48 protein-coding genes (2 of these 48 running past the window's edge) are annotated in these 57671 nt (G+C 64.2%); 36 read left to right on the top strand and 12 right to left on the bottom strand.

The window, feature by feature from the left end; all coding sequences use genetic code 11:
• Window positions 1–558, top strand: partial view of an acyltransferase family protein gene (locus tag CU_RS00945; protein ID WP_012359450.1) — the final stretch only. The gene continues 735 nt to the left of window position 1, outside the view; 558 of the gene's 1293 nt are visible here — the last part of the coding sequence; its start codon lies off the left edge, out of view; the stop codon is at window positions 556–558.
• On the opposite strand, the gene CU_RS00950 is transcribed toward CU_RS00945, so the two are convergent.
• The 3 genes from CU_RS00950 to CU_RS00960 form a co-directional block, all read right to left on the bottom strand.
• A complete protein-coding gene (locus CU_RS00950; RefSeq protein WP_231837705.1) occupies window positions 468–4340 on the bottom strand; it encodes a DUF3367 domain-containing protein in 3873 nt (1290 codons plus the stop codon). The genes CU_RS00945 and CU_RS00950 overlap by 91 nt on opposite strands.
• A 25-nt stretch (window positions 4341–4365) precedes the next feature.
• On the bottom strand, window positions 4366–4575 hold the full coding sequence (locus CU_RS00955; protein WP_012359452.1) for a DUF2613 domain-containing protein: 210 nt from the start codon (window positions 4573–4575) through the stop codon (window positions 4366–4368).
• A 99-nt stretch (window positions 4576–4674) separates the two neighbouring features.
• Window positions 4675–5277, bottom strand: coding sequence for a universal stress protein (locus CU_RS00960; protein WP_012359453.1), 603 nt, complete (start codon window positions 5275–5277; stop codon window positions 4675–4677).
• Window positions 5278–5318: 41 nt separating this feature from the next.
• Between CU_RS00960 and CU_RS00965 the strand changes: the two genes are divergently transcribed.
• Together CU_RS00965 and CU_RS00970 are read left to right on the top strand one after the other, a co-directional pair.
• A complete protein-coding gene (locus tag CU_RS00965; protein WP_012359454.1) occupies window positions 5319–6524 on the top strand; it encodes a glycoside hydrolase family 3 N-terminal domain-containing protein in 1206 nt (401 codons plus the stop codon).
• Window positions 6525–6699: 175 nt separating this feature from the next.
• A complete protein-coding gene (locus CU_RS00970) occupies window positions 6700–8430 on the top strand; it encodes a VanW family protein (RefSeq protein ID WP_012359455.1) in 1731 nt (576 codons plus the stop codon).
• A gap of 85 nt (window positions 8431–8515) precedes the next feature.
• Here CU_RS00970 and CU_RS00975 read toward each other — a convergent pair whose 3' ends face one another.
• Both CU_RS00975 and aceA read right to left on the bottom strand, forming a co-directional pair.
• The gene (locus tag CU_RS00975; protein ID WP_012359456.1) at window positions 8516–9004 is read right to left on the bottom strand and encodes a carboxymuconolactone decarboxylase family protein; all 489 of its coding nucleotides are present in this window, start codon (window positions 9002–9004) and stop codon (window positions 8516–8518) included.
• A gap of 177 nt (window positions 9005–9181) precedes the next feature.
• Window positions 9182–10474 carry an isocitrate lyase gene (gene aceA, locus CU_RS00980; protein ID WP_012359457.1) on the bottom strand — a complete coding sequence of 431 codons (1293 nt, stop codon included), beginning with the start codon at window positions 10472–10474 and terminating at the stop codon, window positions 9182–9184.
• Between the two features lie 467 nt (window positions 10475–10941).
• On the opposite strand from aceA, the gene CU_RS00985 reads away from it, so the two are divergent.
• Entirely contained in the window at window positions 10942–13146 is a 2205-nt protein-coding gene (locus CU_RS00985) for a malate synthase G (protein ID WP_041628440.1), read from the top strand.
• 134 nt (window positions 13147–13280) lie between these two features.
• Here CU_RS00985 and CU_RS00990 read toward each other — a convergent pair whose 3' ends face one another.
• The gene (locus CU_RS00990) at window positions 13281–13934 is read right to left on the bottom strand and encodes a CGNR zinc finger domain-containing protein (protein ID WP_012359459.1); all 654 of its coding nucleotides are present in this window, start codon (window positions 13932–13934) and stop codon (window positions 13281–13283) included.
• 52 nt (window positions 13935–13986) lie between these two features.
• Here CU_RS00990 and CU_RS00995 point away from each other — a divergent pair, with 52 nt between their 5' ends.
• From CU_RS00995 to deoC, 14 genes are all read left to right on the top strand, one after another.
• The gene (locus tag CU_RS00995; RefSeq protein ID WP_012359460.1) at window positions 13987–15165 is read left to right on the top strand and encodes an MFS transporter; all 1179 of its coding nucleotides are present in this window, start codon (window positions 13987–13989) and stop codon (window positions 15163–15165) included.
• 1 nt (window position 15166) lies between these two features.
• Window positions 15167–16162: an FAD-dependent oxidoreductase gene (locus tag CU_RS10255; RefSeq protein ID WP_012359461.1), complete on the top strand. Its 996-nt coding sequence runs from the start codon at window positions 15167–15169 to the stop codon at window positions 16160–16162.
• Window positions 16163–16326: 164 nt separating this feature from the next.
• Window positions 16327–16749 (top strand): PaaI family thioesterase, encoded by a 423-nt coding sequence (locus CU_RS10260; protein WP_012359462.1) that lies wholly within the window; start codon window positions 16327–16329, stop codon window positions 16747–16749.
• A gap of 5 nt (window positions 16750–16754) precedes the next feature.
• Window positions 16755–17897, top strand: a complete 1143-nt coding sequence (locus CU_RS10265) for an acyl-CoA dehydrogenase family protein (protein ID WP_012359463.1) — start codon at window positions 16755–16757, stop codon at window positions 17895–17897.
• 27 nt (window positions 17898–17924) lie between these two features.
• Entirely contained in the window at window positions 17925–20141 is a 2217-nt protein-coding gene (locus CU_RS01000) for a malate synthase G (protein ID WP_012359464.1), read from the top strand.
• Between the two features lie 201 nt (window positions 20142–20342).
• Window positions 20343–21176 carry an HAD family hydrolase gene (locus CU_RS01005; protein ID WP_081477608.1) on the top strand — a complete coding sequence of 278 codons (834 nt, stop codon included), beginning with the start codon at window positions 20343–20345 and terminating at the stop codon, window positions 21174–21176.
• A gap of 173 nt (window positions 21177–21349) precedes the next feature.
• The gene (locus CU_RS01010; RefSeq protein WP_012359466.1) at window positions 21350–23911 is read left to right on the top strand and encodes a glycoside hydrolase family 65 protein; all 2562 of its coding nucleotides are present in this window, start codon (window positions 21350–21352) and stop codon (window positions 23909–23911) included.
• A 236-nt stretch (window positions 23912–24147) separates the two neighbouring features.
• Window positions 24148–24933, top strand: coding sequence for a succinate dehydrogenase cytochrome b subunit (locus tag CU_RS01015; RefSeq protein ID WP_012359467.1), 786 nt, complete (start codon window positions 24148–24150; stop codon window positions 24931–24933).
• Between the two features lie 30 nt (window positions 24934–24963).
• Window positions 24964–26997, top strand: coding sequence for a fumarate reductase/succinate dehydrogenase flavoprotein subunit (locus tag CU_RS01020; RefSeq protein ID WP_012359468.1), 2034 nt, complete (start codon window positions 24964–24966; stop codon window positions 26995–26997).
• Window positions 26997–27746 (top strand): succinate dehydrogenase/fumarate reductase iron-sulfur subunit, encoded by a 750-nt coding sequence (locus CU_RS01025; RefSeq protein ID WP_012359469.1) that lies wholly within the window; start codon window positions 26997–26999, stop codon window positions 27744–27746. The genes CU_RS01020 and CU_RS01025 overlap by 1 nt, the downstream gene beginning before the upstream one ends.
• Before the next feature lie 45 nt (window positions 27747–27791).
• Window positions 27792–28106 carry a hypothetical protein gene (locus CU_RS01030; RefSeq protein ID WP_012359470.1) on the top strand — a complete coding sequence of 105 codons (315 nt, stop codon included), beginning with the start codon at window positions 27792–27794 and terminating at the stop codon, window positions 28104–28106.
• Between the two features lie 220 nt (window positions 28107–28326).
• Window positions 28327–29652 carry a DUF445 domain-containing protein gene (locus tag CU_RS01035; RefSeq protein WP_012359471.1) on the top strand — a complete coding sequence of 442 codons (1326 nt, stop codon included), beginning with the start codon at window positions 28327–28329 and terminating at the stop codon, window positions 29650–29652.
• A 61-nt stretch (window positions 29653–29713) separates the two neighbouring features.
• Window positions 29714–30034, top strand: a complete 321-nt coding sequence (locus CU_RS01040; protein ID WP_012359472.1) for a DUF2516 family protein — start codon at window positions 29714–29716, stop codon at window positions 30032–30034.
• Window positions 30035–30099: 65 nt separating this feature from the next.
• Window positions 30100–30747, top strand: coding sequence for a deoxyribose-phosphate aldolase (gene deoC, locus CU_RS01045; protein WP_222863831.1), 648 nt, complete (start codon window positions 30100–30102; stop codon window positions 30745–30747).
• Between the two features lie 16 nt (window positions 30748–30763).
• On the opposite strand, the gene CU_RS01050 is transcribed toward deoC, so the two are convergent.
• The 3 genes from CU_RS01050 to CU_RS01060 form a co-directional block, all read right to left on the bottom strand.
• The gene (locus CU_RS01050; RefSeq protein WP_012359474.1) at window positions 30764–31753 is read right to left on the bottom strand and encodes an LmeA family phospholipid-binding protein; all 990 of its coding nucleotides are present in this window, start codon (window positions 31751–31753) and stop codon (window positions 30764–30766) included.
• Window positions 31754–31880: 127 nt separating this feature from the next.
• The gene (locus tag CU_RS01055) at window positions 31881–32720 is read right to left on the bottom strand and encodes a hypothetical protein (RefSeq protein WP_012359475.1); all 840 of its coding nucleotides are present in this window, start codon (window positions 32718–32720) and stop codon (window positions 31881–31883) included.
• A 6-nt stretch (window positions 32721–32726) separates the two neighbouring features.
• A complete protein-coding gene (locus CU_RS01060; RefSeq protein WP_012359476.1) occupies window positions 32727–33227 on the bottom strand; it encodes a DUF2505 domain-containing protein in 501 nt (166 codons plus the stop codon).
• A gap of 23 nt (window positions 33228–33250) precedes the next feature.
• On the opposite strand from CU_RS01060, the gene CU_RS01065 reads away from it, so the two are divergent.
• Complete coding sequence (locus CU_RS01065) at window positions 33251–34498, top strand: UDP-N-acetylmuramate dehydrogenase (protein WP_012359477.1); 1248 nt, start codon at window positions 33251–33253, stop codon at window positions 34496–34498.
• Window positions 34499–34656: 158 nt separating this feature from the next.
• Here the strand turns inward: CU_RS01065 and CU_RS01070 are convergent, their stop codons facing one another.
• Window positions 34657–36438, bottom strand: a complete 1782-nt coding sequence (locus tag CU_RS01070) for a long-chain-fatty-acid--CoA ligase (RefSeq protein WP_012359478.1) — start codon at window positions 36436–36438, stop codon at window positions 34657–34659.
• Window positions 36439–36611: 173 nt separating this feature from the next.
• Between CU_RS01070 and mshA the strand changes: the two genes are divergently transcribed.
• The 3 genes from mshA to CU_RS01085 all read left to right on the top strand — a co-directional run bounded on the left by mshA (window position 36612) and on the right by CU_RS01085 (window position 39373).
• The gene (mshA, locus tag CU_RS01075; RefSeq protein ID WP_012359479.1) at window positions 36612–37886 is read left to right on the top strand and encodes a D-inositol-3-phosphate glycosyltransferase; all 1275 of its coding nucleotides are present in this window, start codon (window positions 36612–36614) and stop codon (window positions 37884–37886) included.
• 44 nt (window positions 37887–37930) lie between these two features.
• Window positions 37931–38530: a type III secretion system chaperone family protein gene (locus CU_RS01080; protein WP_012359480.1), complete on the top strand. Its 600-nt coding sequence runs from the start codon at window positions 37931–37933 to the stop codon at window positions 38528–38530.
• A 90-nt stretch (window positions 38531–38620) separates the two neighbouring features.
• Window positions 38621–39373 carry a phosphoglyceromutase gene (locus CU_RS01085; protein ID WP_041628441.1) on the top strand — a complete coding sequence of 251 codons (753 nt, stop codon included), beginning with the start codon at window positions 38621–38623 and terminating at the stop codon, window positions 39371–39373.
• 134 nt (window positions 39374–39507) lie between these two features.
• Here CU_RS01085 and CU_RS01090 read toward each other — a convergent pair whose 3' ends face one another.
• Window positions 39508–40503 carry a hypothetical protein gene (locus CU_RS01090; protein WP_012359482.1) on the bottom strand — a complete coding sequence of 332 codons (996 nt, stop codon included), beginning with the start codon at window positions 40501–40503 and terminating at the stop codon, window positions 39508–39510.
• Between the two features lie 23 nt (window positions 40504–40526).
• On the opposite strand from CU_RS01090, the gene CU_RS01095 reads away from it, so the two are divergent.
• From CU_RS01095 to CU_RS10270, 5 genes are all read left to right on the top strand, one after another.
• Window positions 40527–41465, top strand: a complete 939-nt coding sequence (locus CU_RS01095; RefSeq protein ID WP_012359483.1) for a Ppx/GppA family phosphatase — start codon at window positions 40527–40529, stop codon at window positions 41463–41465.
• A 109-nt stretch (window positions 41466–41574) separates the two neighbouring features.
• Window positions 41575–42834: a hypothetical protein gene (locus CU_RS01100; protein ID WP_012359484.1), complete on the top strand. Its 1260-nt coding sequence runs from the start codon at window positions 41575–41577 to the stop codon at window positions 42832–42834.
• Between the two features lie 172 nt (window positions 42835–43006).
• Complete coding sequence (gene proC, locus CU_RS01105) at window positions 43007–43843, top strand: pyrroline-5-carboxylate reductase (protein WP_012359485.1); 837 nt, start codon at window positions 43007–43009, stop codon at window positions 43841–43843.
• 390 nt (window positions 43844–44233) lie between these two features.
• Complete coding sequence (locus CU_RS01110) at window positions 44234–44440, top strand: helix-turn-helix domain-containing protein (protein WP_041628442.1); 207 nt, start codon at window positions 44234–44236, stop codon at window positions 44438–44440.
• 291 nt (window positions 44441–44731) lie between these two features.
• Complete coding sequence (locus tag CU_RS10270; RefSeq protein WP_012359487.1) at window positions 44732–44833, top strand: 30S ribosomal protein bS22; 102 nt, start codon at window positions 44732–44734, stop codon at window positions 44831–44833.
• A 187-nt stretch (window positions 44834–45020) separates the two neighbouring features.
• Here the strand turns inward: CU_RS10270 and CU_RS01115 are convergent, their stop codons facing one another.
• The gene (locus tag CU_RS01115; protein ID WP_231837708.1) at window positions 45021–45821 is read right to left on the bottom strand and encodes an HAD family hydrolase; all 801 of its coding nucleotides are present in this window, start codon (window positions 45819–45821) and stop codon (window positions 45021–45023) included.
• 192 nt (window positions 45822–46013) lie between these two features.
• Between CU_RS01115 and CU_RS01120 the strand changes: the two genes are divergently transcribed.
• From CU_RS01120 to CU_RS01160, 9 genes are all read left to right on the top strand, one after another.
• The gene (locus tag CU_RS01120) at window positions 46014–46265 is read left to right on the top strand and encodes a glutaredoxin family protein (RefSeq protein ID WP_012359489.1); all 252 of its coding nucleotides are present in this window, start codon (window positions 46014–46016) and stop codon (window positions 46263–46265) included.
• Window positions 46266–46568: 303 nt separating this feature from the next.
• Entirely contained in the window at window positions 46569–48053 is a 1485-nt protein-coding gene (locus CU_RS01125) for a glutamyl-tRNA reductase (RefSeq protein WP_012359490.1), read from the top strand.
• Window positions 48043–48993 (top strand): hydroxymethylbilane synthase, encoded by a 951-nt coding sequence (hemC, locus tag CU_RS01130; RefSeq protein WP_012359491.1) that lies wholly within the window; start codon window positions 48043–48045, stop codon window positions 48991–48993. The genes CU_RS01125 and hemC overlap by 11 nt, the downstream gene beginning before the upstream one ends.
• A 90-nt stretch (window positions 48994–49083) precedes the next feature.
• A complete protein-coding gene (locus CU_RS01135) occupies window positions 49084–50868 on the top strand; it encodes a bifunctional uroporphyrinogen-III C-methyltransferase/uroporphyrinogen-III synthase (protein ID WP_012359492.1) in 1785 nt (594 codons plus the stop codon).
• A gap of 70 nt (window positions 50869–50938) precedes the next feature.
• The gene (locus tag CU_RS01140; protein WP_231837710.1) at window positions 50939–53719 is read left to right on the top strand and encodes a multicopper oxidase domain-containing protein; all 2781 of its coding nucleotides are present in this window, start codon (window positions 50939–50941) and stop codon (window positions 53717–53719) included.
• Window positions 53720–53724: 5 nt separating this feature from the next.
• On the top strand, window positions 53725–54267 hold the full coding sequence (locus tag CU_RS01145) for a hypothetical protein (protein ID WP_012359494.1): 543 nt from the start codon (window positions 53725–53727) through the stop codon (window positions 54265–54267).
• Window positions 54268–54393: 126 nt separating this feature from the next.
• On the top strand, window positions 54394–55419 hold the full coding sequence (gene hemB, locus CU_RS01150) for a porphobilinogen synthase (RefSeq protein WP_173362304.1): 1026 nt from the start codon (window positions 54394–54396) through the stop codon (window positions 55417–55419).
• A 73-nt stretch (window positions 55420–55492) separates the two neighbouring features.
• Window positions 55493–56416: an MFS transporter gene (locus CU_RS01155; protein ID WP_012359496.1), complete on the top strand. Its 924-nt coding sequence runs from the start codon at window positions 55493–55495 to the stop codon at window positions 56414–56416.
• A gap of 9 nt (window positions 56417–56425) precedes the next feature.
• Window positions 56426–57671: the 5' portion of a heavy metal translocating P-type ATPase gene (locus CU_RS01160; protein WP_012359497.1), read on the top strand. 1562 nt of this gene lie beyond the right edge of the window; the window shows 1246 of its 2808 coding nt (coding positions 1–1246); its start codon is at window positions 56426–56428; the stop codon falls past the right edge of the window.

The following is a 57671-nucleotide window of genomic DNA, read 5'->3' on the forward strand; positions in this document are numbered from 1 at the left end:
CCCCCGGCGTTCGCGGCCTGGTTCGCGATCGGGTTTCTCTCCGCGGAGGCGGAGGCCTGGGTGCTGGGCAACCCCGAGCGCAGCCACCGGTTGGTGGCGGCGCTGTACCGGCTGCGACCGCTGTTCTGGCTGATCGCGCTGGCGGCTCTGGTGGTCGCGGCCTTGGACGGCCCGCAGGGGCTGGTGCAGGCCACCCCGGCCGAGTTTGCGCGCCGCACGATCTACGGCACGGTCTTCGCGGCGGCTCTGATTACCCCCTATGCCCTGGCGCCGCGCTCGGCATTGCTGGAGTCCGCGCCCATGCAGGCGCTGGGGCGCTGGTCCTATGCGATCTTCCTCTGGCACATCGCGATCCTCTCGGTGGTCTTCCCGCTGCTGGGGATCCCGATGTTTAGCGGCAATCACGTCCACACGGTCATCGTGTTGATCGCGACCTTCGTGCTGACCGTGCCGGTCGCCGCGCTGAGCTACGCCTTGGTTGAGGAACCCGCCCGGGTGGGGATCAACAAGATGTGGGCGAAGTATACGGCGAGCACAACCGCAAGCAGCGCCAGCTGAACCACCCAGGAGTCCCCGGCGTAGTGGCGGCCGGTCCACGGACCCTGCGCTGCGAGCACGGCTGCCAGGAACGCGCCCGAGCCTGCGACGATCCCCAGCACGCCCCCGGTCGGCAGGAATCGAAGGACTGGGCGCTGCTCGGCCCAGCGTTGGATGCCAGGCCGGGCGAAGGCCAGCTGCAGCAGGGCCAGCATCACCGCGAGCACCAGGCCCGGGACGCCGGCCAGCAGGAAAGCCAGGGCAGCGGTGGCGAGCAGCGCTGCCCCGCGCTGAACCCGGTTGAGCGGGGTGGCGCTGTGACCTGCGGCGCTGGCTTCGGCCTGAGCCACGTGGGCGGGCTCATCGGATACCTCGACCGCCGCGGTGGCCTCGCCCGAGTGCTCCGCAGAACCAAGCGTTGCTGGGGCGCCCGCCCGGGTTCCCAGCCGGCGGGCGCGCCGCTCCGCCAGCGCCCAGGCCAGCACGACACCGAGAGCCAGTACCAGGCCCGCAGCCAACCACGCCTGGTAAAAGCCGGTGGCCGCGAAGCTGAGCGCGATCGTGCCGCTCACACCTGCGGGGACTACCCAACCCTGCTGCCAGCCGTTGACAACCATCGGGTGCAGGCGAATCTCGCGGGAGCCCTCGGGATCCTCCACATGCAGGGTGGCCACACGGCCCGGGTTGGCGTTGGAGGGGAGGAACACCACCCGCTGTTCCGAGGAATGCCCCAGGTGGAAGCGGTCGTCACCGCCCGAGCCACCGTCCTGGGAGACCACCGGCAGAGTATCGGCCGCGGGTGCCTCGGAGACCGCCTCCGCGTACAGCGGTTCAGCCACGGAGAGAGCGGCCCAGCGCGCCGTCGTGGCCAGGCGGTGACGTCCTTCCGACAGGGAGAGGCGCTCCCCACAGCGGTAATCCTCCCCGTCGACGCGGACCACCGCAGACTCCGCGCGCGGCCCGGAATCCTCGCAGTCAGCGGTGTGGAGCACCAACTCCTGGCCTGCCAGGTGCTCCGGCACCGTGAACTCCCGCACCATGGAGTGCTCCGGGATCTCCTGACCGAAGACGAAGCGATTGAGGTAGCGCGCCGAAGAACCTTGCAGCGCCGGGACGGTCGGCACACGCCGAGGCGTGACATCCTGGGCCGCCCCGGCGCCGTCCGTGGCGAAGACCTTGACCTCCGAGAATCCCACGTCCGAGAAGCTCCCCAGCAGCTGGAGGCGTACCCGATCGCCACTGCCACCCGGGATCGCGATGCGTGTGGCCTCACCGGCCTTGACCGTCACCGTCGTGCTGCCCAGCGGGCTATCCCCGGCATCGCTACGGAAGCTCTCGGCGTGGATGCGCGCATCCGAGCCCTGGGTGAGCAGGGAGACGCTGAGGCCCCGGTGCGGCTTGTCCAGCTCCAGTTCCAGGTACTGGCCGATCGCGCGCCCCGGGCTGGGATACCACGCGGTATCCGGGTTGCCGTCCACCGCGGCGGTGAGCGAACGGCGAGTATCTGCCCCACCGAATCCCGTAGGGTCCGCCGCGGTGCTGCTCGCCCGAACTGCGCCGCCGGTGGTGCGCACCTCAGTCAGCGGGTGCACGTCCTGGTTTGCCGGATCCGCTCCTTCTGCCACACTGGTCAGCGGATAGTCCCGCACCGGGTTCAGCACCCGCGTGGAGTCCTTGGGAGCGCGGATCTCGGAATCCGCGTTGGTCACGTTGCCGTAGTTGTGATCGCGCCGGGCGGGGGTGTCGGTGAGGGTCTGCGGGCCGCGTTCGGCGAAGGCATCCGCGCCCATGCCGGTTCCTGCGAGCTGCTGGTGAAGTGCCCGCACGCGCGGAGCATCGGTGCGGCCCAGGGCGCGGTCGGCAGCATCCAGCCGGGGGAGGGCCTCGGGCCCCGCGTGGATGACCTCTACCTGTTCGGCAGCGATCTCCCGCAGCCCACCGGCCGGTTGTGGTGCGTCGCCCCCAGTCTGCTCGGGAGTGACGGCGAAGATGCGAACCTCGGGAGCCTTCTCATCTCCGAACGCCGCGACCTCACGGAAGCCACCCGAACGCCGCAGCGTGCGCAGCACCGAATGAGCCCCCGGGGTATCCGCGGCCACCGTCAGATCAGTGCGAACCAGCACGTGGCCCACGCCCTGGGAACGCAGGGTCGCAGCCAGGGTGGGCAGGGGTTGCCCGGAGTGAACCTCGCGCTGAATGCCGTCCAGCCCGCGGATGGCATCCGGCTGCACGAGCGGCACGGAGTCGCGCACCACCCACGGCACATCCAGCAGTGGCTGGGCGGGTTCGTCGCGAGTATTGCCCCAGGTCTGGCGCCCAAAACGCGCCTGCGGGAGCAGCATGACGCGCCCGTCTTCCGGCTGGGTACTGTTCTCATTCAGCCAGTCCGCGGCGGCCCGCCAGTACTGCGGCACGCCACGGAAACCGTCGGCTGGGGCGATCCGGCCGGACCAGCCGGGGGCGGTGGCCAGCACGGTCAGAAGCACGGCGGCGAACACCTTCACCACATGGGGGTTCTTCTCCGGGTGGCGCCACTGCTTCATGCCCGCCCGGTCCCGGCCAGGCACCTGCACGTGAGCCAGCGCGTGGGCTACGCCCACCATCAGCGGCAGCCGCACCAGGACGTCGAACTTGTGCAGGTTGCGCAGCGCGGCCCCTGCACCGTCGAGGAAGGACCGCGCCCCGCCGGAGAGCACGGAGAAGGGATCCACCGCGACCCCGAGCGCGACCAGCCCCACGCCGAGCATGCTCAGCCACACCCCGGCGGCTGGGAGAGTGCGCCGGGCAAGCCCCCACAGGCCGAGTAGTGCCACCGCGAGGGTGGCAAGGATGAATACCGGCTCGCTGACCAGGGCAGCGCCAGCTACGCGCTCGGAGGAGAGAAAGGGAACCCAGCTGGTTGTGCCCCGCAGGTTCTCCAGCAGATTCAGCCAGCGGGTGGTCAGCGAACTCGACTCGATGTAGTCCGTGAAAGGCGGGGAGTAGCGGCCCAGGATCAGCAGCGGGCCGACCCACCAGAAGCAGACGGCCAGGCCTGCGGGCACCCACCAGCGGCTGAAGTAGGCCACCTGCCCCCGGGAGTCGCGGCGCAGCCAGGCGACGAGCCAGAAGATCACCGCCGGCAGGATTGCCACGGCGGTGGCCACCGCGTTGACCGCGCCCATGCACAGGGCTGCCACTGCGCTGCGCAGCGCGGCCCGGCGCAACAGGGCCTTCTCCTCGGCGCTCAGGGCACGGTCAGCGGAGTCCGCGGTGGCATCACCGCCTGCGCCCGAGGAATGGCCGGCATCACCGCCGGCCCCAGCCCACGGCCGCAGCACGTCGACGAGAGGCAGCAGCACCCACGGCGCCAGCGCGCACACCCAGGCCTCGGAAGAAATCGCCCCCAAGGTGGTGAGCACCCGGGGAGAGAGCGCGAAGAGCACGCCCGCCAGGATGCGGGAGAAATTGTTCCCGACCGGCAGCTTCTCCAGCAGCCGGACCATCCCCGCGAAGGCCAGAAACAGCAGCAGCGCCCACCACAGGCGCTGGGTGACCCACGCAGGCAGCCAGGAAAAGAGCGCAAAAAACAGGCCGTGCGGGAAGAGGTACCCGTAGGCCTGGTTCTGTAGCTGCCCCAGCGGGAAAACCTCAGTCCACGGCTGGAGCGCTTGCGCAAGAAAGCCCCAGGGGTTCTGAATCAGGTCGAGCTTGGTGTCAGCGACCGATAGCCCAGGGGCTTGGAGAAAGGCGAAGGCCAGCCACCCGACGGCGCACAACAGCCACGCGCGGCTGCGCATGCTCGAGTGGACGGGGGCCTTCACCTAGCGGATAGCGTGCAGCGTTGAGTTAGCTCTCGACGCGGCCGCCGTACTGCACGGCACCCAGGAATGCGCTGTCCTGATCGACGGCGACAGCCTCTGCGGAAGGCAGGCTCGTGTTATCGGCGGCAGCGCCGGCGCCAAAAGCGACGAGGCCACCGAGGATGGCGCCCGAAACGATAGCGGCGATGGCCGGGCCGGCGGTGCGGCGTGGTGCGGAGTCGTTCTCGAATGGCATGGGAATCCTTAAATTGCTTCGTCGTGGTGCCCCACCTCCCCAACCGGAGAGGAGTGGCGCTGGGTGTTGTGGACTTATGTAGTGGTGAACCCCAAGTCCTTAATCGTCCTCGGCTGCCGGGACGATAAGCACTGGCCGACCAGCATTCTTCACGATGCTGTCGGAGACGCTGGACTGCAGGATGGACTTCCACCCGCTGAGCGCCCGGGAACCAGTGACAATGATGTCTACATCGAGCTCTTCTGCAGCGTCGACGATGGCGCTCCAGATGGCTGTTTCAGACTCTACCAAAAAGGGTTCGGTGGCAAAGCCGTTTTTGCGAGCAAACTCCACACCTTCGCGGCAGGTGGCCACAGCCTCGGTATATGCGGGGTCCTCGTTCTCGTTTTCCTCCGGCGAATCCACCGACCAATCGTGCTGCATCATTCCGCTCATCCCCGCGGCGCGGGCGGCCTGGCGGTGGATGGGCTCCCACACGGTGAGGATGTAGGCGTTGTTCGCGGACAGGAAGCGCCCGGCGTATTCGATGGCCGCCTTGGCCTGCTCGCCGCCGTCGTAGGCAATGAGGACGGTATCGCCCTTCAGGCTGCCGGTGCTGCCTTCCTGCGCCTCTGGCTGTGGGGCGGGGGCGGATGCATCCTGGGCGGTCTGGGCGGGATCAGTCACGGTGTGCCTTCCTCGTTTTGGGTTTGCCGGCTTCATGCCAGCACTTGTTGCTCTTCTCCCCAGGTTAGTACGTTGGAATGATGACTTCCCGTCTTTGCCTTCTTCCCCGTTTCCGCAGTAGGACGGCGCGTCCCGCCGCCGCTGCTCTCCTGGTCGCTGGCCTAAGCCTGGCTGCCGGCTGTTCTTCCGGGGAGGAGGACGCAGCTCTTACTTCCGCCTCGTCTTCTTCTATGACGACGACGCCCCCGGCCAGCACCCCAGAGACCACGCCGCCGGCACCGCAGGTGCCGGCCGAGGAACTCGCACCGAAACTCCTCGCGGTCGGGGTGACGGACTTCGAGAGCGCGCGGGCGGCCGTGGACGCCGGGGTGCGGCACCTCTTCTTCGGCACCGGTTCGGACTTCAGCATGCTCAATGGGCAGGGTGACCCCGAGCGGAGCATCGCCGCGCTGCAGCGCCGGGCGGGGGAGCCGCTGCGGGTATCCGTCGACGAGGAGGGCGGGATGGTCCAGCGGCTCTCCGAGCTGATCGGCACCCTGCCCGCGCCCCGGGACATGGCCCGCACCATGACCCCTGAGCAGGTGCGGGGCATGATGGCGGAGCACGGCCGGAAGATGGCCGAGCTGGGATTCACCGTGGACTTCGCCCCCTCCATCGACCTGGCTGGCGGCGAGAATATCGAGGACAACGCGATCGGCTCGCGTTCCTTCGGGTCCGATCCACAGGTCGTCGCCCGCTACGCCCGCGCCTACGTGGAGGGCCTCCTGGATGCTGGCATCACCCCGGTGCTCAAGCACTTCCCGGGTCATGGCCACGCCAACGGGGATTCCCACACCGGTGAGGTCTTCGTCCCGCCGGTGGAACAGCTCAAGCAGGCTGACCTGAAGCCTTTCGCCGAGCTGTTGGAGATCCCGGGGGTCGAGGTGATGATGGGGCACGTCCAGGCGCGGGGGCTGAACCCCGACGAGCCGGCCTCTGTCAGCCCAGCCACCTATGGGCTGCTCCGCAAGGGCTGGGAGGGCTTCGGCGGCTACCAGGGGGTCGTCTACACCGACGACCTCACCGGGATGCGCGCGATCACCGACCGCTACCCAGGCGCAGAGGCCGTCGTCGCGGCGCTATCCGCGGGAGCTGACCAGGGGCTGACAGCCGCCGGTGCCTTCGACCTTCCCGAGCTCATTAGCGCGGTCACCGAGGCGATCCGCAACGGGGAGATCGCGCCCGAACAAGCCCAGCGCAGCGCCGAACGTCTCGCCCCGCCTGCGGAAGAAACGGAAAACTAAGGCCGTCGATGGCCTGAGCGCCCACCGCCTGCGCGGAAGCTAAAGACCTGAGAAAGTTCCTAGAAACGCTGGTCGGCCTATAGACTGTGCCTTATTGCTGGGCGCGGGCATCTTCACACGCTGGATGGAACCGCGCCTTGCCTTTTCAGGAATCGAACTAGGAAGGTGCGCCGTCATGGCGGCAGCTGCGAAAAAGAAGACTGTAAAGCCGCGCCACAAGCGCCGCCGCTGGCCCCTGTTTGTCTGGGGACTCCTTGTTCTCCTCGGCCTCGGCGGGGTCCTCTACGGAGTGGACTACGCTATGAGCGAGGGCAAGGTGCCCCGCGGCGTGACCGTGGGTGGGGTGGACATCGGCGGGCTGCCGAAGGACCAGGCGGAACAGCGCCTCGTCAACAACCTCGGCGACGTCGTGCGCCAGCCGGTCACCGTCAACGCGGGTAACATGTCCAGCATCGTCGACCCGCGCGACTCCGGCCTGCAGGTCGACTGGTCCAAGACCGTCGACCAGGCTGGGCAGCAGCCGCTGAACCCGATCACTCGCATCCGCAGCTTCTTCCAGACCCGCGAGGTCGGCATCGTCTCCCAGTTCCACGAGGGACCACTCGCGACGACCCTGCGCCGCGTCACCGATGAGCTCACTCGCGAGCCAGAGAACGCGCACGTCTCCATCACGGAGAAGGGCAAGCCGAAGGTCGTCGTCGATAAGCCGGGGCAGACCGTCAACCGAGACCTGGTCGACGCGCGGATCCGGGAACACTGGCTGAACAAGGACCGCACCGTGCACGTCGACGCGGACGTCGTGGAGTCCAACATCCCGAAGTCCGCGGCGGAAGAGATGGTGGAGAAGGTCATCAAGCCGGCTACCAGCAGCGACGTCGTCTTCAAGGGAAGGGATAACGTGAACGGCACGCTGCGGGCGGAGGACATGGCGCACGTCATCAGCTTCAACGAGAAGCCGGGCAAGGAGCCGGGCACTGGCACCTTCGAGCCGGTGTATTCCACCGAGGCGGCGAAGAAGATTCTGCAGCCGCAGCTTGCAGAGACCGAAGTGGAGTTCCGCAATGCGGGCTTCAACTTCAAGGGCCGCGACATTGAGGTTATCCCGCACCAGGACGGCGTGGAGATCGAGTGGGATAAAACCCTGGGAGACCTGGGCAAGAAGGTGCTGGACAAGAAGCACCGCGAGCACAAGGTCTTCTACGAGGACAAGAAGGCTGAGTACACGACCGAGGAGGCAGAGAAGGCCCACTTCGACGACGTGGTCGGCAGCTTCACGACCCACGGATTCAGCGCATCCTCCGGCGTGAATATCCGCCGCGTCGCGGAGATGGTCGACGGGGCTATCGTCCTGCCAGGCGAGACCTTCAGCCTGAACGGCCACACCGGGCCGCGCGGCAAGGAGCAGGGCTTCGTGGAATCCGGCATCATCGTTGACGGTCAGGCCGGCGAGGCCGTGGGCGGCGGCATTTCCCAGTTCGCCACCACGCTGTATAACGCCTCTTATTTTGCGGGCATGGAAGACGTGGCCCACACGCCGCACTCCTACTACATCTCCCGCTACCCGGCGGGCCGCGAGGCCACGGTCTTTGAGGGCGCGATCGACCTGCAGTTCAAGAACCCGTTCGACACCCCGGTGCTGATCGAGGCATCAGCGGGATCGGATAGCGTGACCGTGCGGATGCGCGGCGTGAAGCAGGTTGAGGTGGAGTCCATCGCGGGATTCCGCACCAACCCCACGAAGCCGGAGGTCCGCAAGGGCAAGGGCGATAAGTGCATCCCGTCGGGTGGTGCGCCAGGCTTCACGGTCACGGACACCCGCGTGATCAAGGACCTGCGCGGCAAGGAGATCAAGCGCGAGACGCAGACCACGGTCTACGATCCGCAGCCGATCGTTCGCTGCAGCTAGCAACGAGATCGTGATGGGCGCCCCTCTGGATGGGGCGCCCATTGTTGTCGCACGGGCAGTGCGCCGTTGTGTGAAGGGGCCGAGCTTAGGAGTAGTTGGCCTCGTGGGGCGGGTGGCCGCTGGCGATGGACACGCGGTTGAAGGCGTTGATCGTGACGATCGACCACTCGAGGACTGCGAGCTTCTCCTCATCAAGGGCGTGTTGCGCTCGCTGTTGGACGTCCACCAGCTCTGGGCCACTGATCGCTCCGGTGGTCCCGCGGCCGATGGTTAAGGCTTCGGCGAGTTCGAGGGCGATGCGCTCTTCCTCCGTGTAGGCCGCGGCGTCCTGCCAGCTGGGCAGCAGGTCGAGCTTGAGCTCGGAGACGCCCGCGCGCCGGGCGGCGGGGACGTGCACGCTCAGGCAGGCTGGGCAGCCGTTGATCTGGGAGACGCGGACGTTGACCAGCTCGGCGAGTGCGCGGCTGAGGCCAGCGGCGCGTTCTGCCCGGCGGACGTGGCGGGTCACACCGGTGAGTGCCTTATAGATCTCGGGGTGAGTCTTATCGAGGAATGGGCGTTCGGCGGAGCTCATCGGTTTTCCTTCGCGGTGTGGATCGGTGTTTGGGCTTCGTTATGGGGAGGGTAGCGGAAAGCACAAAGCCGGGTGGGAAGCCACGGTGATGTGGTTTCCCACCCGGCTGGGTGGTGCTAGCGCGCGGCCGTTGTTGTGGTGCGTGGTGGCCGGTGCGCTAGGCGGACAGTTCCGTGATTAGAACTGGCCCTCCTCGGTGGAGCCCTTCAGGGCGGTGGTGGAGGAGTTCGGGTCGACGGTGGTTGCGATGGCGTCGAAGTAGCCTGCACCGACCTCGCGCTGGTGCCTGACGGCGGTGAAGCCGCGCTCCTCGGCAGCCTTGAACTCGCGGTTCTGCAGGTCGACGAATGCGGTCATCTGCTCGCGAGCGTAGCCGTAAGCCAGGTCGAACATGGAGTAGTTCAGGGCGTGGAAGCCAGCCAGGGTGATGAACTGGAACTTGAAGCCCATTGCGCCCAGCTCGTTCTGGAACTTGGCGATCTCGTCTGCCTCGAGGTGTGCGGACCAGTTGAAGGACGGGGAGCAGTTGTAGGCCAGCAGCTGGTCTGGGTACTCCTCGTGGACCGCCTCGGCGAACTTCTTAGCCAGCTCGAGGTCCGGGGTGCCGGTCTCCATCCAGATGAGGTCAGCGTACGGAGCGTATGCCTTCGCACGAGCGATGCATGGCTCGATGCCGTTCTGGACGTTGTAGAAGCCCTCAGCGGTACGGCCGCCGGTCAGGAACGGCTTGTCGCGGTCATCGACGTCGGAGGTCAGCAGGGTTGCAGCCTCGGCGTCGGTACGTGCGACGACCAGGGTCGGGGTGTTAGCAACGTCAGCTGCCAGACGAGCAGCGTTCAGGGTACGAACGTGCTGCTGGGTCGGGATCAGGACCTTGCCGCCCAGGTGGCCACACTTCTTCTCGGAAGCGAGCTGGTCCTCCCAGTGGGAGCCAGCGGCGCCAGCCTTGATCATGGCCTTCTGCAGCTCGTAGACGTTCAGAGCGCCACCGAAGCCGGCCTCACCGTCAGCGACGATCGGGACGAGCCAGTTCTCGACGGAGTCATCGCCCTCGACGCGAGCGATCTCGTCGGCGCGCATCAGAGCGTTGTTGATGCGCTGAACAACGTTCGGCACGGAGTTAGCCGGGTACAGGGACTGGTCCGGGTAGGTGTGGCCAGAGAGGTTGGCGTCACCTGCGACCTGCCAACCGGAGAGGTAGACAGCCTTCAGGCCTGCGCGGACCTGCTGGACAGCCTGGTTGCCGGTCAGTGCGCCGAGGGCGTTGATGTAGGAGTCGTCGCCCTTGTTGACGGCCTCCCAGAGGATCTCAGCGCCGCGGCGTGCGAGGGTGTGCTCCTCGAGGACGTTGCCCTGGAGCTCTGCGACCTGCTCAGCGGTGTAGTCACGCTTGACCTGTGCCCAGCGCGGGTTCTCGTCCCAGTCCTTCTGGATTTCAGCTGCGGTACGTGGAGTTCCGACAGTCGACATGTGATGTCACTCCCTTTGTTGGTGGAGAATTGTGCCTAACAGTACGAACCTCTGAGGCCGTACGACGCTCAAGTCGGGCCCGGTGACCCCGGTGTAAAACCCGGTTGGAGGGCTCGACCTTGTGTGTCATGGGCCACTTTACCAAAGCATTCCTGCACGTCAACGGGGTGCGAGCGAGTGAATTGTGTGGGGGTAATCGCCCTTTTTGCAAAGTTTGCAAAGTTCTATCTATTCAGATTTTTTGAATCGCGGTGTGATTTGTCTCTCGTGCAGGGGTGATGCGGGGCTTTGGCGTGCAACATCCGGGGGTAACTCGGGAAATTGTTCAACGAAAAAATTTTGCTTTTCTCCAGAGAATGGGGGTAGCTGCCGTGCGCTTGTGGGCCGGTTTGCTTCTTTCGTGATCGAGGTCACCTAATGTGGGAGGGGTACTACACATGGGAAACCGCAACACAAAGGAGTCGAATATGGCCCAGACTCAGCAGACCGAACGCGTCAGCGCTGGTGGCCTCCAGGTCGCCAAGGTTCTCTATGACTTCGTGAATAACGAGGTTCTTCCGAAGGCTGGTAAGTCCGGCGAGGAAAACCAGAAGAAGTTCTGGGATGGCTTCGGCGAGATCGTCGAGAAGTTCACCCCGCGTAACAAGGAGCTGCTGGCCAAGCGCGATGAGCTGCAGGCCAAGCTCGACCAGTGGTACACCGACCACAAGGGTGCTCAGGACCCGAAGGAATACGAGGCCTTCCTCCGTGAGATCGGCTACCTGGTCGACGAGCCGGGCGAGTTCGAGATCGCGACCCAGAACATCGATAGCGAGATCGCAGAGACCGCCGGCCCGCAGCTGGTCGTCCCGATCCTCAACGCCCGCTTCGCTCTGAATGCGGCGAACGCTCGCTGGGGCTCCCTGTACGACGCCCTCTACGGCACCGACGCCATCTCCGAGGAGAACGGCCAGGAGAAGGGCAGCAGCTACAACAAGGTCCGCGGTGACAAGGTCATCGAGTGGGGCCGCGAGTTCCTGGACCGCGCAATCCCCCTGGAGTCCGGCTCTCACAAGGACGTCACCACGTACTCCGTCGCCTCCGGCCAGATCACTGGTGAGATCGACGGCGAGCAGGTCAACCTGCGCAACCCGGAGGTCTACGCAGGCTACGCCGGCGAGGAGTCCAACCCGTCCGGCATTCTGGTCCGCAACAACGGCCTGTACTTCGAGATCCAGATCGATCCGGAGTCTCCGATCGGTAAGACCGACAAGGCTGGCGTGAAGGACATCCTCATGGAGTCCGCCATCACCACCATTATGGACTTCGAGGACTCCGTCGCAGCCGTCGACGCCACCGACAAGACTCTGGGCTACCGCAACTGGCTCGGCCTGAACGTCGGCGACCTCTCCGAGGAAGTTGAGAAGAACGGCAAGACCTTCTCCCGTACCCTCAACGAGGACCGCTACTACACCGCCAAGGACGGCTCCGAGCTGCGCCTGCAGGGCCGCTCCCTGCTGTTCGTCCGTAACGTCGGTCACCTGATGCAGAACCCGGCGATCCTGGATGCCAACGGCGAGGAGATCTTCGAGGGCATCATGGATGCCGTCATCACCTCTGCAGCTGCGATCGAGGGCCTGAACAAGGACAACGCACACCGCAACTCCCGCACCGGTTCGATCTACATCGTGAAGCCGAAGCAGCACGGCCCGGAGGAGGTTGCCTTCACCAACGAGCTGTTCGGTGCAGTGGAGGATCTGCTGGGTCTGGAGCGGTTCACTCTGAAGGTCGGCGTGATGGATGAGGAGCGTCGTACCACCGCCAACCTGGATGCCTGCATCGCAGAGGTTAAGGAGCGCCTGGCGTTCATTAACACCGGCTTCCTGGACCGCACCGGTGATGAGATCCACACCTCCATGCTGGCCGGCCCGATGGTTCGCAAGGCGGACCTGCAGACCGCGCCGTGGAAGATCGCCTACGAGGACAACAACGTCGACGCCGGCCTGGCACACGGCCTGCCGGGCAAGGCTCAGATCGGTAAGGGCATGTGGGCCAAGACCGAGCTGATGGCGGACATGCTCGCACAGAAGATCGGTCAGCCAAAGGAGGGCGCATCCACCGCGTGGGTTCCGTCCCCGACCGGTGCGACCCTGCACGCGACCCACTACCACGAGGTGGATGTTTTTGAGGTGCAGGACAAGCTGCGCACCGAGGGTCGTCGCGAGACCCTGGGCGACATCCTTACCCTGCCGGTGGCGGAGTCTGCTGATTGGTCTGCTGAGGAGATCGCCGAGGAGATCGACAATAACTCCCAGTCCATCCTGGGTTATGTGGTCCGCTGGGTGGAGCAGGGTGTTGGTTGCTCCAAGATCCCGGACATCCACGACATCGACCTGATGGAGGACCGCGCGACCTGCCGCATTAACTCCCAGCACCTGGCCAACTGGCTCAAGCACGGCGTGGTGACCGAGGAGCAGGTCCTCGACTCCCTGCAGCGTATGGCTGCGAAGGTCGACCAGCAGAACGCTGGGGATGCTGCCTACCGCAACATGGCGCCGGACTTTGACGAGTCTGTGGCTTTCCAGGCTGCGAAGGATCTGGTGTTTAAGGGTCTGGAGCAGCCGGCTGGTTATACCGAGCCGATCCTGCATGCACGTCGTTTGGAGTTCAAGGCTAAAAACGGCATCGCCTAATTAGCTACATTTAGGGAGGTGCTCGTTCTCGCACCCCCTGCAAATTAGATCCCGTCTCTGAGGCTGTTAACGGAGCCTTGGGGCGGGGTTTTCTCTTTGACTGGTGCAGAATAGATGCTGGTTAAGAGCCCGGGTTACTTGTTATGAGAGTGGCGACGGGCTTTAGCCCGATTGCCACAGTCCTTCATCGAGCACCACTGCCTCCGCAGGCCGTTAGAGCGATCCTCGAAGAGAATTCCACAACGCTCGTGGCCGCATATCTTCAATCGCTGCCGGTCATTAGTTCCGAAAAGTGCAACCGCGTCGGCAGCGACAAAACCTAATGCCTGCTCCAGCTCAAGATTCTTTGCCAGTGTCGTCCCAAGATCCGACTCTTCACTGTGAAGCAGATGCGGAGAGAAGGACTGAGTATCCAACTGAAGTAAAGGTCGACTAGTGGACCAGTCGTTGAGTACATCGATGGTGGAGTTTAACTCGAATGGGGAGAGCGTATTCATGCCGAGGTTATGCTCTGCCAAAAGTAGAACTGCCTCGCGAAGCGTCGTAACGCATTCCTGATCAATCGGCATTGGAGTTTCCACAAGCTCAGGAAGCTCGCCGGCCCATGACGTCGCCCGGCGAGCTTGGTTAAGCCAGCTGGCGAAGTCAGAACGATCGTGTAGAAGGTCCACCGTAGGATGCAGCGGATCTTTACGGCGCCGAAGGGTATTCGCAAAGTCAAGAGCAGGCCGCTCGCCATAAAACACAAAGGAAAGCTGGCGAAGCTGGTTTGTGGATGAAGTATTCATAAAATCTACAGTACCTCTTGAACTAACCCCCTCAGGGGGTTAGTGTTGGGTTATGGCACGTCGCACACTTCCTCTGGCTTTGTATGCGTTTCCGTTGGTGGCTGGATTCATGCTGCCGAACCTCGTGACCCCGCTGATGGAACTGTGGCGTGCGGATATTGGCTTCTCTGCAGGGACACTGACGCTCATCTTCATCATGTACCTTGGAGGGCTCGCGCCAGCCTTCTTGTTGGCACCGGGGCTCAGTGATAGTTGGGGAAGAAAACGTACACAGCAAGTGGCTGTGGTGCTCGGTATTGTTTCGTGTCTCTTTTACGTCTTAGCGGACAGCATTCCAGTACTGCTACTGGCTCGGATCCTTACGGGTTTGTGCTCCGGAACTCTCTTGGTGCTAGGGCCATCTGCTGTGCAAGGTATGGCTAGTGAGGATGAATCTTCTAAAGCTACGCTCACGGCCACGTTAGGTATCGCAATAGGGCTGGCGGGCGGGCCCCTGTTTGCGGGCGTGGTTGCGCAGTTGGCTCCATGGCCGACGAAGACGGTTTTCGTTCTTATGGCTCTCCTTCTCGCAATATCGCTGGTAGTGATCGGAACAGAACTGGAGACGGAGCGTAAGCCCAGGAGAGACTTGTTGCCCCACAAGGGGCTGGGGAAGAAAGACCAGCGTGTTGTTCTTGCTGGTCTCGGGGCTTTTGGTCCGGGAATGACGGCTGCTGGAATTGTTTTGGCACTGTCTCCAACACTTCTCAACGGAATTAGTGAAACAAGCGGACCCCTGGGTGCTGGCCTGATTGCAGGAGGTATGTATGCGGTTAGCCCGATCGCGCAGAGTCTAGTCCGTCGACTCCACAGCCTTGCGCACATCAGATTCTCTATGGTGCTAATCGCGTTGGCGATGTGCATCTTTGGCGCAGCAATGACGCAACAGAGCTTATGGTTCCTGATTCTAAGCGCGGTACTTATAGGTGCAGGGCAAGGGGTTAGTAATTTGGGCAGCTTTGGACTGATCCATCAAGAGGTTGACGAAGATTCGGTGCCTGGAGCAACAGCACTTTTGAGTTTGGGTACGTATGCCGCTGCGAGTGTTGTTCCTCTGGCAGGTGGGTACCTCATCGATCTAACCGGATTGTCGATTGCAAGCCTATGCATGGCGTTAGGAGTGGGTCTAATGGTTGCGGTGGGGTTTGTGTTTGCCCGGCAGAGCTATATTGACCAAACAAGGAGTGCCTAAAATGAAGATTGGAATTGTAGGGGCAGGAATTGCTGGCCTTGCGCTGGCTAATCTCTTGGATCATGCAAAATACGAGATCCAACTGATTGACAGCGCCGAATCGCTGGAGCCGATTGGCGCTGGTTTCACTTTGCAGCCGAACGGGCTCGAAGTGTTAAGAAGAATATTTCAGGACGATAATCCCTTCAGGGAAGCAGCGCTGGTAAGCACGTCGACAATCTATGATTCACAAGGCGAGCAATTGCCTATCGATATTATGGGCGAGCTCAGCGCTACCAACAAGTCCTACTCTATTCATCGAGGAGATATTCATTCTGCTCTACTGAGGAACCTCGATAGAAAAATCGGTCTATATACGTCGCGCCGAGTGGAACGCCTCGACGATCGTTCCACCGTTGGCAAAATGAGAGTCCAATATGAGAATGGACAGATAGAAAAGTTTGATCTAATAGTTGGGGCAGACGGCATTAAGAGCGTAGTTCGTAGGTTTGTTGAGCCGTCGGGAAGTCTCACTTATGGCAACGGTATTGCAGTGAGGACAATCGTTCCTAGAACAGAAAATGACCAAAAGTATCAAAATTTCCAAGCCTGGATGGGGAGGGGAAAAGTTGTACTTGCATATCCGGTCAAGAGTGGGACGAAGCTAAACCTAGCCTTCTATCTGACGGGCGGAAACACCGCAAGTTCATCTTGGTCGCAGCCAGTTGATTTGAAGTGGCTGGCAAAAGAGTTCCATGGTTGGGATACGCGATTGCAAGATCTCATTGCTCGTTCAACAGATGCATTCAGTTGGAAACTGGCGGACCTAAAGCCTTTGTCTACCTGGCATAGGGAAGGCTCAGTATTGATAGGTGATGCTGCTCATGCCATGCTGCCCTACCTAGGGCAAGGAGCCAACCAGTCTTTGGTTGATGCTATCGAATTGTCGAGGGCTTTGAATCAAGCAAATGATCATGTTTCAGCGATAAATTCACTAAAAAAGCTACGAAACGGGTAGAAAACTTTCCGCCGAAAAAAATGCAGCAATTTTCACGTTGTGCGGGCGATCTGTTTAAGCAAGACTTCGATGGTGATAGGGATCTAAAGGTAGCTAGAGTCAACCAGCTGTTAACTGAGTTGCGTAGCAATTAGAAGAGCGATTTATATAGGAGGTTATACACAGTGGGGAAGAAAGGTAAACTTGATGCTTTACTTGAAGCGAGTGTCGAAAACGGGTTCGATTCAAGTTTAAATTTGAATTATGTCTCGGTTGAGCAAGATGAAGTCCGCGCAGCGATAACTATTGATTCGTCACTATGGCAGCCAGCTGGGATTGTCCACGGGGGAGTTTTCTGCTCCATTGTCGAATCGGTTGCTTCAGCGGGCGCAACAGCCTGGGTTTTAGAAAATAGTACCGAGCGCGCTTTCGTTGGAATTGCTAATACCACCGACTTTTTCCGAAGCGTACGGGATGGCGGGTTGACCGCTATTGGTCGCCCGCTACATCAGGGGAGACGGACGCAGGTTTGGTCGGTTGAGGTCTTTGCTAGGGACATATTGGTTGCCCGTGGGACGCTCCGCGGGCAAAACATTAGAAGAGGGTGAAATAGGTGCCATACGAGCTTGAGAATGAGCTTCGCGCTTTGGTCAGGAAGATCGTCGCAAGACAGGGGGATGCGCTTGATCAAAGTTCCACCTGCGATGAGCTTGGTCAGTATGATTTATGGAGAGAGCTTAGTGATCACGGGCTAATTGGTGCCGGACTTCCTTGCAAGTATGGAGGTGGTGGTCAAGGCTTGTTCGCCCTGAGTATCGTCGCAGAAGAGCTTGCTCGGCAGGCTCGCCTGCCTGTGTTGCTAGTGATGTCGCCGGGGATAGTAGGATCAATCCTTCTTCACGGCGGAAGCGCTGAGCAGAAAGAGGAATTCCTGCCAAAGATTGCCGCTGGTGACCTTAAATGTGCTTTTGCTATTACGGAACCGGATGCAGGAAGTAACACTCATAGGATCAGTACTTCATTAACTCCTTTGGGTGATGGAAAGTATAGCTTGACTGGAACCAAGTGCTTTATTTCCGGCGCCGATGAAGCTCAAATGATTCTCGTTGTGGCAAAAATAAAACCAGATGGTGAAGATGCGAAACTCGGGTGTTGCCTTGTTCCTTGTGATACCGAAGGTTTAACGATGTCCAAGATTGAAACTGAGAAATTTAGCGACGACAGTCAGTGGCTTCTCAGTTTCGATCGGGTTGAAGTGGATCAATCAAGTGTAATTGGTGGCATCAGTTCGGGTTTGAAGGCACTGTTTCATGGCCTCAACCCGGAACGCATTCTCATGGCTGCTTTTTGTAATGGCATTGCCCTTCGCGCGCTTGACTTAGCCGTCGCCTATGCAGAATCTCGCGAGGTTTGGGGTGCTCCTATATCCACCCATCAGGCTATTTCGCATCCACTCGCAGAGGTAAAAATAGATATAGAGTTGGCACGGAATATGACTTTTCGTGCGGCTTCAGATTTCGACTCCGGCGGGGACTGTGGCGCCAGTGCAAATTATTCTAAATTTGCTGCGGCCAGGGCTGCAGTAAAGAGTGTTGATCGGGCGATCCAGACCCACGGTGGTAACGGATTTGTGAAGGATTATCGTGTCTCAGAATTATTCTGGCCGGCACGTTTGTTTCGAACGGCGCCTGTCAGTGAGGAGATGATTCTGAACTACGTAGCCAACAATATTCTCGGTATGCGCCGATCCTACTAGATGTTTTCTGAAAAGGAGTATTTTACAATGATTTCTAATTCCGCTATTTCTCAAGGTGCCGAGCGCGTAACCGCTGGCGGCCTTCAGGTTGCCAAGACTCTCTATGACTTCGTTAACACTGAGGTACTTCCCGTCATCGGCAAGGATTCCGCCGCGGAGCAGGAGAAGTTCTGGGATGGCTTCGGCAAGATCGTCGAGGAGTACACCCCGCGTAACCGCGAGCTGCTGAACACTCGCGACGAGCTGCAGAAGAAGATGGACGCCTGGTATGAGGATCACAAGGGTGCTCAGGATCCGGAGGAGTACAAGGCCTTCCTGAAGGAGATCGGCTACCTGGTTGACGAGCCGGGCGACTTTGAGATTACGACCCAGAATATAGATAGCGAGATCGCAGAGACTTCCGGCCCACAGCTGGTTATTTCGGCGTTGAACGCCCGCTTCGCGCTGAACGCGGCGAATGCCCGCTGGGGTTCTCTGTACGACGCTTTGTACGGCACCGATGCTATCTCCGAGGAAAACGGCCAGGAGAAGGGCACTGGTTACAACAAGGTCCGCGGTGACAAGGTCATCGAGTGGGGTCGCGAGTTCCTGGACCGCGTTGTACCGCTGGAGTCCGGTTCCCACAAGGACGTCACCAAGTACGCCGTCGAGTCTGGCCAGCTGACCGCCACCATCGACGGCAACGATGTGCACCTGCGCGAGCCCGAGGTTTACGTCGGCTTCGGCGGTGACAAGGCCAACCCGACCGACATTCTGCTGTACAACAACGGTCTGCATATCGACATCCAGATTGACCCGGAGTCCCCGATCGGCAAGACCGACAAGGCCGGTGTGAAGGACCTGAACCTCGAATCCGCAGTGACGACAATTATCGATTTTGAAGACTCAGTGGCAGCTGTGGATGCAGAGGATAAAACTCTGGGTTATCGCAACTGGCTTGGGCTAAATGTTGGTAATCTGACAAAAACTATTACCAAGTCGGGGCGAACCTTCACCCGTAAGCTCAACGAGGATCCTGTGTTTACCTCCCGTGATGGTGAGGAGCTGCGTCTGCATGGTCGTTCCCTGCTGTTCGTGCGTAACGTTGGCCACCTGATGCAGAACCCGGCGATCCTGGATCAGAACGGCGAGGAGATCTTTGAGGGCATCATGGATGCCGTTATTACTTCGGCTGCTGCGATCCCGGGTCTGGATGAGAACAACCCGCTGCGCAACTCCCGCACCGGCTCCATCTACATCGTGAAGCCGAAGCAGCACGGCCCGGAGGAGGTTGCCTTCACCAACGAGCTGTTCGGTGCAGTGGAGGATCTGCTGGGTCTGGAGCGGTTCACTCTGAAGGTCGGCGTGATGGATGAGGAGCGTCGTACCACCGCCAACCTGGATGCCTGCATCGCAGAGGTTAAGGAGCGCCTGGCGTTCATTAACACCGGCTTCCTGGACCGCACCGGTGATGAGATCCACACCTCCATGCTGGCCGGCCCGATGGTTCGCAAGGCGGACCTGCAGACCGCGCCGTGGAAGATCGCCTACGAGGACAACAACGTCGACGCCGGCCTGGCACACGGCCTGCCGGGCAAGGCTCAGATCGGTAAGGGCATGTGGGCCAAGACCGAGCTGATGGCGGACATGCTCGCACAGAAGATCGGTCAGCCAAAGGAGGGCGCATCCACCGCGTGGGTTCCGTCCCCGACCGGTGCGACCCTGCACGCGACCCACTACCACGAGGTGGATGTCTTCGAGGTGCAGGACAAGCTGCGCACCGAGGGTCGTCGCGAGACCCTGGGCGACATCCTTACCCTGCCGGTGGCGGAGTCTGCTGATTGGTCTGCTGAGGAGATCGCCGAGGAGATCGACAATAACTCCCAGTCCATCCTGGGTTATGTGGTCCGCTGGGTGGAGCAGGGTGTTGGTTGCTCCAAGATCCCGGACATCCACGACATCGACCTGATGGAGGACCGCGCGACCTGCCGCATTAACTCCCAGCACCTGGCCAACTGGCTCAAGCACGGCGTGGTGACCGAGGAGCAGGTCCTCGACTCCCTGCAGCGTATGGCTGCGAAGGTCGACCAGCAGAACGCTGGGGATGCTGCCTACCGCAACATGGCGCCGGACTTTGACGAGTCTGTGGCTTTCCAGGCTGCGAAGGATCTGGTGTTTAAGGGTCTGGAGCAGCCGGCTGGTTATACCGAGCCGATCCTGCATGCACGTCGTTTGGAGTTCAAGGCTAAAAACGGCATCGCCTAACACGGCTACCGACTCTCGCCAGCGCCCGTAAACGGGGCCGGTGAGTAAAACAACGGGGCGGACACACCACAACGGTGTGCCCGCCCCGTTTTCTTTTGGGGGTGGTGGCGACGGTGAGGCGGCAGTGGGGTGTGCAGGAGGAAGCGCAAAGGGAGAGTCTGCCCGGCCACAAACGGTGGCGGGGAACGTACTATCGGCAGCATGAACCCTGGGAACGTGAACAAGCGACAGCCCGAGACGTCGACAAGCGGGCAGGGGAGCGGCACTGCAGACGCAGACCTGCCCGACCTGTGCCTGCCCGATCTGTGGCAGTACGGCGCGATCCTCTTCGACCTCGACGGCGTGATTACCCCCACCGCCGACCTTCACCGGGAGGCCTGGGCTCACATGTTCAGCGAATACTTCCGCGAAATCAGCGCCACCGGGCAGAGCGTGGCCGAGTACACCGACCAGGACTACTACGACTACCTCGACGGCCGCCCGCGGACCGAGGGCATCGCCGTGCTGCTGCACTCCCGCGGCATCGACCTGCCCGCCGGTAGCGAGGAAGACACGGCAGCTGAGAACACCGTCTACGGGCTGGGGGAGCGCAAGAATGCCGAGTTCCTCCGACTGCTGGACCAGGGCATTGCGGCCTACCCGGGCAGTGTCCAGCTGCTTGACGCACTGGCTGCACCGAAGGAGGGCGTGGCCTCGCCCCGGCTGGCGATCGTCTCCTCCTCCAAGAACGCCCGCCCCGTGCTCGAGGCGGCGGGCCTGCTCGACCGCTTCGAACTCATCGTGGACGGCCTGGTCGCCGCGGAGCTCGAGCTGCCCGGCAAGCCCGCCCCGGACACCTACCTGCACGCGGCCACGTGGCTGGGAGTGCCAGCCGAGAAGGCCGTGGTGGTAGAAGACGCGCTCAGTGGAGTGGCCGCCGGGCGCAACGGCAAGTTTGGGCTCGTCGTAGGGGTGGACAGGGGAGCAGGCGAACAGGAACTCCGCGACGCCGGGGCAGACACCGTGGTGGCCGACCTCGCGGACTTCGTGGGCTAGCCCCGCCACAGTGCCACAGCGCTGGCTGTACCGCCTTGTGCGGCCGCGCAAAAGAGCCGCCGTGCAGCCGCACAAGCCAGCAACGTGACAACCCGAGCCCGCGATTCGGGGTAGTGCAACCCGCCCGCTAGACTGTGCGCGGCTCAGAAGAAAACCTCAACATGTGGGACATAATGACCTCAGCTTCGCAATCCGGCAACGCACAGCTCCAAGCCTTCCTCGCAGCCAAGCGCAACGGTGGCGCACAGGGGCCGAACCGCCCGATCGACGGTGCGGACTTGGCCACCGAAGGCTATCGGGCGGACCGCCACCACCACGGCGTCGACCCACTGGAGCTGATCGACCGCGATAACAACCCCGTCTGGGAGTGGGGCTGGGCGGAAACCAAGCCCAACCGCACCGACCTCGGGGTCGCCGAGACACTCTTCGCGCAGTCCAATGGCTATCTTGGCATGCGTGGCAATCCGCCGGAAGGCCGCGATTCCGCCGTCCACGGCACCTATATCAATGGTGTCTACGAGAACTGGAAGATCACCCACGCCGAGGACGCCTACGGCCTGGCCCGCGATGGGCAGTCCATCATCGACGTCCCCGACGCGAAGGCGATGCGCCTATACATCGACGACGAGCCGCTGCGCCTCGGCAACGCAGATATCAGTGAGTACAGCCGCACCCTCGACTTCCGCGACGGCGTGCTGCGCCGCAGCATGATCTGGCGCACCCCCGGCGGCAAGCGTGTGCGCGTGACCACCGAGCGCATGGTCAGCTTCCAGGAACGCCACCTGGCGATCATGGCTCTCGAGGTGGAGCTGCTGGATTCGGACGCCGCCGTCGTTGTCTCCTCCCAGCTGCTCAACCGGCAGGACGGCGAGGGCGAGTTCCCGGATAACAACGGACCCGTCGCCGTCCAGGACGGGGAGCTGGACCCGCGGAAGGGCTCCACCTTCGACGAGCGTGTCCTGATCCCGAAGTACCAGTCCCAGCCCGAGCCCGAGCGGGCGACCCTGGGCTACCAGGTCAACCACTCCGGCATGACGGTCGCCGCCTCCATGGACCACGAGCTGCGCGTGGACAATCCGGCGACCGCGGACTCCGGCGACGTCGAGGTGACCACGGAGGTCGCGGAGGACGTCGCCAGCGTCGTCTACCACATCAACGGCGCGAAGGGCTGTCACCTGCGCCTGGAGAAGTTCGTTAGCTACCACTCCTCCCGCCACGTGGCCCCGAAGGAGCTGGCCTTCCGCTGCGACCGCACCATCAACCGGGCGAAGCAGGTGGGCTACAGCAGCTTGGTGGAAAATCAGCGCGAGTGGCTGGGTGCATTCTGGGAGCGCTCCGATGTGCGCATCGGTGGCCAGCCAGAGCTGCAGCAGGCGGCCCGCTGGTGCATCTTCCAGCTGATCCAGGCTTCCGCGCGGGCCGAGACCACCGGCGTTCCCGCCAAGGGACTGACCGGTGCGGGCTATGGCGGGCACTACTTCTGGGACACGGAGATCTACGTGATGCCGTTCCTCAGCTACACGAACTCGAATTACGCCCGCAATGCCCTGCGCTTCCGCTACGAGATGCTGCCCTCCGCGCACGAGCGTGCCCTGGAACTTTCCCACGACGGCGTGCTCTTCCCGTGGCGCACGATTAACGGGCACGAGTCCTCCGCGTACTACGCCGCCGGCACGGCGCAGTATCACATCGACGCGGACGTGGCCTTCGCGCTGATGAAGTACTTCTACGCCACCGGGGACAAGGAATTCCTCATGCGTGAGGGCGTGGAGATCCTGCTGGGTACGGCCCGGTTCTGGGTGTCCATCGGCTTCTTTAACTCCGCGCAAGACCGCTTCGAGATCCACGCGGTCACCGGTCCGGATGAGTACACCACGGTGGTGAATAACAACCTCTACACCAACGTGATGGCGCAATATAACCTGCGCATGGCTGCGAAGGTGCTGAAGACGATGCGCGCCGAGCGGCCGGATGACTACGCGGACCTGGCTGCTCAGCACAAGCTCAACGATGCCGAGCTGGACCGCTGGGAGCTGGCAGCCGAGCAGATGTACATCCCCTTCAACGAGGAGCTGGGGATCAATCCGCAGGATGATTTCTTCCTCAACCGCCAGATCTGGGACTTGGACGACCCGAACGGTGAGCCGAAGCGCCCCCTGCTGCTGCACTATCACCCGCTGACGATCTACCGCTATCAGATCCTGAAGCAGGCGGACGTGGTGCTGGCGCTGTTCCTGCAGGGGAAGCAATTCTCCCAGGAGGTTAAGCGGGCTGACTATGATTACTACGACCTGTTGACGACGGGGGACTCCACCCTGTCGGCGGTGGTGCAGTCCATCATGGCCGCGGAGCTTGGTTATGCGGATAAGGCGTTGGAGTTCTTCCACCGCGGGCTGTTTGTGGACCTGGCGGATATGCATGGCAATACCGCTGACGGCGTGCATATCGCCTCCTGCGGTGGAGTGTGGACTGCGCTGACCTATGGCTTCGGTGGTCTGCGCGATCACGAGGGGGAGTTCACCATTGATCCCCGCTTGCCAGAGGGCTGGGAGCACCTCAGCTACAACGTCACCATTCGGGATGTCCAGGTTCGCGTGACGGTTCGCCCGGGTGAGGTGGAGCTGGTTTCCGTTCGGAGGAAGGACGCCGGCGTGGTCACGGTGCTGGGTCAGGAGGTTCGGATCACCGGTGAGTCGCAGGTTGTCGTGGGGGAGACGGTTCTCGCGGCCGGCTAGGTGCGGATTTTTCCATTCTTCTCCCCGCCCCGGTGACCTCGATGCCACCGGGGCGGGGAGTTTTGTGGCTGTTGCGACTGGTGTGATTTGAGGGTATTTACGCAACGAAGTTGTTGCGCAATAGGTGCGCTTCCTGTGATTTTGCCCTAAATAGGGTGTAAAAGCCCAGGGTGGACCATGGCAGTTAGTGACCAAGGTCTCCAAGCTCGTAGAGTTATTACGACACTGGAGGTGCCATGACTGTAAAGAATGACGAAAACCGGGACGCCCTTGTCCACGGGAAAATAACGACGAAAGCCCTGCGCGAAAAGCCGGGCATCCCAACCTGGGTTATGAAGCTGACGATGGCCATCACTGGCATCATCTTCGGCCTGTTTGTTCTGGTCCACATGCTCGGAAACCTGAAGGTATACACCGGCGCTGAGGGCTTCAATACTTACGCGGACTTCCTCCGCGAGGTCGGTTCGCCGATCCTGCCTGAGGGCGGCCTGCTGTGGATCTTCCGCATCGTGCTGCTCGTGGCAATCGTGCTGCACGTGTGGTTTGCGTTCGCACTGATCGGCCGCAGCCACCAGTCCCGCGGCCGCTTCCGCCGTAAGGGCATGGTCAGCAACTGGAATACCTTCTCTGCACGCACCATGCCGGTCACCGGTATCGTGCTGCTGCTGTTCATCATCTTCCACATCCTGGACCTGACCCTGGGTGTCCAGCCGGCTGCATCCAGCGAGTTCACCGAGGCTGTTGACGGCAACCACGCTGCCTACCAGAACCTCGTGGCTTCCTTCGAGCGCCCGGCAGTTGCGATCATCTACATCGTCGCGATGTTCATCCTGTTTGCCCACCTGTCTCACGGCATCTGGACCGCGTCCTCGGACCTGGGCATTACCGGCCACCGCTGGCGCCAGGTGATCCTGTGGATCTCCTACCTGGTCCCGGCCCTGATCCTCATCGGCAATATCTCTATCCCACTGGCTGTGCTGTTCGGGGGCATTGAGCAAGTGCCATTCGTCCCAGGCGTTTAAGCTCGCGAGTCTGTTAAGGAGTAAACGGCTATGAGCGATGTTATTAACCACCCGCACAACCAAACTGCGGATTTCAACTACGACGAGGCAGTCGCAGCTTTCACCGCGCCTGAGTCCTCCGTCGACGGCGTGACCGTCGGCAAGGTCCTGAAGGACAACGCCCCGCACGAGGTAGGCCAGGATCAGCAGTGGACCTACGCCAAGGACCACTTCGGCCTGGTATCCCCGCTGAACCGCAACAAGTTCCGCGTCCTGATCGTCGGTACCGGCCTAGCCGGTGGCGCTGCCGCCGCAGCCCTCGGCGAGCTGGGCTACGACGTGAAGGTCTTCACGTACCACGATTCCCCACGCCGCGCGCACTCCATTGCTGCGCAGGGTGGTGTGAACTCCTCCCGCGGTAAGAAGCTGGATAACGACTCGACCTACCTCCACACCAAGGACACGGTCAAGGGCGGCGACTACCGCTGCCGCGAGAACGACTGCTGGCGCCTGGCGATGGAGTCCCCGAAGGTCATCGACCACATGAACGCCATCGGCGCACCGTTCTCCCGCGAGTACGGCGGCACCCTGGCAACCCGTTCCTTCGGTGGCGTGCAGGTCTCCCGCACCTACTACACCCGTGGTCAAACGGGTCAGCAGCTGCAGCTGGCGACGACCTCCGCGCTGTACCGCCAGATCGGCGCCGGCAACGTGGAGATCTTCACCCACGCAGACATGCAGGACGTCATCGTCGAGAACGGCGTCTGTAAGGGCGTCGTGATGCGCAACCTGATCACCGGTGAGCTGACCGCTCACACCGGCCACGCAACCGTGCTGGCCACCGGTGGTTACGGCAACGTGTACCACATGTCTACCCTGGCGAAGAACTCCAACGTCTCCGCCATCATGCGCGCCTACGACCAGGGTGCCTACATGGCATCCCCGTCCTTCGTGCAGTTCCACCCGACCGGCCTGCCGGTCAACTCGGACTGGCAGTCCAAGACCATCCTGATGTCCGAGTCCCTGCGTAACGACGGCCGCATCTGGACCCCGAAGAAGAAGGGCGACGATCGCGACCCGAACAACATCCCGGACGACGAGCGCGACTACTTCCTGGAGCGTCGTTACCCGGCATTCGGCAACCTGGTCCCGCGTGACATCGCGTCCCGCGCGAACGCCCAGCAGATCAACGCCGGCTACGGCGTTGGCCCGAAGAAGAACTCCGTCTACCTGGACCTGGGTGACGCCATCAAGCGCCTCGGCAAGGACACCATCCGCGAGCGCTACGGCAACCTGATTCAGATGTACGAGGAGGCCATCGGTGAGTCCGCGTACGAGACCCCGATGCGCATCGCACCGACCTGCCACTACACCATGGGTGGCCTGTGGACCGACTTCCACGAGATGACCTCCATTCCGGGGCTCTTCTGTGCCGGTGAGGCATCCTGGATGTACCACGGTGCAAACCGACTGGGTGCTAACTCCCTGCTCTCCTCCTCCGTCGAGGGCTGGTTCACCCTGCCGTTCACGATCCCGAACTACCTGGCGCCGCTGCTGGGCGAGGAGGTCTCTGCTGAGGACTCCCCGGCCGCACAGGAGGCCCTGGAGCGCTCTCAGAAGCGCATCGAGCGGATCATGAACGTCCGTGGCGAGGAGCCACACGGCGCGGCGTACTACCACCGTCAGCTCGGCGAGATCCTGTACTTCTCCTGTGGCGTGTCCCGCAACGTCGAGGACATGAAGGACGGCATCGAGAAGATCCGCGCACTGCGTAAGGAATTCTGGGCCAACGTCCACGTCCCGGGCGAAGCCAACGAGATGAACCAGGAGCTGGAGTACGCACTGCGCGTGGCCGACTACCTGGACCTCGGCGAGCTCATGTGCGTCGACGCACTGGACCGCGACGAGTCTTGCGGTGCCCACTACCGCGATGACCACCTCTCCGAGGACGGCGAGGCCGAGCGTGACGATGACAACTGGTGCTTCGTTTCCGCTTGGGAGTCGAACGGCGATGAGAAGTTCATCCGCCACTCCGAGCCGCTGTACTTCGATCGAATCCCGCTGATGACAAGGAATTACAAGTAATGAAGCTGAATCTTGAAATTTGGCGTCAGGCGGGCCCGAACGCCGAAGGCCACTTCGAGTCCGTCAAGGTTGACGACGCCGCAGAGCAGATGTCCATCCTGGAGCTGCTGGACCACGTCAACACCATGTACGTCGAGGCTGGCAAGGAGCCCTTCGCCTTCGCCTCTGACTGCCGCGAGGGTATCTGTGGTACCTGTGGCCTGATGGTGAACGACCGTCCGCACGGCCCAGACCAGAACAAGCCTGCTTGCCAGCAGCGCCTGGTTTCCTTCAACGATGGCGACACCATCAAGCTGGAGCCGCTGCGCTCCGCTGCATACCCGGTCATCAAGGACATGGTCGTCGACCGTTCCGCGCTGGACCGCGTCATGGAGAAGGGCGGCTTCGTTTCCGTCCAGGCTGGTACCGCACCGGACGCCGACGACCTGCTGGTCAACCACTCTGACGCGGAGAAGGCTCTGGACCACGCGGCCTGCATCGGCTGTGGTGCGTGTGTCGCAGCCTGCCCGAACGGCGCTGCTCACCTGTTCACCGGCGCGAAGCTGGTTCACCTCACCCTGTCCCCGATGGGTCGCGAGGAGCGCGGCAAGCGCGCCCGCGCCATGGTCGACGAGGTGGAGACCAACTTCGGTCACTGCTCCCTGTACGGCGAGTGCGCGGACGTCTGCCCGGCTGGCATCCCGCTGACCGCCGTTGCCGCGATCACGAAGGAGCGCGCACGTGCTGCCTTCCGCGGTAAGGACGACTAGGTTAAGCTGTAGATACATACAGGTTTTCCGGAAAGTAGGAAAGAAATGGCTCTCGCTGAAAGCCTCCAGATGGAGCGTTACTACGAGGACGGCTTCGTCCCGTCGAGCTACGATGCGCCGCACTCTTCTCTGCACCGCTCTATCACCTGGGTCGCGATGGGCTCCATCCTGAGTTCCCTGGCCTTCTTTGGCATGGCGATCTACGGCCTGGCTGGTGCAGCCGGTAGCGACAATGCAACCGGTTTCGTTATCGCAGGTCTGATCGGTGCTGTGCTCCTTCTCTTCGGTGGTTTCGCCATGGTCCACATCGGTCGCGCGAACTACCGCGAGTACGTCAAGCGCAGTGGTCGCATCCACTAGAACTTGGCTAGCACGCGCGTGATGCACGCGCAGGGCACGCACCTCCAACGCAGCCCGCAAAGCTAGTACTTGAGGCCGCCCCGGTCCCGTCATTGAGGACGGTGACCGGGGCGGCTTTTTGCATGCTGCTTCTCGGTCGCGCGACGGCATGGCAGGCTTGGGGCTGCGTCGCGGTGGGGGAGGGGAAGACCCCAAGGGCTAAAGCTGCGATACTGGTGGGGTGAGCCATCGCAGCATTGATAACCCCGCCCCAGCTAGCAGCAGCCTGCCGGTGCCCGGCCCCTCCCCGGAGTCCGAGGCCCAGCGGCGCCACGACCTGCGCAAGCACAAGGCCATCGCCTCGGGCCTGCTGATCTTCGCGGCGATCGTCTTCGTCATCTGCCGCATCGTGGATCACGGCGGCGATGCCCCGGCCTGGGTCGGCTACGTCCAGGCCGCCGCCGAGGCCGGCATGGTTGGTGGTATCGCGGACTGGTTCGCCGTCACCGCACTCTTCCGCCACCCACTGGGCCTGCCGATCCCACACACCGCGATCATCAAGCGGAAGAAGGACCAGGTCGGCCACTCGCTGTCGGAGTTCGTCGGCGAGAACTTCCTCAACGCCACCCTCATCTCCGAGAAGCTGCGGGCCGCCCACCTGCCTACACGGGCCGCCAAGTGGGTAGTGGAATCCGAGGGGGACCAGGTCATCAGCCGGGAGATCGGCAAGCTGATCCGGCTGACGGTCAACGGGGTGAACGCCAAGGAAGTCGAGGCCGTCCTGCGCGTGATGGTCATCGACCGCCTCCGCGAACCACAGTGGGGCCCACCGATGGGGCGCGGCCTACAGCAGCTCATCGACGAGGGCCGCACCGAGCCACTGGTCGACGCGGCCGTCATCTGGATGGACGATAAGGCCCGGGAGTCAGAGGACTTCATCGTCAACCTCATCGACGAGCGCACCCCGCGCTGGGCGCCCCGCTTCGTCCGCGAGCTCGTCGGCGACCGCGTCTACCGCGAGGTCGTGGACTTCACCGCTGCGGTGCGGGCCAACCCGAACCACGAGGCCCGCCAGCAGTTCCGCAGCTTCATCGCGGGTCTGGCCCGCGACCTTCAGCACGACCCGGTGATGATCCAACGCATGGAGAACATCAAGGAGGACATCCTCAACTCCGGGCCCATTACCGCGCTTCCGGCGACCGTGTGGGAGAACACCCGGCACGTGCTCGCAGAGCAGGCCGAGGACCCAGAGTCCATGTTGCGCACCCGCATCGCGGCCTGGGTCAGCGAATTCGCCGAGCGAGTGCTCGAGGAACCACAGCTGCGCGAAAACCTGGAAGACCGGCTGGTTGGGGCGGCGTCCTACCTGGCGGAAAACTACGCAGGTGAGGTCACTAGCATCATCGGTGAGACCGTGGAGCGGTGGGACGCTGAGGAGGCAAGCGACCGCATCGAGCTGATGGTGGGCAAGGACCTGCAGTTCATCCGCGTCAATGGCACCGTCGTGGGCGCCTTGGCGGGGCTGGCTATCTACTCGCTGGCGCAGCTGATCGGCTGGCTCTTCTAGCGGAAGGGACGGTGGCCTGCCGCTCCCGCTGCGTGTCCGGGGCGTGCACTAGGATGAGGCCATGATGAATCCCGCAATACTCATCGGCTTCCAGGTGGCTTTCTACCTGTATATGTCCCTGTCCGTGATCGTTCTGATCCTGGGGGTTGCTGCCGCTGCCCAGGTGGCAATGACCCGCGATGATGCCTTCGAGGTCATCAACCGCAAGAAGCAGAACTGGCTGCTGCTTGGGGGCGGGGCAGCGCTGACTGGCCTATTCGGCATCTTCGGTGGCGGTGCCTTCCCACTGTGGATCATCGGTGCGGTGATCGTCGGTATCTACTGGCAGGATGTTCGCCCGGCGATCCGCGACATCCTCGATAACGCCTCCGGGGCGTGGTAGCCGTGGCTGCTTCCCAGAACTCGTCAGGGTCCGTGTCCCCGAGCCGCGAGTCGGTCGCTCAGATTATGGACGCCACCCTGCTGGCCACCGACGCCAGCCGGGAGGACGTGCGGGCTCTGCTCCGCGAGGCCCAGGAACTCGGCTGTGGTGCGGTGTGCGTATCCCCGTCCATGCTGCCGATCTCGGGGGATTACCCCGGGCTGCGCGTGGCCACGGTGGCGGGATTTCCCTCCGGTAAGCACCAGAGCCTCATCAAGGCGACCGAGGCCCGCTTTTCGGTGGAACAGGGCGCCGATGAGGTGGACATGGTCATTGACGTGGCCAATGCTGTGGCCGCCGATGAGAATGCCATGCTCTCGGAGATCATGGCCGTGCGCGAGGCGCTACCCGCGCCAGCGGTGCTGAAGGTAATCCTGGAATCCGCGGTGCTTTCCGAGGAGCAGCTGCGCGCTGCAGTGCGTTCGGCCGCTCGCGCCGGCGCGGATTTCGTGAAGACCTCCACTGGCTTCCATCCGGCGGGAGGCGCCAGCGTCGAGGCTGTGCGGATCATGGCCGATGAGCTGGATCGGATGGGCAAGCGCGGCCGGGTGGGGATCAAGGCCTCCGGCGGCATTCGCACCTGGGAGCAAGCCGTGGCCATGATCGAGGCGGGGGCGACCCGCCTGGGGGTTTCTGCCGCCCGCGCCATTTTGGAGGGCGCGCCGCAGCAGTAGTCGGGGGTGAAGGGGATTAAGCCGCGGCCCGGTTGAAGATCTCGCCGCCGGAGCCCACTGCTCCCGGGCGGTCCTCCTCGGCCGGGGTGTTGTCCCCGGTACCGTCGTTGCCGCGATCCGTGCGCGGGCTTTCCTGCCCGCCCTGCTGGGATTGCCCCGCCTCATTGAGGGAGCTCTGCAGCTCGTTGAGATCGACATCCGTGCCGTGCAGGGAGATCTGCAGGCCGTTGTTGGTGACGCGCACATCGCGGGCCTCAAGGCCACCTGGCGTGTTCTGCTCCACGGACTGTTCGACAGCGCCGCCGAGCGCCTCAGCAAGGACATCCGGCAGCTCCTGACCGAAGACCTTCACGGCCGAGACTTCCATCGTCAGCTGGCCTTTCTCGATCTTCGGGCTCATCACGATGCTGGCCAGCCCGCCGCTGAACTGCACTTCGAGGGTCTGATCCTGGGGGTTCGGCACAACGTCATCGACCTGAAGGAGGCTGTTCAGCAGGTCATCGTCCGACTGGCCGGACTGATTGGCGATCATCTCGGCCTTCATGACCTCCTTCGGCAGCTCCGCGTCGACGGTCAGCTCGCCGAAACGCATGTCCTGCGGAGTCTCGCCCATCGAGAGCTTCTTTCCGGTGATGTGGGTTCGCGGCATGCCGGTGACGACCGGGCGGTTGGGGTCGTTGTCCTCATAAGAGACGTCGATGCTGGAGGGGACCTCCACCTCCAGGTGTGGCAGCGATCGCTGCACCAACCCCAGGAGCACCGGGGTGGTGCCCAGCGATACCTTCGGGTCCTCGACCGTGCGCGAATTCGAAGCCTCGGTCAGGGAGTTCTTGATCTCATGCTTGATGTACCAGCGCGCGCCGAACTCGGCGATCAGAGCGAGCAGAAGCACGATGATCACGATGATGGCCAGGACCTTCGGCGCCTTCGACTTCTTCTCCGGGGCCTGCTGGGCCGGGAAGCCGGAGAACTGGGGCTGCTGGGGATAGTAATTTTGAGAGCTCACCCAACATAGTGTTCCGCAAAGCCAGCAAGATTTCTATAAAACCGCGCTCCGGTGGCAGTTGCGGGCAATCCAGCGGGAGACCCCACCCGCAGCGGAAGGATGCCCACCGGGGCGCCGCGGAAGGGGATTAGATCCGGATGTCGCTCACGAGTTCCCAAGGGACAGTGAGCAGATTGTCCTGCATCCGCCGCCGCGGGTTGAGCTTCGCCAGCTCGGCCGGAAGCTGGCTCAACAGGTCCGCGCGGGCGAAGCGCCAGCGCACCCGCGGGCCGTAGGGTGCATAACCCGCAGCCCGGTCCCAGGCCGCATCCGCAGCCTGTAGCAGCGCGAAAATCTTGTGGCCCTCGGTGTTCTCGTGGATCAGAGCCTTCGGCAGCCGCTCCGCCACATCCGAGGGCTTGTCAACATCGGCCGGATCCCAGGCCAGCGTCAGCGTCTGGGGGCCAGACTCGTCCAGGAGCACCCAGGCCGCCCGCCGTCCGACCTCATCGCAGGTCCCCTCGATGATCTGCCCGCCGGGGCTCAGCCCCGCGATCATCATCTGCCAGGCCGCGAGCACCTCGGAGACGTCGTACTGGCGCAGCACGTTGAAGGCCCGCACCAATTCGGCGCGGTGGCCCGCCAGCTCGAAGCCGCCCAGGGCGAACTCCACGCCATCGCGGGGCGGCAGCACCCGCGAGGGCTCGATCTCGAGCCCGAGCACGCGCACCTTGGGGTCTACCCGGCGCAGCCATCCGGCCCACTCCACCGTGGTGGTGTGAGAAGCCCCGTAGCCCACATCCACGGCGAGCGGGCGACGTCCGGATGAAGAAGCAGCATCGAAGGCGGCGCGCACCGCGGGGTGATGAGCGAGCCACCGGTCGGCCTTGCGCAGCCGGTTGAAGCCGGTTGTGCCGCGGGTGGGTACGCCAACGGGCCCGTCCTGCGACCAGGAACGGGCCCGTAGATTGTGGGCGTGATCAGCCACGGAAGTTTAGGCGTTCTCCTTGAGATACTTCTCGATCAGGGAGGACTCGTGGGCGATGAACTGCTCGACCCACGCCATGATCTTCGGCTCCAGCATGGAACCCATCATGGGGATCTTAACGTCCACCGCGGACTTGGCGTTCAGGGTGGTCGCACCATCGGCGTCCTGCAGCACCAGGTCGGCATTGAACTTCACCGGCAGGCCCGAGACCTCGGCGGTGACAGTGCCGGTCGCGCGGCCGCCCTCGATCGGGCCCAGGGTGACGGTGCGGGCCAGCTCGAGGGCAGCCGGAACCATCGCGCGGAAGGACTCCGGGACGGCGTCAATCGGCAGCTTCTCGGCCAGCTCAGCCTTGACGTTCGGGCCGCCGGTGAAGCTGCGGACTTCGCCGGGCTCGTCACCGATGTTCTTCGCCTCGTACTCCCAGTACTCCTGGGAGGACAGCGCGGCGTGGACATCGGCGAGCGGGAAGCCGATGCTGTGGGTGTTCTCACTGTTAGTCGTCATGGCTACAGGCTACCGTTAGAGGCGTGACACAAAAGCAGAATCACGCCAATACTTTTCCGGCCGCAACTACCGGCCCCGCCGCCGTGCCGACGCTCGACGAGGTGGCCGCCGCCGTCGCCCCCACCGGTGCCACCGTGGACCGGCGACCACTCGCGGAACTGACCACGCTGCGCATCGGTGGGCAGCCGGCCGCCGTGGTGGAATGCACCACCGCCGAGCAGCTGGCCGGTGTGCTGGAGGCCGTCGACGCCGCGGGCTGGCGCGTGCTGATCGTCGGTGGGGGATCGAACCTGTTGATCGGGGAGGGTCCGGAGGTTTCCGAGCTGGTTGTCGTGCACGCCGCGGACACTCCGGGCGCGGCCATTAGCATTGATCCGGAGACGGGCGTGTGCTCGGCCTTCGCGGGAGTGGAGTGGGATCGTTTCGTCGCCGCGACCGTGGCCGCCGGCCTGGGTGGGCTGGAGTGCCTCAGCGGTATCCCGGGCTGCGTTGGAGCCACCCCGGTGCAAAACGTGGGCGCCTACGGGGCGGAAGTATCCCAGGTGCTGCGCAGGGTGCGGCTCTACGACCGCGCCCGCCGGGTCGCGGAGTGGGTGGCGCCCGAGAGCCTGGATCTGGCCTACCGCTACTCGAACCTGAAGTTCACCGACCGTGCGGCGGTGCTGGAGGTGGAGTTCCAGCTGGACCCGGCGGGGCTCTCTCTGCCGCTGCGCTTCGGTGAGCTAGCCCGGCGCCTGGGCGTGGCCCGCCCGGCTGAGGGGGAGGAGGCCGACCAGATCCGCCGCCCGGCCGCAGAGGTTCGCCAGGCGGTGCTGGAACTGCGCGCTGGCAAGGGCATGGTTCTTAATGCCGAGGACCAGGACACCTGGTCCGCCGGTTCCTTCTTCACCAATCCGGTCGTCGCTGGAGACGCGGCACGGGATGCGGTGGTCGCCGCCGTTCGCGAGCGCGTCGGTGAGGCGGAGGCCGAGGCCATGCCACTGTTCTCCGTCGGAACGCCGGAGAAGCCGGAGTTCAAGTTCTCCGCGGCCTGGCTCATTGAGCGGGCGGGCTTCCACAAGGGCTGGCAGGTGCCAGGCCGGGAGCATGCCGGGCTGTCCACCAAGCACACCCTGGCGCTGACCAACCGGGGAGGGGCGAGCAGCGCGGACGTGGTGGCGCTGGCCACCGCGGTGCGCGACGGGGTCTTCGAGGCTTTCGGCGTGGAGCTGGTGCCCGAGCCGGTGTGGATCGGGGCGGAGCTGCCGCAGGTCAACAGCGCAACTGACTAGGCACTAAAAGAACAACGCCCTTGGCGCGAGCTTCGCGACCCCCAAAGCTGGGGTCAGTCTCGGCCTAGGGCGTTGTGCGTGTTCGGTATCGCCGGGCGAGTACCTGAGGCGGGTGAGTGCCCGTCTCAGGCATCGAACCCGGCGACCCGGGTGGAGGCTTAGCCCTCCTCGGCGACGATCTTTTCGACCATGTCCTTGATCTCGCGGCGGCGGATCTTACCGATCAGGTCCGTCGGCAGCTCGTCGACGACGAAGAAACGACGTGGCACCTTGTAGCGGGTCATCTCGTGGCGTGCCCACTCCTTGACCTTCTCCTCCTCGAAGTCCTCCTTCTTGACGTGCTCGTCGAGCACCACGGCGGCGACGACCTCGTCGGAGCCGTCCTCCTTGGCCAGGCCCACCACGCCAGCCTTCGCAATCATCGGGTGATCCGCCAGGACTTCCTCGACCTCCGCCGGGTAGACGTTGAAGCCACCCGTGATGATCATCTCCTTGATGCGGGAGACGATGCGCAGGAATCCATCCTCCTCCATGACGGCCATGTCACCGGTCTTGAACCAGTCCTCGAAGAACGGCTGCTCGTCATCGGCGACGTTGATATAGCCGCTGAACACCTGCGGACCACGGATCAACAGCTCGCCGGCCTCGCCGTCCGGCATGGTGCGGGAGAGATCCTCCGGATCAGCGACCCGAACCTCGGTGCTCGGGAACGGGATGCCGATATAGCCTGCACGCGCGTGCTCCGAAATAGGGTTCGCAGTGGCGATCGGGGAGGTCTCGGTCAGGCCGTAGCCCTCGATGATGGAGCCACCCGTGCGCCCCTGCCACTGGTGCGAGATGGACACCGGCAGTGGCGCCGCGCCGGAGAGCGCGTTCTTCACGCCGTTGATGTCCAGGTTGTGCTCCTCCGCAGCCTCCAGGATCTTGTCGTACAGCGTCGGCACGCCCGGCATGTACGTCGGAACCTGCTTCTTCATCTGATCCACGATCAGCGGGATCTCCGGCTTCGGCAGCAGGCAGAGCTTGCCGCCAGTCGCCACGCCGAGTGCTGCGGTCAGGGTCAGACCGAAGATGTGGAACATCGGCAGTGCGGCCAGGTAAATCTCCTGCTCGCCCTCGCCGAGCTCACCCACCCAGGCCAGACCCTGGGCCACGTTCGCCATGATGTTGCGGTGCGTCAGCATCGCGCCCTTCGGCTTGCCGGTGGTGCCGGAGGTAAAGAGGATGAAGGCCTCGTCATCCAGGCTGCGCTCCGGCACCGGACTGAGGTAGGCGCCGTCGCCGCCGATGGTGCCGTCGACCAGCTTCTGGAAAGGCACCGTGCCCGGTGCCGGGGAGTGCAGCTGTTCCCGCTTTTCCTTCAGGGAGGAGATCGGCAGCTTCAGTGCGAGCTGCTTGATCTTCGGCATCGCCTCGATCATGTTGACGGTGACGACGGTATGCAGCTGCGTGCGGTTGACCAGCTCCTCGCACAGCGGGGCGATCTTGTCCCAGGCGATGATGACCTTCGCGCCGTGGTCGATGAATGGTCCCTGCAGCTCGCGGGCGGTGTACAGCGGATTGTGTTCCACCACCGTCGCACCCAGGTATAGCACCGCGAAAATCGAGATCAGGTGCTGCGGGCAGTTCGGCAGGCAGATGGCGACGCGGTCGCCAGGGCGGACTCCGAGCGCCTTCAGTCCAGCGGCTACCTTACGGACCTGAACGTGCGCCTGGGCATAGGTCGTTGTGCCGCCGAAGAAATCGAGCATCACATCCTTGCCGTGCTCGCTGCTGGCCTTGATGAACATGTCCACCAAGGTGTCGCCGCTGAGTTCGATCTCCGCAGGAGTCCAGGAGTTGTAGTACTTCAGGTACGGCTTCTCCCGCCAAGCGCGGCCTTCAGGCTTCTTGCCTTCCTCGTTCGCCGCGGAAGAGTTGGGGGCGAGGGTTTCGGTCATGTCTTTATCCTCCTTGGGGTCCGAAACAAGGAATGTGATGCGGGTCTCACTAACGCTAGCTGCTCCAGGGACATTTGTGTGTGAAAACAAATAACTCGCAAGGAATACTAACGCCGGCGGGGAGGCGTCCTCAAAGGGGCTGGAGCGAGTGGGGGAACGTAGGATCGGGAAGCATGCGCATCGCGATGATCTCTATGCACACTTCTCCGCTGGAACAGGCGGGAACCGGCGACGCCGGCGGAATGAACGTCTACATCCGAAACACCGCCGAACAGCTGGCCAAACTGGGCTTAAGTGTGGACATCTTCACCCGCGCCACCCGGCCGCTGCAGGGGGAGGTCGTGGAACTCGGTGACGGGGTGCGGGTGATCAATTGCGTGGCCGGACCCTATGAGGGGCTGAGCAAGGAGGAGCTGCCGACTCAGCTGGCCGCGTTCACCGGCTCCGTGCTCGCCTTCACCCGGCAACACGGGCTGAGCTATGACCTCATCCACTCCCACTACTGGCTCTCTGGCCAGGTCGCGTGGCTGCTGCGAGACCTGTGGAATATTCGCTGGGTCCACACCCCGCACACGCTGGCCGCAGTGAAGAATAACTACCTCTCCGAGGGGGATCACCGGGAGCCGGAGTCCCGTCGCATCTGTGAGCAGCAGATCGTGGACAACGCCGACGTCCTCATCGTCAACACCGACGCCGAGGTCGCGGACGTCGAGGAGGGCTACGACTCCCATAAGGCCCGCATCGCGGTGGTCACCCCTGGCGCCGATATTGAAAAATTCACCCCCGGCACCGAACGCGCCACCGAGAACGCCCGCCGAGCTCTGGGAATCCCGCTCTCTGCGAAAGTGATCGGCTTCGTGGGGCGCCTCCAGCGACTCAAGGGGCCTCACGTGCTGCTGCAGGCCGCCGCGACCCTCATCGAGCGCTACCCGGATATGCCGATCCGCGTGCTGATCTGCGGCGGGCCGAGCGGTTCCGGGCTGGAGCGCCCGAAGTGCCTGGAGGAGCTCGCCGAGGAGCTGGGAATTTCGCGCGCGGTGCGCTTCTTGAAGCCCCGCCCGCCCGAGGAGCTCGTCTCGATCTACCAGGCCGCGGACGTGGTGGCGATGCCGAGCGCGAATGAATCCTTCGGTCTGGTCGCCCTGGAGGCGCAAGCCACCGGCACGCCCGTGGTCGCCACCCGCATCGGAGGGCTGCAGGCCGCGGTCGCGGAGGGGAAGTCTGGTCTGCTGGTCGACGGCCAGGATCCGCAAGCCTGGGCCGATGCGCTGGGCCAGTTGCTTTCCGACGACGACCAGCGCATCGCGATGGCGGAGTACGCGCCCCAGCACGCCGCCCGCTATAGCTGGGAGAATACGGCCAAACAGCTGGTGGAGCTCTACCGAAGCCTCCCGACGATGCCGGAGGAAGGTCCCGCGGAGCGTCACCCTGCGGGCAGCGCGAATTAATGCTCGGGCCTTCCGCGGCCCGGCTGCGGGGGTAGGTTGGGGGCATGAACCTCGAAAAGATCTCTGCGCTCTTAGATGAAGCCGACGTCGACTACGTCGAATCCGGCGGCAACCTGGTTGTCGTCCTCCCTGGGGAACGCAGGCTCAAGACCAACTGCCTCTTCATCCCGCAGGAGGGCATGTTCCGGGTCGAGGCCTTTGTGTGCCGCGCGGTGGAGGAGGCCCAGGAGGAGGTCTACCGGCTGCTGCTGCAGGCCAACCGCCGGACCTACGGGGTGCATTACACCCTCGATGGCAATAACGACATCTACTTGGTCGGGCAGTTCGGTGAATCCACCACTGCCGAGGATATCCAGCGGATCCTGGGGCAGGTGCTGGAGCGCGCGGATGGGGACTTCAACCGCATCCTGGAACGCGGCTTCGAATCCTCCATCCGCCACGAATGGGCCTGGCGGCTCTCCCGCGGCGAGCCGACCTTCAACCTGGGCGCCTTCCAGCGCCTGCGTCCCACCGACGAGGAGGTCGACCGGCTGGCACCCATGCCCGGCAAGTCCCCGCGCGAGGTCGTGGCTGAACAGGCTGCCGCCGCGCCAGCCGGGTCTGAGGAGGAAAGCAAGGAGACCACCGAGCAGGACGCTGAGTAGCCAGCCGCGCGTCGGGGCAGCGTGGGAGTGAGCCCCGCGAACGGGGTCACTGGCCGCCGGGGTCGCAACGTTTCATGGCAAAATGGAAGCATGAGCAACACTGAAGGAACACTGATCCTCCTCCGCCACGGGCAGAGCGAATGGAACGCAACGAATCAGTTCACCGGCTGGGTGGACGTCAGCCTCACCGACCAGGGCAAGGCCGAGGCCAAGCGCGCTGGCCAGCTGATTAAGGACGCCGCCGTCGAGCCGACCGTCCTGTTCACCTCTCTGCTGCGCCGCGCGATCATGACCGCGAATATCGCGCTGAACGAGGCGGACCGCCACTGGATCCCGGTGCAGCGCGACTGGCGCCTCAACGAGCGCCACTACGGTGCGCTGCAGGGCCTGAACAAGGCAGAGACTCGCGACAAGTACGGCGAAGAGCAGTTCATGTCCTGGCGTCGCAGCTACGACACCCCGCCGCCGCAGATCGACGTGGATAGCGAGTACGCGCAGACCAACGACGTGCGCTACGCCGATCTGCCGGAGGTCCCGCGCACCGAGTGCCTGCAGGACGTCGTTAATCGCCTCGTCCCGTACTACGAGGCCGAGATCGAGCCGCGCCTGAAGGCCGGGGAGACCGTCCTCGTTGTCGCGCACGGCAACTCCCTGCGCGCGCTGGTCAAGCACCTGGACGAGATCTCCGATGAGGACATCGCCCAGCTCAACCTGCCGACCGGTATGCCGCTGGTCTACAAGTTCGACAGCAATGGTGCGGTCAAGGTCAAGGGTGGCGAGTACCTCGACCCGGAGGCAGCAGCAGCCGGTGCGGCCGCCGTAGCCGCCGAGGGTAAGAAGTAACACCTTTCACAAAGCTCACCACATAAGCGAAACGCCCCAGGAAGATTTTCCTGGGGCGTTCTTGCGTCGCGTGCAGCGCGACCGCGCCCAGTCCGGGTGGGCGTTCCCCACTCAATCGCGATCGTGGGGGGGAGCTAGAGCTTGCGCTCGCGGGCTGCCCGGGTCGCCGGGTGGATCGTCAGCAGCGGGAAGCCGCTGGGGGCGAGAGGCGCACCCGCCTCGTTCTGCTCGCCGGTGGCTGCGGCGCGCGCCTCCAGGGCCTCGCAGTGCTCTGCCAGCACCTCGTAGGACTCCTCGCCGATGAGTTCCACCAGCTCGTCCTTGTGGGTGCGCCACATGGCATCGGCCGGTCCGCCCTGGCCCTCGGCGCTGCCAGCGTGGCAGTTCGGGTCCGTGGTGCACCACCAGTCGAAGTCCGCTCCGCCGTCGCCCCAGGCGCGGCGGTTATATTCCGTGATCGTGGTGCGCAGCATTTCCTGGCCATCTGGGCGGGTCTCCCAGTCCTCCAGGCGGCGCAGCGGCACCTGCCAGCACACCTCCGGCTTGGACTCCACGATGGACTCGCCGTTTTCAGTGGCCCAGATGTGCAGCGCGCACCCGATGCCGCCGTCAAAGCCCGCGCGGTTGGCGAAGATGCATGCGCCGTCGACGGTCTTGGTCTTCAATGCGGGCTCCATCTCGCCCTCGTCGTTTTCCAGCTCGTCCCACTCGAGCCATGGCTCGAGCTCCCCGTCTGCCTGCGCCTTCTCATCCGGGGTTTCGCCCGGCGTGTAGAGCTGCCACTGCTCGGGGCTGAGCTCCTGGACCACACGGTTGAGGTTGGCGCGGTCGTCGTCGTCCGTAAGAAAAGCACCGTGGACACAGCAGGCCACACCCGGGTCGGCGGCGACGTCGATGCCGTGGCAGGCCTCCGTACCGAAGCGGCAGCGGTAGGTGGACATCAGCCAGGTCAGGTCGATCTGGATGATGTGCTCGGAGTCGGCCGGGTTGATGAATTCCAGCCATTCGCGGGGGTAATCGCCGGGTAGTTCGACGCCGCGGCGCACCGAAAGGTCAGCTGGGGTGCCGTCTGGATAGCCGGACGCGATGGGGTGGGGGGAATTTGGCTCGCTATTTCTCACGCAATCCACCGTAGACCCGATAGGCTGAAAACGTGAGATTAGGTGTCTTGGACGTTGGCAGTAATACGGTTCACCTCGTGGTTGTGGATGCCCAGTACGGTGGCCCGCCAACTCCCATGAGTAATTGGAAAACCCCCATGCGGTTGGTGGAGTACCTCTCGAAGAAGGGGAACATCAACTCGAAGGGGATCGATAAGCTCACGCGTGGCGTTGGGTTGGCTTCGGAGATGGCGGAGCAGTTCCGCTGTGAGGAGCTGCTGCCGTTTGCGACGTCGGCGATCCGTTCCGCGAATAATTCCGAAAAGGTGCTGGACGCTGTCGAGGACGCCACTGGCGTGCGGCTGCGAATCCTTACGGGCGAAGAAGAAGCCCGACTGACCTTCCTCGCGGTGCGCCGCTGGTACGGCTGGTCGGCCGGCCGCATTTGCGACCTCGACATCGGCGGGGGTTCCCTGGAGATGTCCGTGGGAACCACCGAGAGCCCGGACGTGGCACTGAGCCTGGATCTGGGTGCGGGGCGGCTGACCCGGGAATGGTTCGACAGTGATCCGCCGTCCCGGAAGTCCGTGAAGAACCTGCGGGAGTTCATCGAAGATCAGCTGGACGCCAATATCAAGGAGTTCCAGGAGGCCGGCCCGATCGATGTGGCGGTGGGGACCTCCAAGACTTTCCGTATGCTTGCCCGCTTGACTGGTGCAGCACCGAGCTCTGCGGGGCCACGGGTGAAGCGCACCCTGACCCAGCCTGGCCTGCGGCAGCTCATCGCTTTCATCTCCCGCATGACCGCGGCGGACCGGGCGGAGCTGGAGGGAGTGAGCCAGGAACGTTCCCATCAGGTGGTGGCTGGCGCGCTGGTCGCGGAGGCGGCGATGCGCAAGTTGGGCCTGGAGTCCTTGGATATTTGCCCATGGGCGCTACGTGAGGGAATGATCTTCCACCACACGGATGTAGCGTTTGAAGATTTTTCTTAGTTTCCCAGCGCCATTAGGGTGTGGAATGAACAAAACCAAAAAATGGCGCTTCGTATACTATGCGAAACAGTTATTTGTATGTTCACGTGGACATTGATGGGAACATTCGATGAGTGAGAAGCTTACGGTCGCGGAACTGCTCGCCCGCAGCGGTCGCACCTCTTCTGGTAGCGGCCGCCGCCGGCGCCGTCGCAGCCTCGACGAGGGTGGCATTTCCGTTGCCGAGCTGACCGGCGCGATCCCCGTCGTCGAGGACACCGAGAGCGAAGCTTCCACCGCGCCCGCGCCGGGGGATGACAAGCGTGAGCAGCCCACGGCGGATCGGGCTGAGGCCGGGGCCAAGCAGGCCGAGAAGGCCGAAAAGCCCCAGCAGTCTAAGGCTGCCGAGGAAAAGGCCGCGGCGAAGAAGGCGGCCGAAGAGGCTGCTGCCAAGAAGGCAGCCGAAGAGAAGGCCAAGAAGGCTGCAGAGGAAAAGGCTGCGGCGAAGAAGGCGGCCGAAGAGAAAGCCAAGAAGGCTGAAGCCGAGAAGACGAAGCAGCTAGAGGCCGAGAAGGCTAAGAAGGCCAAGGAAGCCGCTGCCAAGAAGGCTGCAGAAGACAAGGCCAAGAAGACCGCGGCCCAGAAGGCTGAACAGAAGAAGCCTGGGCCAAAGACCGCGGCTGCCGCTGGCTCCGCCATCGTCGACCGCCGCGAGGTTCCGGCGCAGCGTCCGGAAGAAAAGACCTCCGAGATCCCGGCTGTCACAGATAAGGCCGCGCCGGCAAAGAAGAACACCGAGCCGTCCACCGAGCAGACGGCCCTGATCACAAAGGTCACCGCGGATCAGGCTGAGGGCACCGAGGCTGCGCAGAAGCCTGCGGCGAAGGACGCTTCGGCTACGAAGGCTCCAGCCAAGGACGCTGACCGCAAGGATGCTGAGTACAAGGGCTCCGGTGCTGGAGCTACTGTGGCTGCTGCCGCCGCCGGTGCTGCCGGGACTGCCGCCGCCACGCGGGGTCCTGAAGCGGAGCAGAAGCGCGAGCAGCCCGCGCCGGAGGAGTTCCACAGCCCTGAAGAGCTCGAAGAGCTGCAGCGCACGCTCGGCGAGGACGAGGTCATCGAGTACGAGGATGACACCATCTCCTGGCCATCCCTCATCGGCCAGGCCATCGCGGCCATCCTGGTCGGCATTGGCGTGTTCCTCGGATTCAAACTCCTGTGGGGTTCCCTGCCAGCGGTGCTGGTGCTGGTGCTCGCCCTCGCGGTGACCCTCGTGATGGTCGGCGTGGTGCACGCGCTGCTGCGCCACCGCGACAAACTCATCATGATCCTCACCTTCGTGGTGGGGTTGGTGCTCACCATCGGCCCACGGCTGATCATGAGCATCTAAGTTTCTGCGCGCCGCGAGGCGCGCTTTTTTTTGGGACACTCGCCACGCTGTGGTGGGAGTGCTGGGGCGCTAGCGGGCGACGTCCTGACAGACGGGACGGAAAGACCACCGAAATCGGGGGAGTGGTACGCAAGCGCTGCAATCAGCGCGCCGGGCTGGCAACCTGGAGGGCATGACTCGAATCGCAATCATCGGCGGCGGGAACATCGGCGAAGCATTGATCGCCGGGCTCGTCGCAGACGGAATTGACCCGAAGAATATCATCGTCGCGAACCGCAGCGAGGACCGCCTCACCGAGCTGGCGGACCGCTATGGCGTGCTGACCGCGGAGGACTCGGTCACCGCCGCGGTGGAAGCGGATGTCCTCTTCAACTGTGTGAAGCCCGACGGCACGCTGTCCGTGTTCGACGAGGTCGCGGAACAGCTGGACGATAACGACGCCACGACGGTCGCGGTGTCCGTTGCTGCCGGCGTGACCATCGGTGCGATGGAGAACGTGCTGCCCGCCGGCACTCCGGTGGTGCGCGTGATGCCGAATACTCCGATGCTGGTCGGCAAAGGAACCAGCGCGATCGCGGGTGGCCGCTTCGCGACCAAGGAGCAGCTGGAAACGGTGCGTGAGCTGCTGGCCAAGGTGGGCACCGCGGTGGTCGTCAAGGAGAAGGACATCGACGCGGTCACGGCGGTGTCCGGCTCGGGACCGGCCTATTTCTTCCTCGTCGCCGAGGCGATGGTGGACGCGGGGGTGAACCTGGGGCTGCCTCGCGCGCTGGCCGAGCAGCTTGCCATCGGCACCGCGGAGGGCGCGGCCCAGATGATGGCCAATGGTCTCGCCGAGGGTGGCGACGGTCCGGTGGAGCTGCGGGCGAAGGTCTCCAGTCCGGGTGGGACGACGTCCATGGCGACCCGCACCCTGGAGGAGGAGGGGCTGCGCCGCGCCTTCTTCCGTGCGATGGAGGCGTGCCGCGATCGATCCGTGGAACTGGGTGCCCCACCGAAGGGGGACTAGCGGCAAAGGAGGCGCTGGGGGCGGCGCATCGGAAGGTGCGCGGGAGGTAGCGAGTGGGGGGCGAAAATCGGTGCGCGAGAGGGCGCATCGCGGGGCCTGACGCAGTGCGCGGCAGGCCCTATTTTTGTAATTTCAAGACTGACGGGACGGAGAGAGTCTCAAGTGAAACTTGAGGTGGCTGCGCCAGGGTCCGTGGCGTTTGCACTGGTCAACCCAAGTCACAAAAAGAAACAAATGGCACTTTCGACATATTCGTCCCTGAATGCGCAAGCGTCACTTGGTTCACGTTATAGTGGTGAGGAAAGCGCGGCCGCGTGACGTCCTGCAGAAGGGGAAGTCTGCAGCGCGGGGCCGTGTGAAGAAAGAGATAAGACTTTTATGGCTAACCCAATGGGTGGAAACGACAAAGGAACCTTTCTGACCGTCGCTGAGGTCGCAGAGCTGATGCGCGTGTCGAAGATGACCGTGTATCGCCTGGTGCACGCTGGCGACCTGCCAGCGGTGCGCGTGGGCCGCTCCTTCCGCGTCCACGAGCAGGCAGTGAGCGAGTACCTCGGTGCGTCCGTCTACGACGCCTCCGAGGGGCAGACTGGTTAGAAACCCTCCCCGGCCAAGGCTGCCGCGCCATGGCAGTCGGGGTTTAGTGCCGCCATCGCGGCGTAGAAAACCGGCCCTTATGGGCCGCTTTTTGTGTGCTCAGCCACTGGAGCGGTAGAATTTAATAATTCGTGTCCTATGTGAGCTCCCGGGCCACCCGGCCATAAAGCGCTGAAGCGTAGGGCTCGCCTTGTTCGCTGACTTCCGGGCGGCAGCTGCCTACCGGGGCTGCGGAACCGTCGCGATGGCGCGGCATACGAGTTTTCAACAATTTGAAGTGAGGTGCCCACGATGGGTTCTGTGATTAAGAAGCGCCGCAAGCGCATGTCCAAGAAGAAGCACCGCAAGATGCTGAAGCGTACCCGCGTGCAGCGTCGCAAGCTGGGCAAGTAAGCCGTACCGGGCCACGCGCCCGATCCGCGGCTCGCGAGGCTACTCTCGCGACGAGACGGCTGCGATGCCGTCGCACGAGCCCCAGTGGGAGCCAACCGGCCCCGCTGGGGCTTTGTGCTGCTTTAAGTGCCGGATGCTGGATAGCCCGCGCTGACGGGATCCCGCGACGGCAGCGGGTACCGGGGATCTAGCGCCGGGAGAGTGCGCCGGTGAGGGAGGGGAGGAGAAACCACCCCACCGCCCCGGCTGCCAGCATGCCCGCTGCCGTCGCGCTGGCCTCGGCCGCCCGCAGCGTGAGCTTCGGATCGTGCTTTCGGTACTCCACCGTTGGCCAGCCCTGTACCCGAGCCGCATGCGCCAGGCGGGGGTCTGCATTGACTGCGACGGCTCGCCCGACCAACGAGAGCAGGGGCATGTCGTTATAGGAATCCGAGTAGGCCACGCAGTGCGAAAGGTCGTAGCCTTGCTGCTCCGCGAGGGCGGCCACGGCATCCCGCTTCTCAGGCCCGTGCAGGATATCTCCCACCAGCCGGCCGGTGAATTTCCCATCGGAGACTTCCGCCACCGTGCCCAACGCCCCGGTGAAACCCAGGGCGCGGGCGATGACCTGCGCCAGCTGTACCGGAGCTGCGGTCACCAGCCACACGCTGTGGCCTGCCTCCAGGTGCTCCTCGGCGAGCTCGCGAGCGCCCGGGAAGATCCGCTGGGCAATCGTGTTCTCCCAGATCTCCTCCGTGAGTGCCACGACCTCTGCCTCGCTGCGGCCGCGCACGATCTCGAGCGCCCGCTGCTTGCCAGAAGCGATATCCGGCTGGCTTTCAGTGCCGGAGAGGATGAACTTCGCCTGCTTCCACGCGAAGCCCGCGACGTCCCCCACGGTGAAGAAGCGCCGGGAGGCTAGACCCAACGCCAGCCAGAGGGTCGAGGCCCCCTTGATGATCGTGTTGTCCAGGTCAAAGAATGCTGCTGTGCTGGGATTCTGCGGCACATCCGCCTTTGGCGGGCACAGTCGCAGCGTGCCGCCAGCGGCCAACCATGCCCCATGGACGGAGGCTCGGCCGCTTTCTAACTGTGCTGGGGTGACGGGGGAAAGGTTGTGTTGGATCGGTTGGAGGGATTCGCTGACACGGAAAGCTGTTGACTTAATCTCGCCCACGGCTACCAAGGTACCTTTGAATCCGTGACTGATGATGAGAAGAAAACCGTGACCCTCCTGACCCGTGCAACCTGCGGCTCCTGCGCCCGGGTCTGGGAGCAGATCCGCCCGGTCGTCGCGGCGAAAAACGCCACGCTGGAGCGGGTAGACGTCGACGAGGACCCGGAGTTGAAGATGGAATTCGGCGACCGCGTGCCCGTCGTCCTCATTGACGACGAGGAATTCGCCTGCTGGGAAGTCGACAACGAGGAGCTCGCGGCCGCGCTCGAGCGCTAAAACGGGAGCGCGGCGCGCCAAAGAGTATGGGGTTCGGGCTGAGCACCGCGCCCAACCTCAGGCCCCTATAACAGTCGGCTATGCCTGTTTTGTCATAGGGGTCGGTTAAGGGATACCGTAGGTAGCTATTGAAGAGCCGATGACAAGCGTCGGCAGGGGAGCTGCGCCCATCGGCAGCATCTGGCTACCGACCTTGTCGGCTGCGGTGCATCACCCCCACCACCTGGGGGCGCATTCGGCCCACCGTCGGCGGCCCCAAGACCCGGTGAATACCCCGGGTTCGCGAGGAGGCACGCAAGACCGATGGCTGGGCACGTCCATACCGGTTCCGCCGCTGTGCTGCTCGTCGGGCTTTCTTTCCGATCCGCTCCGGTTTCCCTCCTCGAGCAGGTCTCCACGGTCGACACCGACCTTCCCAAGCTGGAAAACGCCCTGCTCGATCACGACTCCCTCTCCGAGGCGCTGGTGCTATCTACCTGCAACCGGATGGAGTTCTACACGGTCGCCAACGCCTTCCACCCCGGCCTCGACCACATCGTGGACACCATCGCCACCTACTCCGGCCTTGACGATAGTGAGCTGGAACCGCACCTCTACGTTCACTACTCCGACGCCGCGGTGGAGCACATGCTCAACGTGGCCTCCGGCCTGGACTCCATGGTGCTGGGGGAGCAGCAGATCATCGGTCAGCTCCGTGGCGCCTATGAGGAATCGAAGGGGGCCGGCACGGTCGGGCGTACCCTCCACGACCTGACCCAGCGAGCCCTGCGCACTGGCAAACGCGTCCACAGCGAGACGGAGATCGACTCCGCCGGCTCCTCGATGGTGAGCTTCGCCCTCGACCGGGCACTGACCGTGCTGGGGATCCCGGAGGCCAGCAGCGACGCGTTGAGCGGGCGCCGCGCCGTCGTCATCGGGGCCGGGGCGATGGCCTCCCTCGCATCCACCCACCTCGGACGCCTCGGTATCGAGCACGTGACCGTTGCCAACCGCACCGTCGACCGCGCCGAGCAGCTGGCCTCCCACGCTGTGGAGGCCGGTGTGCCGGCCCGCGGCATCGGCTTGGACGAACTGCCTGCGGCACTGACGGGGGCGGATATCGTCGTCTCCGCGACGGGTGCGGTGGGCACCGTCGTCAGCGCGGCGGACATCAAGGCCGCGCAACAGGTCCGCGATGGTCGCCAGCAGGTCCTCATCGACCTGTCCATGCCCCGCGATATCGAACAGGCCACGGCCGACGTGCCGGGGGTCGCGCTGCTCAACATCGAAGAACTCACCGGGATGACCGAGGACACCATCGAGGACGAGGACGCCGCCCGCGGCATCGTCGCCGAGGAGCTCGAAAGCTTCCTGGAGCAGCAGCGCGCCCAGGCTGTTGTCCCCACCGTCAAGGCGCTGCGCCAGCAGGCCATGGATGCGCTCAGCAATGAGATGCTCGCGCTGCAGCGACAGACGCCGGGGATGTCCGATGAGGACCGCGAGGCCGTGAACCGCTCGATGCGCCGCCTCGTCGAGAAGCTGCTGCACACCCCGACGGTGCAGGCCAAGAAGCTTTCTGCCGCGGGCCAGTCCGTCAGCTACCCCGATGCCCTGGCAGCGCTGTTCAACCTGCCGACCGGCATGACCCAGCAGGTCAGCGCGGTGAAAGGTGCGAACGCGGGCAGCGGGCAGCGGAAGAAGCAAAAACCGCAAGAAAATCGAGTATCCACCGCGCGGGCCGTGTACCGCTCGACATACCAGGACCTGACTCAGGCCTCGACCCCAGGAGGGAAAGACGATGACCAATAATCGCCGTTTGCTCGTCGGTACGCGTGGCTCCACGCTGGCTACGACGCAGGCAGGCCATGTCCGCCAGGGCATGATCGACGCCGGCTACGACGCCGAGCTGCATATCGTCCACACCCCGGGGGACGCCTCCCAGGCCTCCCAGATCCCGGTCGCAAAGGTCGGTGTGGGCGTGTTCACCGAGACGCTGCGCACCGCGCTGGACGAGCGCGAATGCGATGTGGCGGTTCACTCCTTCAAGGACCTGCCGACCGCCCCGGACGCCCGCTTCCGCGCGGTGGTCCCGAAGCGCGTGGACTCCCGCGAGGTTCTGATCAGCGTGGATAACAAGAAGCTGATGGAGCTGCCGGAAGGAGCGAAGGTCGGCACCTCCGCGCCGCGCCGCGTCTCCCAGCTGCGCGCCCTGCGCCCGGACCTGCAGATCCTGCCGCTGCGCGGGAACATTGGCACCCGCATGGGCCGGGTCGGGGACGACCTGGATGCCGTGATCCTCGCCCGCGCTGGGCTGGAGCGCGTCGGATGGCTGGACAAGGCCGCTGAGTCCATCGACCCAGAGCTCATCCTGCCCGCACCGGCACAAGGTGCACTGTGCGTAGAGGTTCGCGCGGACGACGAGGAAGCCTGGAACTCCGTGGCTGATCAGAACCACACCCCGAGCTACGCCTGCGTGGTCAGCGAGCGCACCGTGCTCTCCACCCTGGAAGCGGGCTGCTCCGCCCCGGTCGCAGCACACGCGACCCTCAACGAGCAGCAGAACCAGCTGACCGTCACCGGTGGTGTGTTTGCCATTGACGGCTCCCGCAAACTGCTGGAGACCCGCACCGTGGACATCGACCTGGCAGGCGACTGGCGCGCAGCCGCCGCCGGCGTCGGCGCCGAGATCGGCCGGATCCTGCTGGACGCCGGAGCCGCAGAACTCGTGGCGGAGGCCCGCGAGAGTTAACCGGGGGATCGCAGAACCCCAGGGTGGGGAACAGCGAGCCCTCACCCAGCCACCCGAAAGAGCGTTCCTCCGGAACCGCCCCGAAATGACATGGAAAAGATCAGTATGACTACCTCCGGACTTACCCCGCAGGGGACAGGCCGCGTCCTGTTCGTTGGTGCCGGCCCCGGAAATCCGGAACTGCTGACCGTTCGCGCCCAGAAGGCTCTGGAGAGCACCGCCCACGCGTGGGTGGACCCCGACGTCCTGGAAGGCGTGCGTGCCCTGGTGGGGGCCCAGGTGCCCGTCCCACAGCACAAGATCGATGCTGCCGAGGCCGAGTGGCAGGCCAAGGTCGCCGCGGCGAAGGAGGCCGGCGCTCGCCGGAAGCCACCCCGCCCCGCGCCGCCGACCGCCGCTGAGATCCGGATCGCTGCGCCCTTCGTCGGGGAGGGTGCAGTGGCAGAGGGGGAGACCGAGCCGGTCCACCAGCTGACCGCGAGTCAGATCGCCGAGGAGATGGCCGCGCTGGCCCGCGAGGGCGAGGATGTCATCCGCCTGGTGGCGGGCAACCCGCTGTCCAACCAGGCCGTGATGTTGGAGCTGCAGGAGGTTGCAAACCTGGGCGTGGACTTCCAGGTCGTTCCTGGCATGACCGGCTCGGTCGCAGTGCCCGCGTTCACGGGCATCGGCGTGGGCTCGGACTTCACGGAGGCCGATGTGCGCGGTGGCGCGGACTGGGACCAGCTGGCCTCCGCGGGACTACCGCTGATCCTCACCGCCGCGCCGGGGGACCTGGCCACCATCGCCAACGAGCTGAAGGAACGCAATATCCCGGGCTCGACGGCGGCGACCGTCACCCTGCATGGCACGACCCGCAAGCAGCGCAGCTACGACGTCACCCTGGACACCCTGAAGTCTGTCGCAGCGGCCTCCGGGCCCGCGGCGAAGGAAGGCGAGCTGCCGGAGCAGCTGTTGGTCACGATCGGTTCCCAGGCGGGCAACCGCAGCAAGTACTCCTGGTGGGAGAACCGCGCCCTCTACGGCTGGACCGTGCTGGTGCCGCGCCCGAAGGCGCAGGCCGCGCCGATGAGCACCCGCCTGGCAAGTCACGGCGCGATCCCGGTTGAGGTGCCAACGATCTCCGTTGAGCCGCCACGCACCCCGGCGCAGATGGAGCGCGCCATCAAGAACCTCGTGGATGGCCACTACTGCTGGGTGGTCTTCACCTCCGTCAACGCGGTGAAGGCGACCTGGGAGAAGCTCCAGGACTTCGGCCTCGACGCCCGCGCCCTGGCTGGTGTGCGCGTGGCCGCGGTGGGGCCGAAGACCGCCAGCGCGGTGCAGGCCCTGGGCATCACCCCGGAACTGCTGCCCAAGGACGACGCCCGCAACGCCTCCGGCATCGTCGATGTGTTCCCGGCCCGCGACCCGGACCTGGACCTGGTAGACCGGGTGCTGCTGCCGCGCGCGGACATTGCGACGGAGGTGCTGGTCGAGGGACTGCTGAAGCTGGGCTGGAAGGTCGACGACGTCGTCGCCTACCGCACCGTCCGCGCCGCCCCTCCGGCCCCGGAGATCCGCGACATGATCAAGTCCGGTGGCTTCGACGCGGTATGCTTCACCTCCTCCTCGACGGTGAAGAACCTGGTGGGTATCGCCGGTAAGCCACACTCGCGGACCATCATCGCCTGCATCGGCCCGATGGCGGCCCAGACCGCCCGGGAGCACGGGCTTCGGGTGGACGTTATGCCGGAGGTCGCCGGCGTACCGGAGCTGGTGGATGCGCTGGCCGCCCACGTGGCGGACCTGCGTGCGAAGGGGCAGCTGCCACCGCCGCGCAAGCGCCGTCGTCGTCGGAAGAAGACGAGCGAGCAGAGCGCAACGGCGAAGTAAGGGGAACGAGCCCATGACACCCGTCGGTACTGAGTACCGGCGGGTTGCTCGTCTCAGTAGGCTGAAAAGCATGGCGAAAGACCGAACCGCGTTTCATAGTGGGCGGCAGTCGTGGCACCGGCGAGCCGGCCGTCCGGTCAATATCTGGCTGAGCCTCCTGCTGGTCGCGGGGTTGGTGCATCCCGCTCTGCCCGAATACCGCTGGGTGCTCATTCACCTACTTACGCTGGGCGCGGTGACCAACTCCATCGTCGTGTGGTCCCAACGCTTCACCGAGCAGTTGCTGGACCAACGATGCCCGGATTCCGCCCGGCCTCGCCAGCTGAGGCGCATCTGGGTGCTCAACGCAGGCATTGCGTTGACGATGATCGGTCAGCTCGGCAAGGGGGCTGAGGATGCTTTCGACGCCGCGCTGACGATCGCGCACAGCATCACGGTTGTTGGTGCTGCGGTCGTGGGACTGAGCTTGAGCTCGCATGCACTAAGCCTGCTGCGTCAGGCTCAACGAGCCCGGGCCAGCATGGAGCGCACTCGGCCACTGGTGGCCGTTAGCGCCTACATTCTTGCGGCGCTATTCCTACCAATCGGCGCGATCGCGGGTGCGCTCCTGGCAGTGGGGATGCCCTCACCGTGGCAGGAACGACTCCTCCTGGCGCACACCGCGGTGAACGTTCTGGGCTTTTTGGGCTTCGCCGCGTCCGCGAGCCTGACATTCCTTGCCCCACAGCTGCAGGGCGCGCTGGGCAGTGGCAAGAGGCACGACGGGCACCCCGGCTTGGACGATGGGGCAGGTCGACTGTGGTTTGTGATCGTCCTGCAGGGGATCGGGGTCCTCACCATCGGCGGTGGTGCACTTGTTGACCAGCGATTCGTGGTTCTCGGCGGGCTCGTCGCCTATGTGGCCGCCTGGGTGACCCTGTTGACTGCCTATGCCCCGGCACTGCTGCGTGGGATTTTCAGTGGGGACGCGCCGGTGTTTGCGGGCACGGCTATGGTGGCTGCGCCGATGTGGCTTATTGGCGGACTGCTGTGGCTCGCAGGCCAGATCGCCAGCGGAACCCCGGCCAGCGAGGTCACGCTGCCTACGCTGGCTTTGACCGTGGGCTTTGCAGCCCAGCTGCTGTTGGGGGTGATGAGCTATCTGCTGTCGAGCACAATCGGTGGCCCACGTCCCGCCGTCAATGCAGGTTTGAGGGCTTTGGATTGGGCTGGGCCTTTCCGCACGGTGCTGCTGAACCTGGGCTTGGCAGTGTGGCTGCTGCCGATTAGTAGCTGGCTGAAGGTCGCGGTATCGGTGCTGACCCTTCTGCCACTCGCTCTCGTGGTGCCACTGATTCCCAGGGCTGTGAAGGCTCAAGGCGCACGCTTGGCCGCCTTCGCGCGCGAGCGCCAGCAGAGAGCGGCCGATCACCCCGAGAACGAAGGCGCAGAGCAGCCCGACGAGGCGACGGCAGGGGTATCACACACCCGCGAGAACCTGGTGGCCAGCACGCGACGCGGTGGCGTCGCCGAAGTAGCCGCTGCCATCGCGACGATTGCCCTGGTGCTTGCAAGCGGGGCAGCCCTTGGGGGATCCGGCAGTGCCACGAACCCGACCGCCGATTCGCAGGTCGTCCCCACGGGCAACACCGTGCGGGTGGAAGTTTCCGCCAAGGACATGGCCTTCCACCCCAGCAGCGTGACCGTGGCGCCCGGGGACAAACTCGAGCTCGTGCTCACCAACGATGACAAGCAGGATCACGATCTGAAGCTCGCCAACGGAGCAGAGACGGGACGCGTGTCCCCCGGCGAAACCCGGGTACTCGACGCCGGAGTCATCAGCGCGGACGTGGAAGGGTGGTGCACCATCGCGGGCCACCGCATGCAGGGCATGATCTTCATGGTCCACACCAGCGGTGATGGCAATGGGGCGCAGACTCCTGGCGGAGGAACCCGGTCGGGAAACACTGCTGATGCTGCCGGTTCCGGGAACACCGGCGAGGAGGTGCCCAACACGCCGCTCGACCCGACTTGGATACGGGACCCGGAACTCGCACCGGCGAGCGCGAACCGCACCCACCGGATCACGATCGACGTCCAGCAGGTCCAGGGAACCCCGCACGAGGGCGGAGACATCCGCGGTTGGTGGACCTTCAACGGCAAACCGATGGGGCCCACCCTGCGTGGCAAGGTCGGGGATACCTTCGAAATCGTGCTGAAGAACTCCGGCACGATGAACCACTCCATCGACTTCCATGCGGGCATCATCTCCCCGGACGAACCCATGCGAGACATCGCCCCGGGGGAGCAGCTGACATACCGCTTCACCGCGGGTAACGCCGGGATTTGGATGTACCACTGTGCGACCATGCCGATGAGTTTGCACGTGGCTGCCGGCATGTTCGGCGCAGTGATCATCGATCCGCCGAACCTGGACCCGGTGGATAAGGAATTCCTGTTGGTTCAGTCGGAGGTCTACGGCCTGGTCTCTGACTCGGAGCAGCCGGTGGATGAGGAGCTCCTGCAGGCCGCCCAGCCGAGCGCAGTGGTGTTCAACGGGTTGGAGAACCAGTACGTTCAGTCCCCGTTGCGCCTGGAGCCAGGGCAGCGAGCACGGTTCTGGTTACTCAACGCGGGCCCGAATATCGCCGAGAGTTTCCATATCGTGGGGACACAATTCCCGGTGATGTACAAGGAAGGGGCCTATACGGTGCGCAACGAGCCGAGCGGTGCGGGGCAGGCACTCGACCTTCAGCCCGCGCAGGGCGGATTCGTGGAGGCGGAGTTCCCGGAGGCGGGGACGTATCCCTTCGTCAACCACCGCTTTGTGGACGCCGAGCGCGGCGCGATGGGGCATGTTGTGGTGAAGTAGGAGCCATGGCAGCGAAGAAGAAGCGTGGCGGTTCCAACCCAGCTGGTGGTACACCGCCGCAGGACACCAGCAACGTCGTCCCGGTACGAGCGCTCACGGAGTTCGACGGCCTTCCCGAGGCCTTCGCCCAGGGGGAGGACGCCCCGATCCTCGCGACGAGTGCGTGGGGCGGGCCCAAGGGGCAGAAGCAGCAGATCGGGCTGGCAGCCTGGGGCGAGCTGCCCGCGGTGAACGCCGCGGACCCGTTGGTGATCGCCAGCCCGCACGTGCCCAGCGAGGTTCGGCTGCACGTGCGCGGCGAGGTGGGCACCCCTGACTTCAAGGAACCGCGCGAGCCGCTGCTCATCGCGGAGGCTGGCGAGGCGCGCGCCGGGGCCGAGGTGCGGCGCACGCTGCTCGGCACGATGATTCACCCGCCGGCGGAGCTGCTCGCCGAGCAGGAAGGTTCGGCGGGGTTGCGGGTGACCATCGAGGCCCTGTGGATCACGGACGAAGGCGACGAGACCGTGACCTGGGCCGTGCGCCTGGCCGAGGAAAACACCGACTAAAACCCACCCGGTGGGCTCAACGGGCCCCGGGAATCCACCACGCAGCAGCCAGCAACCGCGCAGCCTGTCGGGGCGCGAGGGGCGGGGCCAAAAGTGGTGTCTGCCCCGTGGCGTACCATCGGTGTTATGTCTGAATCCGCACAGAATTCCCAGCTGCAGTTCAATATCCCCCGCCGCCCGCGCCGCCTGCGCACCAACCCGGTGATGCGCGATTTCACGGCGGAGACCAGCCTGAACCCGAGCCAGCTCGTCCTGCCGATGTTCGTTGCGGACGGCCTGACCGACGCGAAGCCGATCAGCTCCCTTCCTGGGGTTTATCAGCACACCACCGACTCTCTGTTACGCGCCGTCGAGGAAGCTGCGGAGGCGGGAGTGGGCTCCATCGACCTCTTCGGTGTTCCGCTGGACGAGGATAAGGACGCCACCGGCTCCGTGGGGGTGGACCCGGAGGGGATCCTGAACAAGAACCTCCGAGCTATCCGCAAGGAGTTCGGCAACGACATCCTCGTCATGGCTGATACCTGCCTCGATGAGTTCACCGACCACGGCCACTGCGGGGTGCAGGGCGAGGACGCCTTCGGCCATCAGATCGTGGACAACGACGCCACTCTGGAGCAGTATGCCGCCCTCGCGGTCGCCCAGGCGGACGCCGGCGCCCACATCGTCAGCCCGTCCGGAATGATGGACGGCCAGGTCGCGGTTATCCGCGCGGCCCTGGACGCTTCCGGCCACGAGGACGTATCCATCATGGCCTACTCCGCGAAGTACGCCTCCGCCTTCTACGGCCCGTTCCGTGAGGCCGTCGGCTCCAGCCTGACCGGCGACCGCCGCACCTATCAGCAGGACCCCCGCAACCGTCGGGAGTCCCTGCTGGAGACCCAGATGGACATCGACGAGGGCGCGGACATGGTGATGGTCAAGCCCGCGATGCCGTACCTGGACGTGCTGCGGGAGGTCGCGGACATGTCCCCGGTTCCGGTCGCCGCTTATCAGGTGTCCGGTGAATATGCGATGATCAGTGCAGCAGCCCAGAACGGTTGGATCGATCTGGAGCCGGCGATCATGGAGTCCCTGACCGGGATTCGTCGCGCCGGTGCGGACATCATCCTGACCTATTGGGCGACGACCGCCGCGAAGATGCTGCGCGGCTAGCCGAAGGATGTGCCGACAATTCCGCTGATTGTCGGCACGTATTTTCTCCCCACGACCCCTTGATCTGCGATTTATGAGCAATTCTTCTTCTCCCACTCCCTCCGGGCAGTCCCGTCCGCCGCGGCCGCGCGGCCAGCAGGGCCGGCAATGGGAGGCCAGCCCCGATAACGGGCACATCCCCGGCTACCCCAAGCCGGAGGACGGCGGCCCGGTCGGGCCCGGTTGGAACAACCCTCAGGGGCGGGGCAATCAGTGGCAGTCCGGCAATGGCTCGAAGAATCAGGGAAGCCCGAACCCGGGCACGCCCCCGGAGCTGCCGAAGCCACCGAAGGTGGGGCGCCCGGATGGCCTGGCGCCGAGCCTCAAGGGGGCCCCGGAGAACGTCCGCCTGGGCGTGCGCGCCTGGCTGGCAGTCAGCGGCCTGCAGATCCTCTACGCCCTGGTGCAGTTCGCCGCGAACTTGAGCGACGACCGCGACCTGCGCCGCACCGTCACCAAGACGATCGAGGATGGGGCCGGCGTCCCCGACGAGGTGAAGCAGAACGTCTCCATCGACACCCTCGTGCTGGGGACGAATGCCCTGACGACCGCTTGGCTCGTCGTCGCCGCCCTGATCTGCGCGTGGCTCACGCTGCGCGCCGGGCGCGGCGCGGTGTATTCCCGCATGTTCCTCAACGTCGGCTCGGTCTACCTCATGCTCACCGCGGTGCTCATGAGCCTGTCCTCCGGGCCGCCGACGATGGCGGTGGGCTTCGTCCTGGCCCTTGGCGTGCTCAGCATCCTGGCCGGCGTGACCGCGGGCGTGGGCATGTGGTTCATGTCCCGCCCCGGCAACGAGGAGTGGTTCGGCATCCCGAGCCGCGAAGAGGTCGAGCGCTATGCCGCGGAATATGAGCAGGCCCGCCGCGCGCGCGATAAGCACAAGGGCGGAAAGAAGTCTCTCCTCCCCTGGGGGAAGTCCCAGGATGAGAACGCTGATAGCGAAGATAAGGCCTAAGCTGAGCCGATGGCTGGAAAATTCTCCACACCTCAACCCGGGCGGGGCGACGACATCCAGGAACTCGACCTGGCGATCGCGCAGGCCCGCAGCGCGGCCGAAGCGGCCGGCGTGGACGTCGAAAATTTCGACGCCGAAGAACACAGTGACGTGCTCAGCACGGGCAACGGGCTGACGTCCTACGCCTTCCACCTGGAAAACCTGGAGTCGGCGGCGCAGGCCACCTCCCTGGAATACGAACTCAACGCCATCGACGGGGTCGAGGCAGTGGTGGTGTACTCCGCCAACATGGTGTGGATCTCCGCGCTGGATAGCGTTCGGCCCGACGAGGTGCAGCGCCACCTCGAGGATGCCGGGATCCGTGGCCACCTCACCGCCTCCTCGCTGCGCCGCCGCGCCACGCGCCTGACGAAGCAGGACCCCCGCATCCGCTCCCGCCGCGAATCTGCCCGCGAGCGCGCCATCATGGCCGCCCGGCGCCGCAAGCAGGGTACGGGGGCACGCCGCCGTGGGGAGGCCCGCGCCGGTGAAGTGCTGCACACCGCCCGCGAGCTGGTGACCGCCTGGCGACTCATCATCGCGGTCGTCTTCGGCCTGCCCGTCGTGGCGATGCAGATGATCCCCTCCCTGCAGTTCGACTGGTGGCAGTGGGTGTGCCTGGCGCTGTCCACGGTCGTGGTTGGCTGGTCAGCCTGGCCTTTCCACCGCGCGATGGTCGCCGGTGTGCGCCGCAGCATGTCCGCCCTCGACGGGGCAAGCAGCCTGGCGATCCTGCTGGCCTACGGCTTCTCCGTGCTCTCCCTGATCACGACCTCCGCCTCCGACCCGACGTGGCGAGCCAACACCGTGTGGCTGGCCCGCACCTGGTCCGATCCGAGTTTCGAGGGTGCGATCTTTTTCGACGTCGCGTGTGGCGTGACGATCCTGCTGCTTTTTGGTCGCCTGCTGTCCCGGCGGAACCAGATCCGGACCCGGGCCGTGTTGGCGGTGCTGCAACCGCCGAAGAACGAGCCGATCACCGTCATTCGGAAGAACAAGTCGAAGAAGAAGGTCATCTCCACCGCGGAGATCAGGCGCGGCGACGACGTCCTGCTGGAAACGGATATGACGTGCCCGGTGGACGGTGAGATCATCAGCGGCCGCGGGGTCGTGGACATGGGGCCGGTCGGGGGAGTGGACCGCAAGAAGGAGCTCACGGTCGGCGACCGGATTTACGCCGGGGCAACGAATCACGGGCAAACACTCAAGGTGCGCA

The sequence above is a fragment of the Corynebacterium urealyticum DSM 7109 genome (assembly GCF_000069945.1).
GTDB lineage: Bacteria > Actinomycetota > Actinomycetes > Mycobacteriales > Mycobacteriaceae > Corynebacterium > Corynebacterium urealyticum.

What these genes read in the sequence shown, in the direction of transcription:
- CU_RS01070 (WP_012359478.1), bottom strand. Translation starts at nt 36,438, where the DNA reads ATGACCGAAACCCTCGCCCCCAACTCTTCCGCGGCGAACGAGGAAGGC.
- CU_RS01025 (WP_012359469.1), top strand. Translation starts at nt 26,997, where the DNA reads ATGAAGCTGAATCTTGAAATTTGGCGTCAGGCGGGCCCGAACGCCGAA.
- CU_RS01100 (WP_012359484.1), top strand. Translation starts at nt 41,575, where the DNA reads ATGAGTGAGAAGCTTACGGTCGCGGAACTGCTCGCCCGCAGCGGTCGC.
- CU_RS01010 (WP_012359466.1), top strand. Translation starts at nt 21,350, where the DNA reads ATGACCTCAGCTTCGCAATCCGGCAACGCACAGCTCCAAGCCTTCCTC.
- CU_RS01110 (WP_041628442.1), top strand. Translation starts at nt 44,234, where the DNA reads ATGGGTGGAAACGACAAAGGAACCTTTCTGACCGTCGCTGAGGTCGCA.
- CU_RS00995 (WP_012359460.1), top strand. Translation starts at nt 13,987, where the DNA reads ATGGCACGTCGCACACTTCCTCTGGCTTTGTATGCGTTTCCGTTGGTG.
- deoC (WP_222863831.1), top strand. Translation starts at nt 30,100, where the DNA reads ATGGACGCCACCCTGCTGGCCACCGACGCCAGCCGGGAGGACGTGCGG.
- CU_RS10255 (WP_012359461.1), top strand. Translation starts at nt 15,167, where the DNA reads ATGAAGATTGGAATTGTAGGGGCAGGAATTGCTGGCCTTGCGCTGGCT.
- CU_RS00965 (WP_012359454.1), top strand. Translation starts at nt 5,319, where the DNA reads ATGATGACTTCCCGTCTTTGCCTTCTTCCCCGTTTCCGCAGTAGGACG.
- CU_RS00960 (WP_012359453.1), bottom strand. Translation starts at nt 5,277, where the DNA reads ATGAAGCCGGCAAACCCAAAACGAGGAAGGCACACCGTGACTGATCCC.
- CU_RS01040 (WP_012359472.1), top strand. Translation starts at nt 29,714, where the DNA reads ATGATGAATCCCGCAATACTCATCGGCTTCCAGGTGGCTTTCTACCTG.
- CU_RS01030 (WP_012359470.1), top strand. Translation starts at nt 27,792, where the DNA reads ATGGCTCTCGCTGAAAGCCTCCAGATGGAGCGTTACTACGAGGACGGC.
- hemC (WP_012359491.1), top strand. Translation starts at nt 48,043, where the DNA reads ATGACCAATAATCGCCGTTTGCTCGTCGGTACGCGTGGCTCCACGCTG.
- CU_RS01015 (WP_012359467.1), top strand. Translation starts at nt 24,148, where the DNA reads ATGACTGTAAAGAATGACGAAAACCGGGACGCCCTTGTCCACGGGAAA.
- CU_RS01060 (WP_012359476.1), bottom strand. Translation starts at nt 33,227, where the DNA reads ATGACGACTAACAGTGAGAACACCCACAGCATCGGCTTCCCGCTCGCC.
- CU_RS00955 (WP_012359452.1), bottom strand. Translation starts at nt 4,575, where the DNA reads ATGCCATTCGAGAACGACTCCGCACCACGCCGCACCGCCGGCCCGGCC.
- CU_RS01005 (WP_081477608.1), top strand. Translation starts at nt 20,343, where the DNA reads ATGAACCCTGGGAACGTGAACAAGCGACAGCCCGAGACGTCGACAAGC.
- CU_RS01135 (WP_012359492.1), top strand. Translation starts at nt 49,084, where the DNA reads ATGGAAAAGATCAGTATGACTACCTCCGGACTTACCCCGCAGGGGACA.
- CU_RS01140 (WP_231837710.1), top strand. Translation starts at nt 50,939, where the DNA reads ATGGCGAAAGACCGAACCGCGTTTCATAGTGGGCGGCAGTCGTGGCAC.
- CU_RS00990 (WP_012359459.1), bottom strand. Translation starts at nt 13,934, where the DNA reads ATGAATACTTCATCCACAAACCAGCTTCGCCAGCTTTCCTTTGTGTTT.
- CU_RS01155 (WP_012359496.1), top strand. Translation starts at nt 55,493, where the DNA reads ATGAGCAATTCTTCTTCTCCCACTCCCTCCGGGCAGTCCCGTCCGCCG.
- aceA (WP_012359457.1), bottom strand. Translation starts at nt 10,474, where the DNA reads ATGTCGACTGTCGGAACTCCACGTACCGCAGCTGAAATCCAGAAGGAC.
- CU_RS00975 (WP_012359456.1), bottom strand. Translation starts at nt 9,004, where the DNA reads ATGAGCTCCGCCGAACGCCCATTCCTCGATAAGACTCACCCCGAGATC.
- mshA (WP_012359479.1), top strand. Translation starts at nt 36,612, where the DNA reads ATGCGCATCGCGATGATCTCTATGCACACTTCTCCGCTGGAACAGGCG.
- CU_RS01085 (WP_041628441.1), top strand. Translation starts at nt 38,621, where the DNA reads ATGAGCAACACTGAAGGAACACTGATCCTCCTCCGCCACGGGCAGAGC.
- CU_RS10270 (WP_012359487.1), top strand. Translation starts at nt 44,732, where the DNA reads ATGGGTTCTGTGATTAAGAAGCGCCGCAAGCGCATGTCCAAGAAGAAG.
- CU_RS01145 (WP_012359494.1), top strand. Translation starts at nt 53,725, where the DNA reads ATGGCAGCGAAGAAGAAGCGTGGCGGTTCCAACCCAGCTGGTGGTACA.
- CU_RS00970 (WP_012359455.1), top strand. Translation starts at nt 6,700, where the DNA reads ATGGCGGCAGCTGCGAAAAAGAAGACTGTAAAGCCGCGCCACAAGCGC.
- CU_RS01000 (WP_012359464.1), top strand. Translation starts at nt 17,925, where the DNA reads ATGATTTCTAATTCCGCTATTTCTCAAGGTGCCGAGCGCGTAACCGCT.
- hemB (WP_173362304.1), top strand. Translation starts at nt 54,394, where the DNA reads ATGTCTGAATCCGCACAGAATTCCCAGCTGCAGTTCAATATCCCCCGC.
- proC (WP_012359485.1), top strand. Translation starts at nt 43,007, where the DNA reads ATGACTCGAATCGCAATCATCGGCGGCGGGAACATCGGCGAAGCATTG.
- CU_RS01125 (WP_012359490.1), top strand. Translation starts at nt 46,569, where the DNA reads ATGGCTGGGCACGTCCATACCGGTTCCGCCGCTGTGCTGCTCGTCGGG.
- CU_RS01020 (WP_012359468.1), top strand. Translation starts at nt 24,964, where the DNA reads ATGAGCGATGTTATTAACCACCCGCACAACCAAACTGCGGATTTCAAC.
- CU_RS00985 (WP_041628440.1), top strand. Translation starts at nt 10,942, where the DNA reads ATGGCCCAGACTCAGCAGACCGAACGCGTCAGCGCTGGTGGCCTCCAG.
- CU_RS01080 (WP_012359480.1), top strand. Translation starts at nt 37,931, where the DNA reads ATGAACCTCGAAAAGATCTCTGCGCTCTTAGATGAAGCCGACGTCGAC.